Origin of the sequence: Flavobacterium pectinovorum, from assembly GCF_006438875.1 — a bacterium.
Classification (GTDB): domain Bacteria; phylum Bacteroidota; class Bacteroidia; order Flavobacteriales; family Flavobacteriaceae; genus Flavobacterium; species Flavobacterium pectinovorum_A.
This window is the reverse complement of sequence record NZ_RCZH01000022.1, coordinates 57,672-101,313: the sequence shown is the minus strand read 5'-3', so window position 1 is coordinate 101,313 and position 43,642 is coordinate 57,672. Positions and strand designations below refer to the sequence as shown.

Genomic DNA, 43,642 nt, shown 5'->3' with positions numbered 1-43,642 from the left:
ATTTATGGAGATAGTGCTTATACTGATTACGGTTTAGAAGATTTTGCCCTAATGAAAAAATGTGTTTTATTAAAAATTCAAAGAAAGTCAAATGCTAAACGAACAGATACAATAGAGCAAAAAAATGAAAAGTTAAAAATGAGAAAAAGAGTAGAAACAACAATAAGCGACATAAAAAAAATGTTTCCAAGAACTATACATGCAGTAACATTAGAAGGTTTTTTGATAAAACTGACATTGTTTGTATTTGGACTCCAGTTAAATAAAGCAATCAACTAGCAACTTGAATTAATTATAAAAAAAATGGCAAGCGACCTACATCGCACCGCTCAACCACGTACCCTTGCTATGTTCCCATCCTGGGGGAGTCTGCAGGAGCTGGTCGTGTAGGACTTGCCGGTGCAAATATACAATCTTTTTATATTTTTGCAAGACCTTTGTTGCTATAAAAATATCGTCGTATATTGGCTTATTCAAAATTTAAACTATGAAAAAATATAACTTCCTAACTGTCATTTTATTAGGAATCACATTAATTGGATGTGGAGATACAAAAAAAGGTGAAAATTCTTTATTTAACATCGATGATTCAGCTTTTCCGGCTCATTTTTTACCACAAGAAGCGATTTCTATCGGAATTTTAAACCCAAATTCGAAAGAAATCGACAGCGTTGCCTACTTTATAAATGACAAAAAAGTGGGAAGTACTAAAGGTGCCGAAAAATTCAAATTTGAATTAAAAAATCAAAAACTAGGATACCAATACTTAAAAGCTACTGTTTATTTTGGATCAGATTCGTCTGATGCAACTAAACGTGTTGAGCTGGTTTCAAACATTGAACCTAAATTATTAAAATATAAAGTAATTAACACTTATCCTCACGATAAAAAATCTTTTACCGAAGGATTAGAATTTCATAATGACACTCTTTATGAAAGTACGGGACAAGAAGGTGCTTCATATTTAAGAAAATACGATTATAAGACAGGAAAAATTTTCAAACAAATTGATCTTGACAAAAAATATTTTGGGGAAGGAATCACTTTTATCAATGGTAAACTTTTTCAATTAACGTGGCAAAACAAAACCGGTTTCATTTATGATGCAAAAACATTAAAACTTGAAAAAACCTTTGCTTACGATAAAGATATCGAAGGCTGGGGAATGACAAATGACGGAAAATATATTTACCAAACTGACAAAACAGAGAAAATCTGGAAAATGGATCCGGCGACTCAAAAAATGGTAGATTATATCAATGTTTATTCTGGGACTTCAAAAATTAAAGCTATTAATGAACTGGAGTGGATTAACGGAAAAATTTATACCAATGTTTGGTTTAAAGATGCAATTGCTGTTGTAAATCCTACTTCAGGAGCTGTTGAAGGAATCTTAAACATGTCTAATTTACGTAAATCTATGCCTGATGTTACCACAGAAGATGTTTTAAACGGGATTGCTTACAACCCAAAAACTAAAACCATTTTTGTAACCGGTAAAAACTGGAGCAAAATATTCGAAATAACGGTTTCAGAATAAATAAATTCCAATGTTTTATCCCGAAGCATAGGGCAATGTCATTAAGTTAAGGGAAAATCTATAAAATTACTTACCAGTTTAATCAAGAAAGTAATTAGAAAAATCCGTTTTTATCAGCGTTTTCGCTTTAGCGAATCAGTAAAATCAGCGTCTAATTTTGACGCGGATAAAACAGATTTACTTCGTAAAAACGCGGAAAAAAACGGATTTTATTTTTTAAATGCTTAACTTAATGACATTGAGCATCGGGACCAAATCCCATTTTAGAAACACGAATTTCACAAATTTCACGAATTATTCCGTGATAATTTGTGAAATTTGTGTTTTAAAATACCTTTATACCATTAAATCTATATCATGATAACTCTTATAACAAACATAAAAGAACTGCTTCAAATTCGTAAAACTTCAATTTCTAAGGTTTCAGGAACCGAAATGGCAGAACTTCCAACTATCAAAAATGCCTTTTTACTTATAAAAGAGGATCTTATTGCAGATTTTGGTTCGATGGAAAATCTTCCTGAAATCAAGGCAGACAAAATTATCGATGCAACAGGTCAAATTATCCTCCCATCTTGGTGCGACAGTCACACACATATTGTCTATGCAGGGAATCGTGAGCAGGAATTTGTGGATCGAATCAATGGGTTTTCATACGAAGAAATCGCTAATCGCGGTGGCGGAATTTTAAATTCGGCTAAAAAACTCAACGAAACTTCAGAAGAAGAAATTTATGAGCAATCAAAAATTCGCTTAGAAGAAGTTATGCATTTAGGAACCGGAGCTGTTGAAATAAAATCAGGTTACGGGCTAACAATTGAAGGCGAATTAAAAATGCTTCGCGTGATTAAAAAACTGGCAGAAAACTATCCAATCACTATAAAAGCAACTTTTTTGGGCGCACATGCTTTTCCGTTGCATTACAAAGAGAACAAAGCGGGTTATATCGATGAAATCATAACCAAGATGTTACCGGAAATTGCCAAAGACAAACTGGCTGATTTTGTTGATGTATTTTGTGAAACCGGTTATTTTTCTGTTGAAGAAACAGAGAAAATTATGGAAGCTGGAATAAAATTCGGCTTAAAGCCAAAAATCCATGTGAATCAATTTAATTCTATTGGAGGAATACAAGCAGGAATTAAATTTAACGCTCTTTCTGTCGATCATCTCGAAATTATGAACCCTGAAGATATTGAAGCCTTAAAAGACTCCGAAACAATGCCTGTAGCATTACCGTCTTGCTCTTACTTCTTAAGTATTCCATATACGCCTGCCCGTGAAATGATAAAGGCGGGTTTACCATTAGCTTTGGCTACCGATTTTAATCCCGGCTCTACTCCATCCGGAAATATGAATTTTGTAGTTGCAACAGCCTGCATCAAAATGAAAATGACGCCGGAAGAAGCCATAAATGCAGCAACCATTAATGGCGCTTATGCAATGGGAATTTCAGAAACTCACGGAAGTATTACAAGAGGTAAAAAAGCTAACTTAATTCTCACCAAAGCAATTTCATCTTATTATCAGATTCCATATGCATTTGGCAGTAATTTAATTGACAGCGTTTTTGTTGATGGCCAGATCATTTAATACAGTAATCTATTTCAACATAGCCAACGGTTCAAACCGCTGGCTATGTTTATAATATTGCATTTATTGACCCTCAAACATCTTAATGATTAAAATAAACATAAAAATCCTACATAAATTAGTTATTACTAAAATATGGAGGTATGTTTACCAATCAGATTTTTAGATATGGAAATTTTAATTCTTGCAATAAATACAGGTAAATTGGGTTTGAGACAAAATGTTTCTACTACCCATGCATGTTTATATATTAGCAAGAACATTTCAAGATTATCTTCTTTATTAAAATTAAAAATCTTCCCGAATTATTAAGCATCGCGAGTATGCTTATTAAAATCCTATTAAACTTTTTTACAATGCTTTTCCAATCTAAAATTGGATATCGGTACTCGCTATAAAGTTTTTTATTTATTACGAAATAAATTATAGGATCGGGATTAAACTTTATTTTTTAATAATTAAAACAAGAAGATCATGGCTAAGAAAGCTTCAACGACAGATTTAAAGGCAAAAAAACAAGAGAAAATTCAAAAAAAACTAGAAGAACAACAAACTAAAAAAAGAAAATAGAAACTAAATTAATGTGATTTTTAATTTAATGAAAAAGGTCTGTGAAAAACTTCACAGACCTTTAATATTTTAGTGGTATTCTACTTTTTAATAGTTCTCTTATCTCAAGTTAAAACTTGTTTTAGAAACTAATTCGTCATTATCATAAACATTGATAAAATAAGCACCTTTAACGAAATCTTTACCTGGTAAATCTTCACTAACATTAACTGTTTTATTTTCATATTTAACAGTTGTTTTGAAGCTGTAAGTTAAAGTGTTATCACCAAAACTTTCAGTTTTCTTTTCTCCTAAAACATTGTTTTTAGAGTCGATAACCTGTACATAATACGTTTTATCTCCAGATTTAGCGATTTGGTTTTCAGCAATTGTGAAACTAACTTTCAAAACATCGGCACGGCTAGCTTTATCCGTTTCGATTTGTTTTCCTGAGCTTCTCAATTTGTAAGCAGCAGTTTTTGTGTTTAAAATTGATAATTTAGCGCCTTTTTCAACTGTTTTAGCCAATTCTTCGTTTTGACCAACTAACACTTCATTGTATTTTTTAGATTCACCTAAAACCGTAATAGTACTATCTCTCTGAACTGTTAAAACACCATTTTGTTTTTTCAATTCGTCATTTTCAGCAACAAGAGTTTTCATTTTACCTTGCATAGCCTGAACTTGTGATCTGAATTTAGACACATCACCTTTTGATTTGTTCAAATCATCCATTAAGGCTACTACTTTATCTCTTTCCTGAATTAACTCATCAGACATAGAAGTGTTTTCAGCAATTGCAGCATCATAAGTTGCTTTTAATTCTTGCAAATCTTTCATAACAGATTGTTTTTCTGTCATGGTTGTTGTAAGTTCAGTTTTAACTACGTCAGTATCAGACGATAATTTAAAAATGTACACTAAGCTACCAATTAGTAGGACTGCTAAAACTGCGATTATCGCTTTTAGACTTGAGTTGTTGTTCTTTGGGTTTTCCATATTTAATAATTTTCTTTAAAAACAAATTTAAGAATTAATATATCTTAATAACGTAAGTTACCACAATTATATTATTTTTGGAAAATATTTTTTTTTAATGGAGAAATTAATTCCTTTTACTGTAAATGATTTAGCAAAAGTCACAAATCACAGAAGTGGCGAAATAAAGTTTGGAGAAAAGATGATTGTCATTCCGAAAGGAGTTGATAAAATTAGCTTTTTGAAAGATAGTGAAGCTAAATATGTGCTTTTGGGAATACCCGAAGACATTGGTGTGCGTGCGAACTTCGGCAGACCCGGAGCGGCTTCTGCGTGGGAAAGTGCCATTAAAAGCATTGCAAACATTCAACACAATCGTTTTTCAAAAGGCAGTCAGATTATTGTTTTAGGACAAATTAATGTTCTGGAAGAAATGCGCGATGTCGAAAATCTTGATTTCAATGATATTGATGACCGATCAAAACTAAGTCAGTTAGTAGAAAAAATCGACAAAGAAGTTTCTCATATTATTTTTACAATCGTAAAAGCAGGAAAAATCCCCATTATTATTGGCGGTGGTCATAATAATGCTTACGGAAATATAAAGGGTTCGGCTTTAGCCAAAGGAAAACCAATCAACGCGATTAACTTCGATGCCCATTCTGATTTTAGGATTTTAGAAGGACGTCACAGCGGAAATGGCTTTTCTTATGCGTATGAAGAAGGTTTCCTAAAGAAATATTTCATCTTTGGCCTCCATGAAAATTATACTTCAAAAAGTGTTCTTGATATCATCAAAAAACTAGAAGATCGAGTTCGCTACAATACTTATGACAGTGTTAATATTCGCAAAGAAAAAGATTTTAGCAGAGAAATGGCTTTGGCATTAGAATTTATCAGAACAGATTCTTTTGGAATTGAAATTGATTTAGATGCTATTCCAAATATTGCGAGCAGCGCCATGACAATCAGCGGATTTTCGGTTGAAGAATTAAGACAGTTTATATCCTTTTTTGGACAACATCGAAATGCTACTTATATACATATTTGCGAAGGCGCACCAGATTTGGCCGATTCTCCAAACAATAATTTAATTGGTAAATTGATTGGTTATTTAGTGACCGATTTTATTAAAGCCAACAACGAAAAAAATATAATCTAACAGAAGTCTGAACGACTGGAAATTAACCCATTTACCAAATAAAACAAGAATCAAATAAAGGATTAGCTGAATAAACCTATCTTTGCACAGAATTTTAGTACTTAAAACTAAGTTCTTAATACCTAAGATATGTTATTCGAAGATTTATCACTTTCAAAAAGTATACAAAAAGCCGTATTTGAAGAAGGCTACCTAAATCCTACTCCTATTCAGGAACAATCAATTCCGATTGTTTTAGCAGGAAGAGATTTAATTGGCTGCGCGCAAACAGGTACCGGAAAAACGGCCGCTTTTGCCATTCCCATCATACATCAATTACACCGAATTGTTGGCTCAACTAAAAAAGCCAAAGTAATTCGTGCCCTTATAGTTACACCAACACGTGAATTAGCAGTTCAAATTGGTCAAAGTTTTGACACTTATGCAAAATATACCAATTTAACACAATTGACTATATTTGGAGGTGTTTCGCAAAATCCACAAGTAGATGCCTTAAAAAATGGCGTTGACATTCTTGTAGCAACTCCGGGAAGATTACTTGATTTACAAAAACAAGGTTTTCTTGATCTGGATCATTTGCATACTTTGGTTTTGGATGAAGCAGATCAAATGCTGGACATGGGATTTATAAACGATGTAAAAAAGATCGTAAAACTAACGCCTAAAAACCGTCAGACCTTATTATTTTCAGCTACAATGCCAATTGCAATTCGCGAATTGGCCGAAATGTTTTTGCAAGATCCTGCAAAAGTTGAAGTTTCTCCAGTATCCTCAACTGCCGAAAATGTAGAACAACGAGTTTATTTTGTTGAGAAAACAGAGAAAAGAAATTTATTATACCATTTAATAAAAAACGAAGATTTATCGAATGTTTTAGTTTTTTCAAGAACTAAACATGGTGCAGATAATGTTGTAAAAGCACTTCGCAAAAAAGATATTCCGGCAGAAGCAATTCACGGAGACAAATCTCAAAATGCAAGACAACGCGTTCTGGATGCTTTCAAAAACAAAGAAGTTGGTGTTCTTGTCGCTACAGATATTGCAGCGAGAGGTATTGATATTGACCAATTGCCATATGTAATCAACTTTGATTTACCTAACATTCCGGAAACTTATGTTCATAGAATTGGACGTACAGGACGCGCTGGAAATGGAGGTGTTGCAATTTCTTTTTGCAGCAAAGACGAAGAGCCTTACTGGAAAGACATTCAAAAATTAATAAAAGTTGATGTAAAAACGATTACCGATCATCCCTATCAATGGCATTCCGGAGGTCCGGAAGCAGCGGCTGAGAAACCTAAAAACTCAAACCGAAGCGGTGGTGCTCATAAATCGAGAAAATCAAATGCATCTAAACAAAATAAAAAACGCTGGTACTAAATCCAGCGACATACTATTATAAATCAAATTTGAACACGAATTTCACCAATTTGCACAAATTTCACTAGGCTAACCTAGCTTGTGAAATTAATTTCACAAAGAATTAGTGTCAATTAGTGAAATTCGTGTGTTTTTTTACGCATACATACTGTCAATCAGCGTTTTTTGCTTCATTTATCAGGTAATTTATAATTTTAAATAATTTAACCGGTTCAAATGGTTTTATAATAATATCATTTATTCCTGACGAAATTGCTTCATCTGTTATCTCATCTTTATCAAAAGCAGTAAGAGCCACAACCGGTGTTTTTATATCTTGCAAACGAATTCTTTTAGTCGTTTCAAATCCATTCATTAATGGCATATTTATATCCATTAAAATAAGATCAAACTCTTCATTCTCTAAGATTTTAAGTGCCGCAAAACCATCATCTACAACTTTACAGATATAATTGTTTTTTTCAATAATTTTCTTTGTTACCAACTGATTAATAAGATTATCTTCGACAATTAATATCTTATAAACTTCGTTTGAAGTCAGATCAACCTCAATTTCCTCAATAATATTTTTTGTTTTCTCAGGATCATATTCAAACGGAATCATAAACGAGAATGCAGTTCCCTCGCCTATGTTACTTTCTAAACTTATTGTGCTTCCAAAAAGGCCTAATAATCGTTTTACAATACTTAATCCTAATCCGGTTCCTTGGTAATCTTCGTCTTTTCTGCCTACCTGAACAAACTTTTCGAAAATTTTACCCTGATCCACAGCCGCAATTCCAACACCATTATCTTTAATGAGGAAATCCAAAAAAAACATTTTTCCTTCTATTCTATCCAGATTTACAATAATTTCTACTTCTCCATCTTTAGTAAATTTCAAGGCATTACTAACCAAATTCATTACAATCTGAGCTAATCTCAACTTATCGCCAATTAAATATTCAGGAATATCAGAATCAATTGATACGTTTATTTTATTATTGTTTTTCTGGGACAAAAAGGAAAGTGAGTTTTTTATCATCGTAATTTCGTCTGAGATATTAAATGTCAAACTCTCGAGAACTACTTTATTTTCTTCTATTTTATTGATTTGAAGAATATCATTTACTAAAGAAAGTAAATATCTGGCCGAAAATTTCAAAGCACTTAAATGTTGGCTTTGTGACAATTCTTTATGTTCTTCAAGAAGCATATTCGTTATTCCCACCACACCATACAGCGGAGTACGCAATTCATGACTGATAGTCGAAATAAATTGAGTTTTAAGCATAGAGGCTTCTTCGGCAATTTCTTTAGCTTTTAAAAGCTCTAAATTATGTTTTTTCTTAAATCTGATGTTTTTTATCAAAGTAACGATCAACAAAAGAAGAATGAAGGAGATAACAATAAACAAAATAACAATAATCCTCGATTTTTTTAAATTTTGATATTGTGTTATTTTTTCATTTTCAATTTTATCAATTTGCCTCTTGTATTCGTCCAATTCAAGATTAAAACCGGCGATGGAAGCCTTTTTAATTTTCTCATCATTATAGATCTGCTCTGTTATCTTATTATAATTCGCCAAATTAGCATAAGCTTCCTTATATTCTCCAATTTTGGTCAAAAATTTTGAGTATTCTAAATACGCATAGGACAAATCTAACTTTTCAATGTGATTTTTGCCAAATTCTATCGCTTTAATAAAATAGTCACGCGCTTTAAGATCATCATTTTTATAACTGCAATACATACCATTTAACATATTAATAATTACAATGGTATCATCATCTCCAATTTTCTTTTGATGCTTATTCACAAAATTTAAATACGGATATCCTTTATCAAAATTGCCGATATCAAAATAGGACCAGGCAAGATTAACATTCGTGAAATATATCTGGCCGTAATCTTTGATTTTAGTGCTTAGTGCAATTGATTTTTTATAATAATTAATTCCTTGTGTATATTGTTTTTTTTGAAAACAATATACATTGCCCAGATTATTATACAGCATATTCCTGAAGCTGTCATTTTTAGCTTTATTAGCATAAAAAAGGCTTCTTTTATAAAAAAAAATTGCTTTATCATACTCTTCCAAATCGTTATAATTTGCTCCGATGATATTGTAAGAACGCGCAATGAAATAATCATTCTTAGCAATTGTGGAATAATTAAGGGCAACTCTGGAAATAATTAAGGATTTTTCGAAATTTGATTCTCTAAAATTGGAAAGTGCTTCTAATATAAGTTTATCGATCTTTTCTGTTGATAAATTATTCTGTGCCCATAAATTAAATGAAAGAAAATTCAAGAATATCAAACAGGAGAAAAAGATTCGAAATCGAAACATAATTTGGAAATATTTATTCAAATATACATTATTAAGATAAAAAACAACAGCTTGATTTTTACAAAGTTATTTTTTGTTTCATGATTTGTTGAGAATGTTTAACAAAAAATATCCACTCATCATTTACGCCTAAAACCAAAACGATCTTAAGAGTTCACACATGCAGGATATATCACGCTTTTCACAAAAAAGTCTTTATAACTTAAACTTGTTAAAAAAGCAAAAAATACTCAAAAACAAATAAAATTCTAACACTAAAATGAAATTAAATTTTATCTTTAACAAAATTTACCGACACAAGCCCCAAGTGTTTAAGAAGATTGGTGCATTAAAAACAAAAATTATGTTAGAAAACTTTTTAAAATTTACAGAAGTAGAAAAATTGACTAAAGCACAACAAAAAACGATTCAAGGTGGTGATGTTCCGCCAGATAGCGAAGAAGGAAGAAAAGGAAAAGTAGCAGCATAATTACTGCATAAGTTGGTGGTTTGAAATATTTCTCAACTGCAGACTATTATTAAAAACAAAACCGTAACGAATTAAAATTTGTTACGGTTTTTTTCTATTTGTAAGGAAGCAGTAAATTAATTCTCTTCCTCTAATTCTAAATTTGTATCCTTATTATCTTCCCATTGTCCAACAACAGAGGTTGCCAAAGCGTTTCCTAATACGTTTGTTGCACTTCTAAACATATCACAAAAGTGATCAATCGGCAAGATTAAAGCAATTCCTTCTACAGGAATTTTAAACATTCCGCATGTGGCTGCAACGATAACCAAACTTGCTCTTGGCACACCGGCAATACCTTTACTGGTTAACATTAAAACCAAAAGCATCGCCATTTGCGTTCCCAAATCTAAATGAACGCCATAAAACTGAGCGATAAAGATACTGGCAAAAGTCATGTACATCATACTTCCGTCCAGGTTAAACGAATATCCTAACGGTAACATGAATGCTACAATTTTGTTTTTAACACCAAAACTTTCTAATTCTTCTGTTAATTTAGGAAAAACGGCTTCACTACTTGTAGTTCCAAAAGCAATTGCCAACGGTCCAACGATACGTTTTAATAACTCAGTCATTCTTCCTTTCAGGAAAATATAACCTACAACAATCAAAACAACCCATAATGTACTGATTCCTATCAAAAATGATCCAAAAAATTTAAAATAGGTAATTATTAATTCCTCAGCATCTCTAATGGCAAATACTCCTGCAATAGCACCAAAAACCCCAATTGGAGCAAAGTTCATTACATAGTTTACCATTTTTAAAACGATATGCGAAGCTTTATCAAAAGCATTTATAATTGGTTTTACGGTACTTCCCAACGAGGCTGCTGCTAATCCAAAAAATATAGAAAATATTACAATTTGCAAAATTTCATTGGTTGCCATTGCTTCAAAAATACTTTTAGGAACAATATGCTCTACAAAATTTTCTACAGATAATATCTTTGTTTTGGCCGTAACTTCACTAGCTGCTGCCATATCAACGTGATCTAATTTCAAACCTACTCCGGGTTCCAAAACATTCACAAAGAATAAACCAATCAATAAGGACACAAAAGAAGCTGTAAAAAACCAGCCAAGTGCTTTTCCACCAACTCTTCCAACGGTCTTAATATCACCCAATTTTGCAATTCCTACTACTAAAGTGGTAAAAACTAAAGGAGCAATAATCATTTGCACCAATCGGATAAAAATGGTGGCGAGCATTTTTATTTTATTACTAAACGATACTGCTGCTCCCTCCGAAATTGAATTATGAATAATAATTCCCAAAGCTGCTCCAAGTACCATTGCAATTATAATTTGCCCGGTTAATCCTGAAAAAAATGATTTCTTTTTGGTTTCTGTAACTTGCATTAATTTATTGATTTAGAATTAAAATATTAAGACCCTCACTGTCTTAACTTTTATTAATATGTTTTGTTGATTAAATAAAAATCAGCCAAAACAATCGCTGCCATTGCTTCAACAATTGGCACTGCGCGAGGTACTACACACGGATCATGACGGCCTTTTCCTGTCATTGGTGTAATATTTCCTTTATTATCTAATGAATCCTGAGTTTGCATAATAGTTGCAACAGGTTTGAAGGCTACTCTAAAATAAATATCCATTCCGTTGCTGATTCCACCCTGAATTCCTCCCGAAAGATTTGTTTTTGTAGTTCCGTCAGGATTGTATAAATCGTTGTGTTCACTTCCTTTCATTTCAGATCCTGAAAATCCGCTTCCATATTCAAAACCTTTTACGGCATTTATAGAAAGCATCGCTTTTCCAAGTTCTGCGTGTAATTTATCAAAAACAGGCTCACCTAAACCAACCGGAACGTTCTGAATAACACACGAAACAACTCCACCAACAGTATCTCCTTGTTTACGGATATCACGGATATATTCTTCCATAATCACTGCCGATTTTTCATCAGGGCAACGAACAGGATTACTTTCTATTTTCGAAAAATCTAAATCCTGGTATGGCGTATCCAAATGAATTGGACCAACGGAAGAAACGTAAGCATTAATTTTAATTTCCGGCAACATTTGTTTTGCAATTGCACCAGCCACTACTCTACTTGCAGTTTCTCTTGCAGAACTTCTTCCGCCACCGCGATAATCACGAAAACCATATTTTTGGTCGTACACATAATCAGCGTGACTTGGTCTGTAATTATCTTTTATATGAGAGTAATCATCCGATTTTTGATTGGTATTCGGAATAATAAAACCAATTGGAGTTCCTGTAGTTTTACCTTCAAAAATACCGGATAAAAACTGAACTGCATCTGGTTCTTTCCTTTGCGTTACGATTGCTGATTGTCCGGGTTTTCTTCGGGACATTTCAACTTCAATTGCTTCCAGATCAAGTTCTATTCCTGATGGACATCCATCAATAATTCCGCCTAAAGCTTCACCATGAGATTCTCCAAATGTAGTCACTTTATATAGGGTGCCGTAGCTATTTCCTGCCATTGTAATTTGTTTTGAGCAAATGTAAGTTTTATGAATTAAATTAAAAAATTTAAAATTAGTATTATGAACTAAAGGTTAACGAGTTTAAAAATCACAATTTGTTAAAATTGTAGCCAAATTGATAACCTTTTGATAAAATAAATCAAGCGGGAGTTTCTTTTATTTGTTAAACTTCAAAAAACTAAAAATTGAAAAAACGAAATGTTGAATTGGTTATCCTTTCAGATGTTCATTTAGGAACTTACGGAAGTCACGCCAAAGAATTAAACAACTATCTTTCAAGCATTAAACCCAAAACATTAGTCTTAAATGGCGATATTATTGATGCTTGGCAATTTAGAAAATCCTATTTTCCAAAAGCACATTTAAGAGTCATTCAACGTGTAATTGGAATGGCATCCAAAGGTACAAAAGTGTATTATATCACTGGAAACCACGATGAAATTCTTCGAAAATTCAGCGATATGAACATGGGAAATTTTGCTTTGGTTGACAAATTAGTTTTAGAATTAGACGACAAAAAAGCCTGGATTTTTCACGGAGACGTTTTTGATGCTTCTGTTCAGCACTCTAAATGGATCGCAAAATTGGGCGGTTTGGGTTACGATTATCTAATCCTGACCAATCGTTTTGCAAATTGGTGTCTGGCTAAACTTGGCAGAGAGCCTTATTCATTTTCAAAAAAAATTAAGGCAAGCGTAAAAAAAGCTGTAAAATTTATTTCGGATTTTGAAACTACCGCTACGGATTTAGCCATAGAAAAAAAATACGATTATGTTATTTGCGGACATATTCACGAACCAAAAATCGTTACGAAAGAAAACAAATACGGATCTACTTTATATCTAAATTCCGGTGATTGGGTAGAAAATTTAACGGCTTTGGAATACCACAAAAAACGTTGGAAATTGTATTCGTACGCCGAAAGTAATTTTACCGAAGAAGAAAATCTTTTTGAAATGGAAGACATTTTAAGCTCTCAATTAATTTCTTCTATTATCCTCAATAAATAAACCATTAAACCTAAATCACTCTATTTCTTGAAGATAACAATACGTATATGAAATTTCGGAAAAAACAGAAATGTGAATTATATAACAATTTCCAATAATCTTATACGTTAGAAAATGGCAGCACACATTACATTTGAAAAAAATATAAGAACCATTTTCATGAAAAAAATCATTTTATCAGCCATTATGCTATTAGGATTAGCGTTTACGGCTCAATCACAAGAAATTTCAAAAAACGCCTTAGGAATCCGTTTAGGAGACAATAACGGTTTTGGCGGAGAAGTATCCTATCAATTAGGTTTAAACCAAAAAAACAGATTGGAATTTGATTTAGGTTGGAGAAACAGCAGCGATGTAGATGCTATTAAAGGAGTTGCCCTTTATCAATGGGTTTGGAATATTGATGGCGGCTTTAACTGGTATGCTGGTGTTGGTGGTGGAGTTGCAGCTTGGGATCACGATTACTACAATAACAATTATAAATATAATGATAGCGGAACTTATGTATTTGCTGCCGGAGACATTGGTATAGAATACAGATTTAGCGAAGCACCAATTACACTTTCACTAGATGCAAGACCAGAAATTGGTTCAGGATATTATGATGATGACAATTTTGGATTTGACGTAGGTTTAGGCGTTAAATTCAGATTCTAAAAATAAGATTAAAAGTAAAAAATAATTGTAGAAGAAAACCTGTCGCTTTAAATACGACAGGTTTTTTTTTGCTAATTATCTTAAGAGTTTAACAAGAAAAAATTATAAAAATCCGTTTTTATCAGCGTTTTCGCTTTAGCGAATCAGTAAAATCAGCGTCTAATTTTGACACGGATAAAACAGATTTACTTCGTAAAAACGCGGATAAAAACGGATTTCATCTGCAATAATTTTATTCTTTAAAAGCTTAACTTACTGACATTACCCGATCCCGAAACTTCGGGACTTTGCCGAATAAATCTCACGCAAAGTCGCAGAGTCGCAAAGAAAATGTATGTAAACTTGGCGGCTTTGCGACTTTGCGCGATTTTTTTTTTTAGTAATAATTGTCTAAAAAAAACTTTACTAGCTTTGTGGTTAAAACTATTACTTGATAATAATATCTTTTTTAGAATGTATTTTCACCACCGTATACGGATAAGTAATTACCTGCATTACCATTGCATCCGGAGCGGGATTATTTTCTTTTACAGTAATGATAATATTTTTATCTGTTTCTTCAACTTTTTCAACACCAATGGAATATCCACCGGTATTTTTCTCGCCCATATTCAGAATAATATAATTTGAATTACTAATATCAGTCTGTTTCATTTTATCGGCTAAAAGCGGATCATTTTCTAACATTTTGATTTCATTAGGTTCTGTCAAAATTTCAAAAAACTTGATATTTCCTCCGCCATCAGATTGCTCCGTCAAAACTTCGTATAAAGCTTTTGGATCTGATGTTTTTTTTGCCCCGCAGGAAACCAAAGCAAAAACTGCTAAAACCGAAATTATTTTTTTCATTGATGCTTACTTTTAAGATTGATGCTTTTCACTTTTATAATCGTCAATTGCTCTTTGGTATAAAGCTTCATACTTAGGCAGGATATTTTTGATATCAAATTTCTTTGCAACTTCTAAAGCATTTTCCTTAAACTGATTCAAAACAACGTCATCTTCAAGAATTTTAATTGCATTTGCTGCCATTCCCTCAACATCTCCAACATTGCTTAAATAACCCGAAATTCCATCAAAATTCACCTCAGGCAAACCACCGGAATTACTCGAAATTACCGGAACTCCACAAGCCATTGCTTCTAAAGCCGCTAATCCAAAACTTTCTGTTTCTGAAGGAAGTAAGAACAAATCCGTCAAGCATAAAATCTTATCAATTTCATTACTGTTTCCAAAGAAAATTACTTTGTCATAAATCCCCAATTCCATACAAAGAACCTCTGCTTTTTCTTTTTCAGGACCATCACCAACCATCATTAATTTGGCAGGCATAACTTTCTGAATATTATAGAAAATCTTAATAATATCCGGAATACGTTTTACTTTTCTAAAATTACTGATGTGCGTAATAATGCGTTCGTTTTCCTTTGCCATCACATAACGGTGACAAGGCTGTTGCGGATCTTTTCTGACTTTATCCAATTCAATAAAGTTCGGAATTACTCTGATCTTGTTCTTGATTTTAAACAATTTCAACGTATCATCTTTCAGACTTTGTGAAACCGAAGTTACATAATCTGATTTATTGATACTAAAAGTTACTGCAGGTTTATAAAACGGATGGTTCCCTACCAGCGTAATATCTGTTCCGTGAAGCGTTGTAATCATCGGAAGATTAATTCCTTCATTTTTCAGCATTTGTTTTGCCATATAACCCGCATACGCGTGAGGAATAGCATAATGCACGTGAAGCACTTCGATTTTATATAATTTCACCATATCAACCAATTTGCTTGACAAAGCCAATTCATAAGGTTGATAATGGAAAAGTGGATATTCAGGAACGTTTACTTCGTGATAATGAACATTAGGATTCAAAAGTGCCAACCTAACCGGCTGACTATAAGTAATAAAGTGGATTTCGTGTCCGCGTCTGGCTAATTCAAGGCCTAATTCTGTAGCAACTACGCCACTACCACCAAATGTTGGATAACAAACTATAGCTATTTTCATGTATTAAATTTAATTCTACGAAAGTACTCAAAAATCACGTTTAATTGAAGTTTTCGATTGTTAGATTTTTGTGAATATTAGTTCTCAGATTATTAGTTTGTTAGAGTTTAAATCAATATCGTTTGACAATTTATGTCATCCCGAGCGAAGTCAACCCCTAAACTTTGACACGAAATAAAGATTTTAACTCCTAACATTTAACAATTTACAATTCACAACTAACAATTATATTCAGGAGCAGAAAATACATTTCTAAAAGAACCTTCTGTCCCGCTGTCCACTATATCTTTTCCCGGCTAAAGGAGCCGGAAAAAGGATATCGTTCCCATCGGGGCTAAATTAGAACTTTAGTTTTCATAAGAACTTTTTCCTAAACGTTCCGTGTCGTAATCTATCTTTGGCAAAGTTTTAAACCAAGAGTGTAAGGAACTTTTGTAAAAGCTAATGTTCAAACTTGGTTTGCGCATTTTTGTTCATTTTGACCGAAGTTACTTTATGTGATTTACTTCGTCAGTTCGCTATCGCTCGGGTCTCCATTCGGTCAAATGACAAGATGGTATTTAAACTTTGCGAAGATGGATTGAAATCCATCCCTACAATATGTTTTGTTCCTTCGGAACTGCTTTAAAATTCCTTCGGAATATATTTATTTTGTAGCAATGCCCCAAGGCTTCGGGATTAATTCACTGAAACTTTCCAGCAAATATTTAATTTCTAAAATATATCTCGGAGAGATTATGCTTATTATTGCAAAGAATGCATTAAATCCGTCGAAACGGCAAAAACTAGTTTTATACCATCGAAATCGGAATGATAAAAAACGAACAAACCAAGTTTGAACATAAGCTTTTCCAAAGTTCCTTACACCCCCTGATTTTAAACTTTGACAAAGATTTCCACAATCTTATAATTCGCAGGAATAACAAACTTTGGCAAAAACTTGAAACAAAACTAAACCTCTCCAAAACAAAAAAAGGCACAAAATCTAAATTTTGTGCCTTTTCATTTTATTATAAGTATTTCTTAAAAAAATCTGCTATGCCAGCTATCGGCAGCAGGAACTTCCCAAGATTCATTGTATTCTTCGATATTGTTTACAAGATTATTAAAAACAATCGTATTCTCAGATACAGATTTATCTTTAACCATTTTCTTGAAATCAATTAGAGGTTTATGTGCGATATGTTCGCCTAGTTTAAAAGTCACGTTCATTTTATCTAACAAATCAACGTTATACTTTTTCTCCAAACTCTGAATAAATTCTACAGAACTATCGATAGAACATCCTGTAGCTGCTTGTACATCTTGATTTACAGCCAAAATAATGAATCGGTTGTATTTTAGTTCGTACGAAGCTTCAAGGCTTGTTCCGTGTGCTGCCCAGCCTTCAACGAAAGCTTTCAGGTCAGTTTCTATTTCAGAAAATTCTTCCTCAGAAAATTTTCTGTTTGATTGATAAATCCAAATTTTGGACTCACCAGGTAAATCTTCAAAAGGTATATACATTTTTTAATTTTAGATTTTAGATTATTGGATTTTAGATTTGAAAAGTTTCAAGTTTCAACCTTTGTCCCTGTGTCCCGAAGCCTCGGGATTGCCACTTTGAACCTTAAATATTTACTGTTTCTCTATTTTGGTAAGAATTTTAAAATATCTGAATTCTTTGGCTTTTGAATCAAATAACTCAATTTCAGTATAACTTACTTTAAGGTTATCTTTTTTCTTAATTTCATTATTTGTCAGTAAAGAAGCGGTATCAAAAGAATCTAACAAAAGGAAATTATAATTTCTACCCGTTTTATCTTTTAATTGTAAAGTCACAAATTGTTCCCATTTAATATCAATTACTTCCCCAGACAGAGAAGGATCTTCCTTCTGAACTTCTTCCTTATCTTCATTTATCGCACTTCTTCCCAGTTCCATAATCATATCAGGGCAAATTTGCAGCATTTTTATAGCAACCTTTTCTCCTAACTTACCCATCCCATCTTTATCAGTAAAATCTACTTTTTCAGCAGGTTTAAATTCCGACTTATGATCTGTATAACTTTTAATTATGCATACTCCTACTTCAGTTTTAAAATCTGCAGAAGATAAATTAGGTTCTTTGGCTTTTTTAATTTCTAAGCATTGACACGTTTCTTTTGCAATAACTTCTAAAACATCTTGAGAATAAGATACAGCACCACAAAGCAAAACAATTAATAAAAATATTTTCTTCATCTTACAAATCCTGCGCATTCGCTATTAACTCAGCAATATCCATCACCTTAACTTGTCCTTCTTTTTCCTTATGTTTAATACCATCTGTCAACATCGTATTACAGAACGGACAACCGGCTGCGATAATATCCGGCTGAACTTCAAGAGCATCTTCTGTACGCAATACGTTTACTTCTTTGTTTCCCGGTTCAGCATCTTTAAACATTTGCGCTCCACCTGCTCCACAACATAAACCATTTGCTTTAGATCGTTTCATTTCGACTAATTCAACGTCTAATTTCTGAATCAAATCTCTTGGGGCTTCATATACTTTATTTGCTCTTCCTAAATAACAAGGATCGTGAAAAGTAATTTTCTTTCCTTTAAACTGACCGCCTTCAACAGTCAATCTTCCATCATCTATTAAGGACTTCAAAAACTCAGTATGATGAATTACCTCATAATGACCTCCTAATTCAGGGTATTCGTTTTTTAAAGTATTAAAACAATGCGGACAAGCCGTTACAATTTTTTTAGCTTCATATGCATTCAAAACCTCGATATTCATCATGGCCTGCATTTGAAACAAAAATTCATTTCCGGCACGTTTTGCAGGATCTCCGGTACAACTCTCTTCTGTACCTAACACTGCAAATGAAACATTGGTACGATTTAAGATTCGCACAAATGCTTTTGTAATTTTTTTTGCTCTATCATCAAAACTTCCCGCGCAACCTACCCAAAATAAAACTTCCGGTTGTATTCCCTGGGCTAGCATTTCAGCCATTGTTGGCACTACTAAACTTTCTGACATCTTTTTTTGTTGTTAAATCGGTTAATTGTTAATTTGGTTAATCGCTCTCTTGAAATAACCCTTTCGCTAACATTAAAACCTAATATTGTTCAATCGGTTAATTGTTAATTTGCTTAATCGGTATCGAAACACCTAAATAGCACCATTAATTAAAAACCGAACTTTATTTTTTTATCCAATCGATTAAACAGTTAAACAAATAATCAATTAAACTATTTTAATTTTCGTTTTTCCAGTTCAATCTATCTTGTTGGTTGTATTGCCACGGTGCTCCATTATTCTCAATATTTGTCATCATAGCATTCAATGACATTGGAGCAGCACTTTGTTCCATAACTAAATAACGACGCATATCCATAATAATAGATAACGGGCTGATATTTACCGGACATTCTTCTACACAAGCGTTACATGAAGTACATGCCCACAACTCTTCGGGAGTAATATAATCGTTTAATAATGTTTTATTATCGGGAACAAAAACACCTTTGTTTGCATCAATATTTTTTCCAACTTCCTGCAAACGGTCTCTTGTATCCATCATAATTTTACGAGGAGACAATTTTTTACCGGTTTGATTTGCCGGACAAGATGATGTACAACGACCACATTCTGTACAAGTGTAAGCGTTTAACAATTGTACCCAATTTAAATCCTGAACATCACTTGCTCCAAATTTACCTGGAACAGCATTTTCATCTACCGGAGCAGCCGCAAACGGATCAGCATTTGGATCCATCATTAACTTAACTTCTTTTGTAACAGACGCTAAATTATCAAACTGCCCTTCCGGATTTAAGTTTGCAAAATAGGTATTAGGGAACGCTAAAAGTATATGCAAGTGTTTTGAGAAGTATAAATAGTTCATAAAAACTAAAATACCTGCGATATGCAACCACCAAAACACTTCAAACAACAGTCCAACCAACTCGTTTGACATTCCGTTGAATATTGGCGCAATAAATTGGCTTACAGGAAAACTTCCTGCTTTGTAAAAATGCGAAAATCCTCCGGAAACATTTTGTAAATGCAAATCAGATGCATTCATCAACAGAAACAATGTCATTAAAACCATCTCAAAATACAAGATGTAATTGGCATCACTTTTAGGAAAACCATTTAAATCAGGATTAATGAAACGTTTTAATCTTATGATATTTCTTCTAATCCAAAAGGTAATAACAGCTACCAGAACTAAAAGTGCTAAGATTTCGAAAGACGCGATCAAAACATCATAAACCACACCTAAATAAGGTGCGAAAATTCTATGAGTCCCGAATAAACCATCGATTATGATTTCGACTAATTCAATATTAATAATTATAAAACCAACATACACAAAAATATGAAGTATTCCAGCTACAGGGCGTCTCACCATTTTTGATTGCCCAAGAGCAATAAATGCCATGTTTTTCCAACGTGCTTTAGAATTATCTTTTCGATTTACATCTACTCCCAAATTAATGTTTCGGATGATTTTTTTTACGCTCGATGCAAAAAAACCGAAGCCAACAATTAAAAGTATAGCGAACAAAACATTATCTAAATAACTCATTCTAATTAATTTTTAGTAGTTGTGTTAGCGTCTTCTGTTGGTGCCACATATGGTTTGTTTTTCTTTCCAAAAAGAGAAACATTTACATATCGTGTTGGGTAAAGACGAACGTCTTGTAACAACAACTCTAACTCTTTTGAAGTTTTAGACAAGTTATTATATAAAGCATCATCACTTAATAATTTACCGGCAGTACCTTTTCCTGAGTTTAAGTTACTCATCAAATTATCCACTTTTGCCAAAGTCTGGTTTAGGTTTCTAACTGTTTTTCCTAAATCAGCTTTATTCAAAGAATCCGATATCTTATTAAAGTTACTTGACATTTTATTAAAGTTGGTTACAACTCCATTAATTTGTCCTTTATTAGTATCTAAAATAGAATTAAGACTTCCTGACGCTCTGTGAAATTGCTCCATTGTCTGACTCAATTCTGCCAATGATTTCTTTAAATTTTCCTGTCCTTTTTTGTCTAAGACATTGTTTAATCCTGAAACCAATGTATTAATATTGGCAAGCATTAAATCTAATTTTTGCTGAATTGGCTCAATTTTACCTCCCAAAGACTCTGTTAATCCCAACTCAACTGCCGGTATTAACGTTTGTCCATCTTCAACTAGTTCTTTGTCTGCAAGATTAGGAATAATCTTGATTTGTTTCCCTCCAATTAAACTTGGAGAATACAAAGCTGCCTGGCTTGATTTTGAGATTGGAAAATCTGTTTTTAGCTGAAGCTCAACCAATAATTTACCAGTTACTTCATTAATTGTGATCTTACTTACTTTACCAATTGTAAGTCCGTTTATGGTAACGGGTGCTGATGCTGACAAATCCTCCACATTATTATATTCTACATATAATGTTTTGTAATTTGTAAAAAGGTCTTTGCCTTTTAAAAAACTATAGCCCCAAATAAATAATAAAATTGACGCGATGACTAAAATAGCCGTTTTAATTTCTCTTGTTAGTTTCAAAATTCTAAGTGTTTCTACAAAATTAATATAAATATTCGAACTAAAGACTATTATTTAATGGCGTCTTGGATATTGATTTTTTCTCCGTCTTTATTTGCAATTAAAAAAGAAGCGCCATATCCTTTGTCTTTAGCTTCTTGCAAATATTTTTTGGCAGCTTCATAATCTGATGTTTCCTGATAGAAATATTTGTAAATATTATTTTCGTAAAGCATCGTTACATTTTTTAGTCCTTTAAAGTTTTTAGGCTCTAATGGTGTCTTTTTGATGCTGGCAATTAGTTGTACTTTAAAGAATATTCCTTTTGGAGCATTTTTTACTGCCGCTTCAACAGCTTTAGGTTTTGTAGGAGTGGTATCTTTCGCTGGTCTGGCTTCTGCAATTTCAGGAGCACCGGAACCAAAATATTCTCTTTTATACCCCAAAATAGCTTCAGCAATTGCTTTTGCAATTTCGTCCTGACCTTCATCTGAATTTAAAACATTTCCTTCTGTGGGATTCGAAACAAATCCTGTTTCAACCAATACTCTTGGCATATAAGCTTTATGCAATACCATAAATGGCGCTTGCTTAACTCCGCCTTGTCTTATTTTTTTTCCAAGTTCCTCGAAATTATCTTCAATTTTACTTGCCAAAGAAATACTATTGTCTAAATATTCTTCCTGCATTAAAGTTATTCCAATCATAGATTCCGGAGAATTTGGATCAAAACCTTCGTATTTACGTTTATAATCTTTCTCTAAAGTAATTACCGAGTTCTCTTTTTTCGCTGCTTCCAGATTCGAGGCTGTTTTACTTAAACCCATTACATAAGTTTCCGTTCCGTCTGCGGCTGTATTTTTGTTTGCATTACAGTGTATCGAAACAAAAATATTAGAATTTGCACGGTTCGCAATGTTCGCTCTTTCTACCAAATCGATAAAAACATCTGTTTTACGAGTATAAATAACATCAACATTTGGGTTAAGTTCTAAAATTTTTCCAACTTTTAGTACAATAGCCAAAGCAATATTTTTTTCAATTCGTCCGCTATAAACCGCTCCAAAATCGTGATCTCCATGTCCTGCATCAAGAGTTACCTTAAATACATTTGACTGACTATAAGCACAAAATGACATTATCGTTAGAAAAAAAGTAAATATTACCTTAATTTTGTTAAATCTATTCATAAATCTAAAAGTTAATTTTAATAAAACGCAACTGCTATAATTTTTACAATTGATTATTTTTGACAAAAAATTATATGTAAGTTTGACATGTCAAAAAACAAGCCATAATTTTACAAAAATAGCATTTAAACCTTTGCATACAAACTTATTTAATATCGTTTTATTATCAATTTTCCTAACAATAGGAAGTGGTAAATTATATTCGCAAGAGATAAAAAACAAAAAGAAGCCGTTAGCAACTGTAAAACAAACAGATAAACCAGCAACTGCTGTTACTGACACTATAAAACTGGATACTGTTAGACCTAAAAAGACTTTTCTTGATGGGAAAGTTAAGTACAGAGCTAAAGATTACGCGAAAATTGATCAGAAGAAAAAATTGATTACTTTATATAATGAAGCGGAATTATATTATAAAGATGTCGAATTAAAATCTGGTATAATAGTCTTAAATTACGAAAAAGACGAAGTTTATGCCGGAAGAATAAAAGATTCTGCCGGAGTTTTGTCACAATATCCAAATTTTAAACAAGGTTCAAGCGAAGTTCAGCCCGATTCTATCCGTTTTAATTTTAAGACAAAAAAAGCTTTAATCTTTAATTCCAGAACAGAACAAGGTGAGTTCAAAATAAAGGCCGCCGTTACTAAAAAAGAAAATGATTCCGTTTACTTTTTAAAAAATGCCCGCTTTACAACAGCAGCAGACATTGACAATCCCGAATATTATTTCCAGACCAGTAAGGTAAAATTTATACCCGGCAAGAAAGTTATTACAGGTTTAACCAACATGGTTATTGCTGATGTACCTACGCCGCTTGCATTGCCTTTTGCTTATTTTCCTATGAGTCAGGAAAAGAGCGTTTCCGGTATTATTATTCCAAGTTACAACGACTCGAATACCAGAGGTTTTTCACTTCAAAACATGGGGTACTATTTTGCTTTAAGCGAAAATTACGATTTAACAGTTCTGGGCGATTATTATACAAATGGAAGTTACGCCATGCGATTTGAATCGGCATATGCCAAAAGATACAAATACCGTGGAAATGTTAATATTCGTTTTGAAAACCTAATTAACAGCGAACGTGGTTATCCGGATTATAGCAAACAGAATATTTACAACATTCAGTGGTCACATTCGCGAGATACTAAATCAAGTCCTACCTCCAGCTTTACTGCTTCGGTAAATATGGGTAGTAGTAAATATTTTAAGCAATCCATCAATCAGGCTAATATAGGTTCGAGTCTAAACAATACTTTAAGTTCCTCTATATCTTACAGCAAGACTTTTAGTACGATTCCGCAAGCTCGTTTTTCATTATCGGCAACGCATCAACAAAACACACAAACGGAAGAGATCATCATGACTTTACCTACTTTACAGGCAAGTATTGACCGTGTTTATCCTTTTGTTGGAAAAGATGGTGTAAAGAAAGGTTTTATAAAAAACATTAACCTGCAATACAACCTGAGCGGTAAAAACAATATCAAAACAACCGATTCTTTGTTTTTTAAACCTCAAATGTTTAGAGATGCCCAAATAGGAATGCAGCACACTATTCCGTTGAGTACTAACTTTAAAGTGTTCAAATACTTTAGTGCAACGGCAGCTACTAATTATCAGGAAACATGGGTTACCAAAACTATAGACAAAAATTATAATGTAGATCAGGGTAAAGTTGTAAATACAGTTGTTGACGGTTTTGACTCTTTTAGAACATATAATTTTACTTCAAGTTTAGGAACCACTATATATGGAACATTTAATTTTGGAAGCGACAAAAGAATTCAATCGATTCGTCACGTCATGCGTCCAACAATTAGTTATTCTTATACCCCAAGTTTTGAAAAATACTATGACAACTATTCTGTAGATGCTTCAGGAAGACTTACAGATCAATATACAAGATTTGAAGGAGGTATATTTGGTGCTCCGGGAAAGGACAATTCAAACATTGTGGCTTTTGCTTTAAGCAATACTTTTGAGGCCAAAGTAAGAGATCGTGACAGCACAAAAACAGAACCTAAAAAGGTAATGTTGCTAAACAACTTAAACTTTAGTACCAATTATAATTTTAATGCTAACGGAAAAGATGTTTTAGCCTGGCAACCCCTACTTATTAGCGGTGGAACACAGCTTTTACAAAATAAAATGAATGTCAATTTTGGGGCTACTTTAGATCCTTATGCGTTAGATAACAATAACAAAAGAATTGGTACTTATAATATCGACAACGGAGGAAGTTTATTCAGAATGACAAATGCCAATCTAACCTTAAACTACTCGTTCTCGAATAAAGGCACAAAAGACGACAAGAACGTTCAGAGTCAGCGGAATGGTGGTCGAAAAGATGATTTATTTGGTACCAATACTGATTTAACGGATCCCCGAAACAGCCAATTTGCAAATGAAAAAGATGATGACAAAGACGTAATTAGCGAATTCTTTAAGTCAAAAATCCCCTGGGACATGACATTGGCTTATTCTTTAACGTACACAAACCTTCAAAGAGAAAATAAAATTTCCGGAAACTCTGTCATGGTATCTGTCAACATGGATATTACGCCAAAATGGAAAGGTGGAGTTTCGACGGGTTACGATTTTGTACAAAAGGGAGTTACATTTACTCAATTCCGTTTTGAAAGAGATTTATTAAGCTGGAGAATGGCATTTAACTGGTCTCCATTGGGACCAAACGCTAACTGGAACTTCTTCATTGGAATTAAATCCGGAATGCTTAGTGATATCAAATGGAATAAACGAAGTACATTAAATCGATAATTTACCGAATAAAATAATTTGTTATGAAAAAAATCATCTTTACTGAAAAAGCTCCAGCGCCAATTGGACCTTATAATCAAGCCGTATTATCCGGAAATACACTTTATGCTTCCGGTCAAATTGCTATCAATCCAGCTTCAGGAGAACTTGTTACTGATAACATCAATGATGAAACTAAACAAGTAATGGAAAATATTGCAGCCATTTTGGAAGCTGCCAACATGACTTTTGAAAACGTGGTAAAGGCAACTATATTTATTATGGATATGAATAATTTTGCCGCAATAAATACCGTTTACGGATCCTTTTTTAATGAGAAAACTGCTCCGGCACGTGAAACCGTTCAGGTAGCCTGTTTACCTAAAAATGTCAATGTAGAGATTTCTATAATCGCTGTACAATAGCGTTTAAAAATAATTGTGCCGTTGCTTCATTTGTTGCCAACGGCACATTATGAACATCACATATCCTGACAAGCATCTTAATATCGACTTCATGAGCGTTGGTTACTAAAGGATCTGTAAACATAAAAACCACATTAATTTTACCTTCCGCTACTTTAGAAGCAATTTGAGCATCCCCGCCCATTGAACACGGCAGCATTTTTTTTACTTTAAACCCCGATTTTTCCGCATTTCTTCCTAATAATCCTGTTGCAATAAGTTTTACTTTATCATGCTGCAGTGTAATTCCGTTTTTAATTAAAAACTGAATCATATCTGCTTTTTTATTATCATGAGCAATTATTGCAATTGAAGTTTGTTTTTTCATGATTAAATAATAAATAAGTACTCAAATGTACTTTAAAAAAAGCAAGTAGATTAAATATAAGATAATGGATATCAAACATTTAGCAAAACAGCAAAAAAAGGCTACAAATAAATCATTTTTGCGATTTTAGAAGCAATAAAAAAACCGTTTCATTAAATGAAACGGTTATATATAATTTAAATGAATTGAAATTTTATAATTGCAATGCGACAGCATTTAATAACAATTGAGCAGAAGCTTCATTTGTTGCTAAAGGTACATTATGTACATCGCACACACGAATAAGCATATTAATATCGACTTCATGAGCATGACTTGCCAGAGGATCTTTAAAAAAGAAAACCATCTGTGTTTTACCTTCGGCTACACGCGCAGCAATCTGTGCGTCACCTCCCATTGGTCCTGAAAGCATTCTTTTTACCTTAAAACCGGCATTTACAGCCTTACTTCCAGTAGTTCCTGTAGCGATCAACTTAATATTTTCCTGAAGAAGAAGCGTTTTGTTTTTATTCAAAAACTGAACCATATCTGCCTTCTTACCGTCGTGAGCTATAATAGCAATTTCCATCATTTACTTTTATTTATTGATTAGCAACATGATAAGCAATTAATCCATCGATAGGTCTTCTTAAAACATTTCCTAATTGAAGTTCATATTTATCAAATGTTTCTTGTAATTCATCTTTTAAATAAAATGCAATAGAACCCACAAAATGTACGGGAACTTCTTTGCAATTATCAAATTGTTTGATGTAATTTTTTACAAAAGATTTCATTCCTTTGAAGATGATTTTTCTACAAAATTCAGTGTCTTTATGTTTGATTAAGAACTTTGCAAATGTCGCTAAATACGCATTTGGATTTGGTTCTTTGTATAATTTATTTTTGATAAAATCAGGATCTAAGTTGTATTCTTTTTCAAATTCAACTGCCAATTCCTTAGGCATTTTATTAAAATAATATTTTCTGATTAATTCTTTTCCAAAAACATTTCCACTACAATCATCCATTGCAATATATCCTAATGATTGTACTTTTTGATGCAATACTTTTCCATCAAAATAACTACAGTTAGATCCGGTTCCTAATATACTTACAATTGCTTCTTCTCCTTTTGGAGTAGTTGCATAAACAGCAGCATAAGTATCTTCCTGAACGTCTACAATTGCGTTAGAAAAGTATTCCTGAAAGATTTGAGACAAAGCTAGTTTCATTCTGTCAGTTCCACAACCTGCTCCGTAAAAGAACAAATGAGTGGCGTTTTTTTTATTTTGCAGAATATCAAAACGATCATTCAATCTGGTGATAATTTCAGGACCATCAAGAATTTCAGGGTTTAATCCTAAAGTTTGTGTTGTGAATAATACTTTTCCATTATCATCAATTGCAATCCAATCGGCTTTAGTAGATCCACTATCAACTATTAATTTCATTTTATTTAGTTTTTGGATTAGTTGTTCTTTAACTACTTATAAGTGTGTTTTTTACATTAATTAAAGAAGTAACAAAATGAGAAAATCCCGTTACTTTGAAATAACGGGATTTTGTAAAATTATATATTATTATTTTAAACCTGCGATATGCACAGATAAATCAATTAATTTACTAGAGTATCCGTACTCATTATCGTACCAAGATACGAATTTGAAGAAAGTTGAATTTAAACCAATTCCTGCAGTTGCATCAACAATTGAAGTTCTTTTGTCAGAAATGAAATCTTGAGAAACAACAGCATCTTCAGTATATCCTAAGATACCTTTCATGTCAGTTTCAGAAGCTTTTTTCAATACAGCAAGGATTTCTTCGTAAGTAGTTTCTTTTGCAACTTTTACAGTTAAATCTACTACAGAAACGTCAGCAGTAGGAACACGGAAAGACATTCCAGTTAATTTTCCATTCAAAGAAGGAATTACTTTTCCAACAGCTTTAGCAGCTCCTGTAGAAGAAGGAATGATATTAATTGAAGCAGCACGTCCACCTCTCCAGTCTTTTCTAGACGGTCCGTCAGCAGTCATTTGAGTTGAAGTTGTTGCGTGAACAGTTGTCATTAAAGCTTCAACAATTTCGAAGTTATCGTGAATAACTTTAGCAAGAGGAGCTAAACAGTTTGTAGTACAAGAAGCATTAGAAACTACTAAATCAGTAGCTTTTGCAGTTTCATGGTTTACACCCATTACAAACATTGGAGCATCTGCAGACGGAGCAGAAATAATTACTTTTTTAGCACCACCTTTAATGTGCTCATTTGCAGTTTCGATAGTTGTGAAGATACCAGTACATTCTGCAACTACATCCACATCAACTTCGTTCCATTTTAAGTCAGCTGGATTTCTTTCAGCAGTAATACGGATATTTCTTCCGTTTACGTAAAGTTTTCCTTCTTTAACTTCTACAGTTCCGTTGAAACGACCGTGAACTGAATCATATTTTAATAAGTAAGCCAAGTGATCTACATCTAATAAATCGTTGATTGCTACTACTTCTACATTATCTCTATTGAAAGATTCTCTAAAAACGATTCTTCCGATACGTCCAAATCCGTTTATTCCTAATTTTACTTTTGACATTTTACTTAATTTTTTGCTTTTGTTTTTATTACACTAATATTAAAGTCTAATTTCCTCACAATAAACTTCATTCCTTTTTTAAACTTTTGTATGTATATGTTATGTAGACATGATGTCTGACACTCTCAACAATTCTCTATCAATTTCAGATTTACCTTTAATTGCTTGCTCTAATGGAGTCAAAGCCACTTTATCTTCGCGTAAACCTACCATATAGTTCGATTTACCTTCAATTAAAGATTCTACTGCTTTTACACCTAAACGGCTTGCAAGAACACGGTCAAAACAAGATGGAGATCCACCACGCTGCATGTGTCCTAAAACAGAAACTCTTACGTCATATTCAGGCAAGTTAGCTTCAACGTAATCTTTTAATTCGAAAACGTTTTTACCAATTTTATCACCTTCTGCGATAACTACTATACTTGATGATTTTCCTGAAGCTTTACTTTTTTGAAGAGAATCTAATAATCTATCCAGACCTAAATCTTCTTCAGGAATAAGAATTTCTTCGGCACCAGCACCAATTCCGGCATTAAGAGCAATATGTCCGGCATCTCTACCCATAACCTCTACAAAAAACAGACGGTTATGAGAACTTGCAGTGTCTCTAATTTTATCGATACAATCTACTACAGTATTCAAAGCAGTATCATAACCTAATGTATGAGTTGTACCAAAAATATCATTATCAATCGTACCGGGGATTCCCATTACTGGAAAATTATACTCTGAATTAAAAATCAAACCTCCGGTAAAACTTCCGTCTCCTCCAATGACAACAAGAGCGTCTACTCCCGCTTTCACAAGGTTATCGTGAGCTTTTTTACGGCCTTCCGGGGTTCTAAACTCAACAGAACGAGCCGATTTTAAGATCGTTCCTCCTTTGTTTACAATATTATTTACGCTTCGAGGTCCCATTTCTTTGAAATCTCCTTCGATCATTCCTTGATACCCTCTATAAATTCCTATGCATTCTATATTATGATAAGCACATGTTCGAACAACTGATCGAATCGCGGCATTCATTCCAGGTGAGTCACCTCCCGATGTTAGAACACCAACTTTTTTTATTGTTTTTGGCATTATTTAAGTATTAAAGTGTAAAATTAGCAAACATTCACCACTTTACGGGTTATGTTTATAATAAATTAATAAAATATGTTAAATTCAAACGTTTTCGTTAATAAGTTTTTCGATAGTAAAAAATTCATTTAAAATAATAAAAGGCTATTATTTTAATTAAATGTTTAAAATTAACAATACATAAATGAAGTGTTATAAAAATCAGTCCTTTATAAAATTGGAAATATTTTTTTGAATCTCTAAATTTAGCATAAAAAAACCATTCGATGTAACGAATGGTTTTATATCAACATATTTTTAACAAAATCAATAAGATTAGAAGTCATTATCAGGAATCAGACCTTCATTATTGTTTTGTGGCGGCGGTTTCTTTTCCTCTTCTTTTTTGTCTGTTTTCTTCTTATCCTTATTGGCGTCTTTTTTATTAGTGAAATTTACAAAATCAGGATTTAGATTAGAATCCTGCAAATCATTATTAGAGCTTTTTATAGCGCGTTCGAGTTTATGATCTTTAAATATTTTATTTACCAATTCACTAAAAGTATCAAAATCTACTTCATAAGAGATACCCACACCTTGTGTATAACCAATTCCCTGCCCAACGTAATTGATATCATTTTCTTTGTTAAACAAACGAAGGTTCATAGATCCGTCTTCATTAACTCTATAAAGGATTTCGATATCACCCACAATCGCAGATTCATTAACACCTCCTACCGGAACTCCTAACTTACCATTGATTGTAATTCTCTCATTTACCTGTGATGATATATTAGCCACAAACTGACCATCTGCTTCCTGCCCCAATCTTTTATCTGCAGAAATATAATTTAAGTCAATATTTACTTTATCGTTATCCGATTTTATAATGCCTCCTAATAAACTAGATGCAGTTTCTGTTAATGTTCCTGACAAATCGCCCTGGCTAAATCCGTCTGTACTCATAAACGAACCTGTAGATAACAAATACAATGCTTGCGTCTGACGAATATCTTTATCATCTAACTTATATTGTATCTCAGATTTAAGAACATTACTCACAGATGGAAACTGAATATCAAAATTAGGCTCAGGACTCGTTAAATCTCCTCTTAAACCAATCACAACTTCTACAGGAACTTTTTTATTGAATGATGAAGTGTTGTCTAATAATACAGCCGGATTTGCCGATGTTTTATAAACAGCTTCCAAATTAAGCTGCGCCTTCAGTGGATTTCCTTCCCAAATAATAGATCCACCTTTTTTAACCGTGAATTTTTTATCGATTAAACCTCCGTATTTAAAGTTATAAGTTCCTTCGTATGCCTGGAAATCTCCCCACATATTAAACTTACCTAGTGTATTAATTTTAAACAATAACGATCCGTAACCTTTTCCTTTCATACCGTGTCCGGAATTTCTATCCAGAATTACTTCCACCTCTGCATCCGGTGTAATATCAAAATCAAACTCCAGTTCAAGTCCGTTATAGTTTCTGGTTTTCTCGACAATACCATTTGCCAGATTGTATTTCTCTTTTGGTGTAACAAAATGAATCCAACTGCTTTCTCCAACACTTTGCGCATTATTAATAGGAATCTTAACTTCGGTACCTTTTTCAGATTTAGCATCTACCTTAATAAATAAACCATCTGTCGGACCTTTTATGCTTGCCGTACCATTTATAAATGCGGTTCCAAAATAAGCCGCATCTTCACTATCTTTTGTATCAAGCGCCAATAAACGTTTTGAAGTAATGGTAAGATCTAATTTCCAATCTGCAAAATTATGGTGTTCGATACTTCCATTCAGCAATCCTTTGGTTCCGTATTTAGTATCCGTTAATTGATTGTTTCTAAACAAAAACTTTTCATCGGTTAAGTCAATTACGGTTCGATCGCTCAACTCATAATCAGTATTAAGATACGGAATTGTCATTCCTGCCTTTTCTACATATAAACGACCATTGATCTCCGGTTTCTTAAGATTACCTACAACCGCAGCATTTCCGGAAACGCTTCCTCTCACATTTGATAAAACATCGCCGCCAACTGATCCTAAAGTCGCCAGATTAAATCCTTCGAGTTTTAAATTCAGATCCAAAAGAGTTTCCTTGTTTTCTATTGCAAAAGTTCCATTGGCTCTAAATGATTCTGTAAAACCATTTTGAATCGAAGAATTTACCGTAAACTTTTTAAAGCTTTCATCGCCCGCAATATCAAAATTCAACGTTCCCAATTCTGTTTTATTCAAATTAAGATGATCAATGACAATTGAAGCCGTGGGTTGATAAACATTTTTATTCTGCTTATAATTGACCTTACCATTTAAGTTACCGTTGAATACAAACTTGGAATTAAATGGCGTGATTTTATTAATATCGACATCTTCAAAATTCAGCACAACATCTTTATAATCCGTACCTTTTATTATACCGTTCAAATCAATCTTTTGATTTTCATGTGACAGAACAATATTATCTATAGTGAAATTCTTGAAAAACTGATCAAAAACAATCTGATTATCTTTTTCTTCGTCTTCATTCAAATACCACAAATAATCTTTAAACTTCATCTCAGATTTCTTAATCCCAACGATATTATTTTTATTTTTATCAATGGTGTGAAATAAATTCAGATTATAATAATCCTCGCCTTTTTCTCCTCCTTTAAATTCTGAACGAACAAAGAGCGTATCTTTTGCAGTAACATTAATCAAACTAAAATCCCTTACCTTATAATAAGGTGTTTTGATACTATCAAGTTCCACATAAGCATTATAAAGCGTGTTTTTATTATCAATATTGATTCGAATATTATCAAAGGTATTTTTTGCCGCAGTAATTTTTTGAGATTTAAACTTAAACTTAAATTCCTGAAGATCTGAATCGATTTTACCGCGCATTACAGTCGACGAATCAATATTAACTTCCGGATACAACATTTCGACAACCTTGTCGTAAACATGGAAATTAAAATTTAAAAACTGACCTTTTTGAACTTTATAAGGTTTATAATTGGTGTACAAACTTCCTACCGAGTTCATAACCAGCTTATCTAATTGTGCAAACTGAAACTTACCTACAATTTTTCCGTTTACAACATCGGTCGAATTAATGGTAATTGTTCGCAATCGATCTGCATCAAAATTAGAACTGACAGTTACTTCATCAAAGGCATAAGTTGATTTTGGATTTTGATAAACAGCGTCTTTAATATAGACATTTCCCTGAAGATTTTCGATCGAATTTCCGGTTAATTCCACAACCGCATCTCCAGTAAAAGAAGAAATCGAATCATCGACAAATTTCAGTTTTCGCAAATCGGCATTTTCAACATTTATATGAAAATCATACTTGCTTTCTCTTTTACTTAAATCAACCAAACCGTCGAATGTCAAATTTAAGTTTGGATCATTTATAGAAACCTGTCCTTTATAATAGGGCAATTTGAAATTACCGTTTACAACAATATTATTATAGGTGTATTTATTATAATCTAATTTTGCAATATCTCCTTTTATAATCGTATTCAGATATTTCTCTGTAAAACCAACACCATCAACATCCAGATTTAGGGTTACTTTGCCAATATCCTTTCGTTTCAATAAAGCTCCAATATTAAAATTGTCCAAAATCACATTTCCGGAATACGACGCTTTATCAATAAAGTCCATATTATTCATATGAATCTTCGCCTCACCATTACCCAGATCGGTTATCATTTTGAACTCCGTCTCCAGATCTGTTGTGGAAACTTTTGCTTTTCCAACAATATTAAATTTTCCAATTCTTTGCAGTTCTTTCGGAAGCTTTTTTCCTAAAACATTTGGCAGTAAAACAACCAGATTATCATAACTGGAAACTAGTTTATCAAACTTTCCTTCCATAGAAAACTTTTGAGTTTTGCTTCCTAAAAGATTTCTGAAATTAATAGTTCCCGCAATCTTAGAACCATTAGTATCGGTAAGTTTAAGATGTCTTAAATTAAGATTATTAAGCGTTCCTCTTATCTTGGATCTTACTCTAAAATGTTGATTTTTGCCTAATCCGTCATAAAAATAACGAATATCATTTGAAGCAATTGAAGCAGAATCCAATGCAACATTAAACTTTACTTTGTCTGTAAAATCTAAGAAATCCTCAATTTTATAATTCAAAATGGCTTTACCATAAATCCATGATCTTTTGGTTTTTATAGCCAGACTTTCAACTTTGATTTGCTTTTTGGTATAACTGAATTTCCCTGTAAAATTGGAAACATACAATCCACGATGGTCTAAAAATGAGAACCTGTGTATTATGGTATTAACATCAGGACCGTACAATTTAAAATCGCTGATATATGCGTTTAATTTTTTAAAATCAAGAAATTTTGGTGTTGTTTTATTTTCATCCACAACAGAAAAAGCACCTCTGTCGATATAGGCGTTTTTTGCCGTTAATAAAAAATGTTTGCTTGATTTTGGAGATTCCGGACCTTTCTCGAAGGCTTTAATAAACACATTAAGATTGTTCTCGTGCTCATTCTTGTATGTTTTTAAGTTAAAAATCAAACCTGTCAAACGAATATCCCCAAAAATAAGATCTCCATCCAGCAATCTTTTTAACCCCAAAATATCAGTTGCAACAATGTCAGAGTAGATCATTGTCTTTTTATGATGGTCTAAAATTAAAACTTTCTTTAGCTTAACACCACCAAATATATTTATTGCCGTCCTTTCGACAGTAATATGCACATTAAAATCTTTGTTTAAGGAAGCGGTAATGTAATTGGCAATTTTGGTCTGAACCACAGGCAAAGACAAGATGATAGCGAGTGCCAACAAAAGTAAGATTAACCCAATTAGGGTTCTGGATACTATTTTCTTTACTTTTTTGATAGCTGCTTTTATTTTAGTTTTCTTTTAAATTTACTTTGGACAGACAAAGAACGACTGTTTTTGATAAAAATTCTTTAATTTTGGCTTCTCCTTACAAGTCAAAGAAAATTAATAATTTGATTTGTCAAATATAATTCAAAATTCGTGCCTTTATATGCAAAATTCAGAGGTTTTTATTCTTGCCATCGAAAGTTCCTGCGATGATACTGCCGCCGCGGTTTTACATAACGATAAAGTACTGTCAAATGTTGTTGCCAATCAGCTTATTCACAATCAATATGGCGGTGTTGTTCCTGAATTAGCTTCAAGAGCACATCAGCAAAATATTGTTCCTGTAATTGACGCGGCACTTCGTAAAGCAAATATACAAAAAGAACAGTTAACAGCCATTGCATTTACGCAAGGTCCAGGTTTAATGGGATCTTTGTTAGTGGGAAGTTCTTTTAGCAAATCGTTGTCATTAGCCCTAAAAATTCCGCTAATTGCGGTCAATCATATGCATGCCCATATTTTGGCTCATTTTATAGACGAAGAAGGTTTTGATAAACCTGAATTTCCGTTTTTGGCCTTAACAATTAGTGGCGGTCATACTCAAATCGTAAAAGTAAATGGTTTTTTTGATATGGAAATCATTGGCGAAACCACTGACGATGCCGTTGGTGAAGCTTTTGATAAAAGTGCCAAAATCCTCGGACTTCCTTATCCGGGCGGACCATTAATTGATAAACATGCAAAATTAGGAAACCCAAAAGCCTTTGCTTTTACAAAACCTAAAGTTCCGGGATTAGATTTTAGTTTCTCCGGATTAAAAACGGCAATTCTTTATTTTATTCAGAAGGAAAAATTAAAAAATCCAAATTTCATCGAGGAAAATCTGAATGATATTTGTGCTTCTATACAATATACGATTATCGAAATCCTGATGGATAAACTGAAATTAGCCGTAAAAGAGACCGGAATCACACAAATTGCGATTGGTGGCGGAGTTTCGGCAAATTCAGGAATTAGAACCCGATTGAAAGAAAGTGAAGCCAAATACGGCTGGAAAACATTCGTTCCAAAATTCGAATACACAACAGATAACGCCGCAATGATTGGAATTGTGGGATATCAAAAATATTTATCAAGTCGTTTCGAAACTTCTGCAGTCGTTTCTAAAGCGCGAATTCAATTTTAAATTATGCAATTATTTTACAATCCTGATATTGACGAAACGACCGAAACTTTTTCTTTTGATAAAGAAGAAAGCCGCCATATTATAAAGGTTTTACGAAAAAAAGATTCGGATATTCTACACGTTACAAATGGTTTGGGATTATTATTTGAAACTGAAATCACGCTGGCTTCAGATAACAAATGTATTGTCAATGTACTTTCGATAAAAAAAACTCCTGAGCCTAAATTTCGTTTGCATCTTGCGGTTGCTCCAACCAAAATGAACGATCGTTTTGAATGGTTTCTGGAAAAAGCTACTGAAATTGGAATTCAGGAAATTACGCCTATTATTTGTGATCGTTCTGAACGAAAAGTGATTAATATGGAGCGTTTTGAAAAGATTATACTTTCGGCAATGAAACAATCTAACGAAACATATTTGCCAAAATTAAATGAGGCAATTTCGTTTAAGGAATTCATCAAGCAAAAAAATGACGGTTTACAATTAATCGCACATTGCGAAGAAACGGATAAGAAATCATTGAAAGATGTTTTGAAACCAAATGAAAACGTAACGCTTTTAATTGGTCCCGAAGGCGATTTCTCTGAAAAAGAAATTGCATTGGCTTTAGAAAATAATTTTCAACCGGTCATGTTAGGGAATACACGTTTACGAACTGAAACGGCTGCTGTTGTAGCGTGTCATAGTGTGGTGTTTTTTAATGAGATTTCGAGTTAAAATATTATTTCAAGATTAGCTTTGTCATTTCTAGTGTGATTTCTCCTTCGTCGAAATGACAAAAGTTCGGATCAGCAATCATTAAACACAATCTTGTCATCTCGAGGAACGAGAGATCACACGCGGGATTCGATAAAGATTGGCGATTTATCTGTGCGTCCCGAAGCTTCGGGATAGTGTGATCTCTCCTTCGTCGAGATGACAAAAAAAATAAAATTATATGAAAAAAATATTCTTTCTGTTTTTACTGGTTTCCGTTTCTTCATTTTCGCAAGAAATTGCTTTGCTAAAATACAGCGGTGGCGGCGATTGGTATGCAAATCCAACCTCATTACCAAACTTAATTAAGTTTTGTAATGCGAATATAAATACTAGAATAAAACCAAAACCATCTACAGTTGAGCCAAGTAATCCTGACTTGCTTTCGTATCCTTTTGTACATATGACGGGACATGGAAATGTGGTTTTTAGCGATTCTGATGTTACTAATCTTCGAAATTACTTAAACGGTGGAGGATTTCTTCATATTGATGACAATTACGGAATGGATCAATATATTCGAAAAGAAATAAAGAAAATATTCCCAAATAATAATTTAATCGAACTTCCGGCAAATCATCCCATTTTTCAAAAACCGTTTCCTTTTCCAAACGGATTACCCAAAATTCACGAGCATGATGGAACGCGAGCGCAGGCTTTTGGGATTTTTGTAGACAATAAACTTGTTTTATTATATACGTATGAATGTGACTTAGGCGACGGCTGGGAAGATCCCGAAGTTCATAATGATCCGTTGGCAGTTAGAGAAAAAGCCTTAAAAATGGGCGCCAATATTATCAATTATATTTTTACCAATTAAACTTAAAAAAGTGCAGCTTACTCACGAAGAAAATCAATTTCAGAGAAAAACATTTCCGATAACATTAGTTTGTGATCACATTTATTTTCAACAAAATATTGGTTCTCTCTTTAGAATTGCTGAAGCTTTTGGGGTCGAAAACATCATCTTTTTAGGAAAAGATATTCCGCTCACACCCCGTAAAATAAACAAAACTTCAAGAAGCACACATCTTCACGTGCCTCATACTGTAATCGAACAAACAAATGAGCTTGTTGATTACTTACTTCAAAATAACTTTGAAATTATTGCTTTGGAAATTGCAAGCAATAGTAAACCTCTAAAAGAAGTTGTTATTCCTGAAAATCAAAAAATTGCACTTTTACTGGGAAGTGAAATTGATGGGATTTCAGATGAACTTTTGAAAATTTCGAACCAAATTTTGCACATAAATATGTTTGGAAAAAACTCAAGTATGAATGTTGTGCAAGCTGCAAGTATAGCATTGTACGAGATTACTGCTTTGTGAATTTGTTAAAATATTACAAAACAATTAACTAAAATCTGAACCGATTCTGGATAGAATTTAACAGAAATATTTAAAACCCTAGATTAAAGACAAATAACATCGTTAAAGTGCGCTCAAAAACAATAAGTAAGAAAAAACATCTTAAAAATAACTTTAACTTTTTTGTAGGAACTAGATTATACAAGGGATTGTAAAATTCTCACAATTATTTTATTGTAAAAGTTTTGCTACAACATGTTTTTGTTATAAAATTGTCACATAATTAACCAAATGTAATTTTTTATAACAAAAATCCAAATTATTATGAAAAAAGTTCTTATTACCGCATTCACAGCGTTAGTGCTGTTTTCTTGTCAAAATGACCAATCTGAAGCAGCTGGCTCAGAAACAAGTGCATCAACTGCTCGTCGTGGATGTGCCACACAAGAAGTACTCGAAGCTCAATTAAGAGCTGATCCTATGTTAGCGATCAGAATGAATGAAATTGAAGCTTACACTAACAAAGCAATGCTTACCGGAAAACTTGTAAATGGCAAAGTTCAAATTCCGGTTGTTGTAAATGTATTGTACAAAACTGCTGCGCAAAACATTTCTGACGCACAAATCCAATCTCAAATTGATGTCCTTAACAAAGATTTCAATGCATTAAACTCAGATTTTGGCAGCGTACCAGCTCTTTTTGCCGGTGTTAAAGCTAATGTTGGTATTTCTTTTGTATTAGACCAAATCATCAGAAAATCAACTACAAAAACTTCATGGGGAACTAATGACGCCATGAAAAAAACGGCTCAAGGTGGTCTTGCACCAACTTCGCCAACTACAAAACTTAACTTATGGGCTTGCGCAATTGGTGGCGGAATATTAGGTTATGCACAATTTCCTGGAGGAGCTTCTGCTACTGACGGAGTTGTAATTGATTCTAAATATTTTGGTTTATCAGGTTCTGCAGCTGCTCCTTACAATTTAGGAAGAACTGCTACTCACGAAGTAGGTCACTGGATGAATTTACGTCACATTTGGGGAGATGCAACTTGCGGAAGCGATTTAGTATCTGATACTCCAACGCACAATGCTGAAAACTATGGTGTACCAGCTTACCCTCACTACAGTACTTGTTCAGGAACTCCTGTAGAAATGACAATGAATTACATGGATTATGTTGACGACAACGCAATGTACATGTTCTCAAATGGTCAAAAAGCAAGAATGGCTGCAATATTCCTTTCCGGAGGTCCAAGAGCTGCTTTTGGAATCTAAAAAGAAATCAAGATAGCAAATTTAAAAGCGAGATGTATTCATCTCGCTTTTTTTTGTTTCAATGAAAGTTTTAAAAGCTTTTTCCTATATTTATAATCTAAAATCGAAACATGATAACATCAAAAATTATTTCAAACGGAATCTTAAGAGCTCTCGCAACAATCTTAGTTATTGCCGTCGTTTTGTACTTTTTGTACGAAATACAAACCGTAATTGTTTATTTGTGTGTTTCGTTGATATTATGTCTGATAGCCAATCCTTTAGTTCAATTTTTAAGAAATAAATTAAAATTCAACAATTCTCTCGCGGCAACAACTGCCCTGATTATTTTTATACTTGCAATTGTTGGTTTTATTTTATTATTTGTTCCGCTAATCATTTCCCAGGCCAATAATTTATCCTTATTAGATACCAATCATTTACAACAGCAATTCATTGAAAGTGAAAAGGGTATAGAAACTTATTTCAATATTCAGCATGTCGATTTTGATAAAGTTTTGAAGAATCCAAAAGTGACTTCCTTATTGGATTTTAGTTATTTTACCGCTTTTCTAAATTCTATTTTTGGCTTTATGGCCGATATGGGAATGGGATTGGTTTCTGTCTTTTTTATTACTTTTTTCTTTATCAAAGATCAGGACGCATTTAAAGTAAGCGCCAGAAAAATTCTTCCGGATACAAATGAAGACAAAATTTTGAACTCAATTACTAAGATAAATCACTTTTTGACACGCTATTTTATTGGATTATTACTTCAATTAACTGTTGTTTTTATTCTTTATTTTATTGTTTTAATCATTTTCGGAAATAAAAATGCTTTTGTAATCGCGTTTTTATGTGCCATTTTAAACATTATTCCATACATAGGTCCAATTATCGGAACTATCCTGGCAGGAATTTTAACGATGATCAGTTTAATTGGAAGTGATTTCAGAACTGAAATTCTTCCCACAACTATATATGTAATCATTGGCTTTTTACTGGTTCAGGCAATTGATAATAATATTAGTCAGCCTATAATTTCATCAAAAAGTGTAAATTCGCACCCGCTGGAAATATTCTTGATTACTTTAATCAGTGGAATTACTTTTGGGATCGTCGGAATGATTATTGCAATTCCCGTATTTACAATGGTGAAAGTAATTTTGAAAGAATTTTTTCCTAACAACAAAATTGTCTCCGTATTAACCGAAAGAATTTAAACATTGAATACTTCTATTTTAAGCCAAAATATTCAGGATTTTATAACTCAAAATAGTGGTGCCCCGATTACAAAATTAGCACTTCAGAAAAATCCGTTTCCTGAAACAGACTGGATTTTGATTTTAAATCAGATTGAAGCAAAGTCTAAAGCAAAAGATAAATTACCCACTTGGTTTGCCACGGAAAACATTATTTATCCAAGTAAAATATCTGTTGAACAAACCTCATCCGAAAAAACGGCAGCTTACAAAGCCTCTTTAATTTCGGGAGAATCCTTAATTGATCTTACGGGAGGTTTTGGTGTTGATGATTATTATTTTTCTAAAAAGTTTAAGAACATTGCACATTGCGAAATAAACGAAGATTTATCTGCAATCGTAAAACATAATTTTGAACAGCTTAAAGTCGGAAATTGTGTTTGTTATGCAGATGATTCTGCCAATGTTTTGAAAGAATCAAATCAAAAATGGGATTGGATTTACATTGATCCTTCCCGTAGGAATGATGCAAAAGGCAAAGTTTTCATGCTGAAAGATTGTTTACCAAATGTGCAGGAATCTTTAGATTTTTATTTTGAAAAAACAGATTCTATTTTAATCAAAACAGCTCCTTTGCTGGATATTTCTGCAGGATTATCTGAACTTAAATTCGTTAAAAACATTCATATTATTGCGCTTGAAAATGAAGTAAAAGAATTGCTTTTTGAAATTCACAATCATTATCAGGGCGAAATCACGATTAAAACTGCCAATATTTTAAAACAAAAAACAGAAACTTTCGAATTTGTTTTGGGTGATTCTGTTTTTCCATTTTATCATTTACCTCAAAAATATGTTTACGAACCCAATTCCGCCATTATGAAATCTGGTGGTTTTGATGAAGTAAGCGTTGTTTTTGACATCCATAAATTGCACAAACATTCTCATTTATATACTTCTGACGAATTAATTGACTTTCCGGGAAGAACTTTCGAAATCCAAAAAGTCATTCCGTACAGCAAAAATGAGATGAAAACGGAACTCGCAAATCAGCAGGCAAACCTTACTACGCGAAACTTTCCGGACACAGTAGAAAACATTCGAAAAAAATGGAAAATAAAAAATGGCGGAAATTTGTATTGTTTTTTTACAACAGATAAAAATGATAACAAAATAGTTTTAATTTGCAGAAAAATAACTTAAAAATGAAACAACTAATTACGCTAACCTTTTTTCTATTAACCCTTACTGCATTTGCCCAAAAACCATGCGAATACAGCGCTAACGTAACCGATTCTATCGGTACTTACAAAATCACAAACGAATACTTAATCAGTGAGAAAAACTTTGGAGGAACATTTAATTATGTTTTCTTTTCATTGGCTCAAACTGATGGTTTACCAACCCTCAACCTGCAATTGATTCAAAAAAGTAAAGACTTTATAAAAGCGAACTGTTTTGACAAAAACTCAAAAGTGTTTTTACAATTAGAAAACGGTAAAATTGTTACTTTAATTCACGTTAATCAAGAGAATTGCGGAACTCTTATTCATGATGACAAAGGTTATGATAACCGTGTAAACACCGGATATTTTATGTTCATGAAAGATAATTATGAAGAATTAAAGAAATCGCCGGTTTCTATTATGAGAATAAAATACCTGACAGATGTTGAAGATTATATCGTAAGAGCTGATTTAACATCTGAATTAACCGGTAAAGTGTATCATCCGAATACTTATTTTATAGACAACATAAGATGTGTTGAATAATTACTTCTAATTCCGTTTTTTAATTACAATCCCATTTTTGATTGGAAACTTTATCATTCAAACCTGTTTTTAAATTATAATGCCACCATTCTGAATCAAATGAATTAAAACCGCTTTGTATCATTACGCTTTTAAGATACTTTCTGTTTGCGCGCACTGATATTGGAAGTTTTTTATAATTATGACTCGCCTGAATACCAAAAAAATCAAAAGGAGTTCCCATTTCAAGTTCTTCTCCCTGAGCATTTACTACAGTAATATCTACGGCTCCTCCTCTATTGTGGATGGAGCCTTTTTTTGGATCTGCAACATACTCCGGATTCGAAACAATCTCCCACATTTTTTTCTGAATAGATAAAGGTCGGTAACAATCAAACAGTTTTATTTTGCAGCCTTGCTTCATAAATTCTTTGTTAGCCGCAATTAATGCCTGTACCGTTTTATAACGCAATAAACATTCGGCACAATCATAAACTTTGGCTTTCAGGAAATTATCCTCGGTAGCATATTTCATGTCATACACAAAATCCTGGCTGTAATCTTTTAAGTTTACAAAAGTAGTGTCGGCAATTTCCTGCTTAACTTCCTCCGTATGAACTTCGTTTTGCGCATTAGAGAAAGTCATCCAAAAAAAAGGGACTACAAAAAATAGGGATTTGATGAATTGGTTCATGAGTCGTACAATTTGAGAAATGAAATTACAAAAAAAAACAATCTCCTATTTAATTTTTTAAGTGCTCCGTTGATTCTAATTACTAAAATTTCAATTAACACATAGAAACATAGATTTTGGATCTGTAAAAAGTGTGTAAAAAGAAACATGTTTCTCACACATAGCTGAACTCTGGGCCTTTTAAAAAAGTAAAATGCCTTTTTTGAGCGTGCAGCACCTATGTTTCTATGCATTAAAACTAATTATACCCAAAGGCTTTTTAAGCACAAAATTCTCTTTTGCAATTTTTAAATTTATCGTTAATAAAAAACAAAACCCACTTCAATTGGAGTGGGTTCGTTGTATGTGTTTTTAAATGTTTATTTACATTTATATTTTTCGAAAAGTGTTTTCAATTGATTCAAAACATCTCCGTTTTTGAAGTTTTCTTTTGCGATTGCATCAATCAATTTAGGACAATCTGCAAAAGCTTCTTTGGACATTTTTCTAATTAACGAATCTGTTCCTATAGCGAAAC

The 43,642-nt window shown here is 32.9% G+C and carries 37 protein-coding genes, 1 other RNA gene and 1 pseudogene (1 of these 39 running past the window's edge); 18 read left to right on the top strand and 21 right to left on the bottom strand.

Going from position 1 to position 43,642, the window contains the following annotated elements:
- Positions 1-279: pseudogene (locus EAH81_RS24355) on the top strand (IS982 family transposase); the annotation flags it as partial.
- A gap of 22 nt (positions 280-301) precedes the next feature.
- Here the strand turns inward: EAH81_RS24355 and ffs are convergent.
- An RNA gene (ffs, locus tag EAH81_RS24350) (signal recognition particle sRNA small type) lies at positions 302-399 on the bottom strand.
- 88 nt (positions 400-487) lie between these two features.
- Here ffs and EAH81_RS24345 point away from each other — a divergent pair.
- Together EAH81_RS24345 and hutI are read left to right on the top strand one after the other, a co-directional pair.
- Positions 488-1,540: a glutaminyl-peptide cyclotransferase gene (locus EAH81_RS24345; protein ID WP_140511605.1), complete on the top strand. Its 1,053-nt coding sequence runs from the start codon at positions 488-490 to the stop codon at positions 1,538-1,540.
- 357 nt (positions 1,541-1,897) lie between these two features.
- The gene (gene hutI, locus EAH81_RS24340; protein WP_140511604.1) at positions 1,898-3,133 is read left to right on the top strand and encodes an imidazolonepropionase; all 1,236 of its coding nucleotides are present in this window, start codon (positions 1,898-1,900) and stop codon (positions 3,131-3,133) included.
- Positions 3,134-3,802: 669 nt separating this feature from the next.
- Here hutI and EAH81_RS24335 read toward each other — a convergent pair.
- Positions 3,803-4,681: a hypothetical protein gene (locus tag EAH81_RS24335; protein ID WP_140511603.1), complete on the bottom strand. Its 879-nt coding sequence runs from the start codon at positions 4,679-4,681 to the stop codon at positions 3,803-3,805.
- Between the two features lie 97 nt (positions 4,682-4,778).
- Here EAH81_RS24335 and EAH81_RS24330 point away from each other — a divergent pair, with 97 nt between their 5' ends.
- Both EAH81_RS24330 and EAH81_RS24325 read left to right on the top strand, forming a co-directional pair.
- Positions 4,779-5,822, top strand: coding sequence for a formimidoylglutamase (locus EAH81_RS24330; protein WP_140511602.1), 1,044 nt, complete (start codon positions 4,779-4,781; stop codon positions 5,820-5,822).
- Positions 5,823-5,951: 129 nt separating this feature from the next.
- Complete coding sequence (locus EAH81_RS24325; RefSeq protein WP_140511601.1) at positions 5,952-7,202, top strand: DEAD/DEAH box helicase; 1,251 nt, start codon at positions 5,952-5,954, stop codon at positions 7,200-7,202.
- A gap of 151 nt (positions 7,203-7,353) precedes the next feature.
- Here the strand turns inward: EAH81_RS24325 and EAH81_RS24320 are convergent, their stop codons facing one another.
- Positions 7,354-9,498, bottom strand: coding sequence for a response regulator (locus tag EAH81_RS24320; protein ID WP_241676650.1), 2,145 nt, complete (start codon positions 9,496-9,498; stop codon positions 7,354-7,356).
- A 382-nt stretch (positions 9,499-9,880) separates the two neighbouring features.
- Here EAH81_RS24320 and EAH81_RS28045 point away from each other — a divergent pair, with 382 nt between their 5' ends.
- On the top strand, positions 9,881-10,006 hold the full coding sequence (locus EAH81_RS28045) for a hypothetical protein (RefSeq protein WP_262711780.1): 126 nt from the start codon (positions 9,881-9,883) through the stop codon (positions 10,004-10,006).
- A 116-nt stretch (positions 10,007-10,122) separates the two neighbouring features.
- On the opposite strand, the gene EAH81_RS24315 is transcribed toward EAH81_RS28045, so the two are convergent.
- Positions 10,123-11,409, bottom strand: coding sequence for a dicarboxylate/amino acid:cation symporter (locus tag EAH81_RS24315; protein WP_140511599.1), 1,287 nt, complete (start codon positions 11,407-11,409; stop codon positions 10,123-10,125).
- Between the two features lie 53 nt (positions 11,410-11,462).
- On the bottom strand, positions 11,463-12,521 hold the full coding sequence (gene aroC / locus EAH81_RS24310; RefSeq protein ID WP_068842689.1) for a chorismate synthase: 1,059 nt from the start codon (positions 12,519-12,521) through the stop codon (positions 11,463-11,465).
- A 188-nt stretch (positions 12,522-12,709) separates the two neighbouring features.
- On the opposite strand from aroC, the gene EAH81_RS24305 reads away from it, so the two are divergent.
- Together EAH81_RS24305 and EAH81_RS24300 are read left to right on the top strand one after the other, a co-directional pair.
- On the top strand, positions 12,710-13,534 hold the full coding sequence (locus EAH81_RS24305) for a UDP-2,3-diacylglucosamine diphosphatase (protein ID WP_140511598.1): 825 nt from the start codon (positions 12,710-12,712) through the stop codon (positions 13,532-13,534).
- A gap of 159 nt (positions 13,535-13,693) precedes the next feature.
- Positions 13,694-14,191 (top strand): hypothetical protein, encoded by a 498-nt coding sequence (locus EAH81_RS24300; protein ID WP_140511597.1) that lies wholly within the window; start codon positions 13,694-13,696, stop codon positions 14,189-14,191.
- Positions 14,192-14,617: 426 nt separating this feature from the next.
- On the opposite strand, the gene EAH81_RS24295 is transcribed toward EAH81_RS24300, so the two are convergent.
- The 8 genes from EAH81_RS24295 to EAH81_RS24260 form a co-directional block, all read right to left on the bottom strand.
- Positions 14,618-15,040, bottom strand: a complete 423-nt coding sequence (locus EAH81_RS24295; protein WP_140511596.1) for a protease complex subunit PrcB family protein — start codon at positions 15,038-15,040, stop codon at positions 14,618-14,620.
- A 12-nt stretch (positions 15,041-15,052) separates the two neighbouring features.
- Complete coding sequence (gene bshA / locus EAH81_RS24290; RefSeq protein WP_140511595.1) at positions 15,053-16,204, bottom strand: N-acetyl-alpha-D-glucosaminyl L-malate synthase BshA; 1,152 nt, start codon at positions 16,202-16,204, stop codon at positions 15,053-15,055.
- A 1,023-nt stretch (positions 16,205-17,227) separates the two neighbouring features.
- On the bottom strand, positions 17,228-17,710 hold the full coding sequence (locus EAH81_RS24285) for an ABC transporter ATPase (protein ID WP_083692817.1): 483 nt from the start codon (positions 17,708-17,710) through the stop codon (positions 17,228-17,230).
- Between the two features lie 111 nt (positions 17,711-17,821).
- Entirely contained in the window at positions 17,822-18,427 is a 606-nt protein-coding gene (locus tag EAH81_RS24280) for a hypothetical protein (protein WP_140511594.1), read from the bottom strand.
- A 1-nt stretch (position 18,428) separates the two neighbouring features.
- Complete coding sequence (locus EAH81_RS24275) at positions 18,429-19,220, bottom strand: (Fe-S)-binding protein (RefSeq protein ID WP_140511593.1); 792 nt, start codon at positions 19,218-19,220, stop codon at positions 18,429-18,431.
- A gap of 217 nt (positions 19,221-19,437) precedes the next feature.
- Positions 19,438-20,775, bottom strand: a complete 1,338-nt coding sequence (locus EAH81_RS24270) for a (Fe-S)-binding protein (RefSeq protein ID WP_140511592.1) — start codon at positions 20,773-20,775, stop codon at positions 19,438-19,440.
- Positions 20,776-20,780: 5 nt separating this feature from the next.
- A complete protein-coding gene (locus tag EAH81_RS24265; RefSeq protein ID WP_140511591.1) occupies positions 20,781-21,746 on the bottom strand; it encodes an MlaD family protein in 966 nt (321 codons plus the stop codon).
- A 50-nt stretch (positions 21,747-21,796) separates the two neighbouring features.
- Positions 21,797-22,915, bottom strand: a complete 1,119-nt coding sequence (locus tag EAH81_RS24260) for an N-acetylmuramoyl-L-alanine amidase (RefSeq protein ID WP_140511590.1) — start codon at positions 22,913-22,915, stop codon at positions 21,797-21,799.
- An 82-nt stretch (positions 22,916-22,997) separates the two neighbouring features.
- On the opposite strand from EAH81_RS24260, the gene EAH81_RS24255 reads away from it, so the two are divergent.
- Positions 22,998-25,697, top strand: coding sequence for a putative LPS assembly protein LptD (locus EAH81_RS24255; RefSeq protein WP_170214156.1), 2,700 nt, complete (start codon positions 22,998-23,000; stop codon positions 25,695-25,697).
- Positions 25,698-25,720: 23 nt separating this feature from the next.
- Positions 25,721-26,101: a RidA family protein gene (locus EAH81_RS24250; protein ID WP_140511588.1), complete on the top strand. Its 381-nt coding sequence runs from the start codon at positions 25,721-25,723 to the stop codon at positions 26,099-26,101.
- Here EAH81_RS24250 and EAH81_RS24245 read toward each other — a convergent pair.
- The 6 genes from EAH81_RS24245 to EAH81_RS24220 form a co-directional block, all read right to left on the bottom strand.
- Positions 26,082-26,468, bottom strand: coding sequence for a methylglyoxal synthase (locus tag EAH81_RS24245; protein ID WP_140511587.1), 387 nt, complete (start codon positions 26,466-26,468; stop codon positions 26,082-26,084). The genes EAH81_RS24250 and EAH81_RS24245 overlap by 20 nt on opposite strands.
- A 193-nt stretch (positions 26,469-26,661) precedes the next feature.
- A complete protein-coding gene (locus EAH81_RS24240) occupies positions 26,662-27,036 on the bottom strand; it encodes a methylglyoxal synthase (protein ID WP_072959961.1) in 375 nt (124 codons plus the stop codon).
- A gap of 13 nt (positions 27,037-27,049) precedes the next feature.
- Positions 27,050-27,901 (bottom strand): N-acetylglucosamine kinase, encoded by an 852-nt coding sequence (locus EAH81_RS24235; RefSeq protein WP_140511586.1) that lies wholly within the window; start codon positions 27,899-27,901, stop codon positions 27,050-27,052.
- A 129-nt stretch (positions 27,902-28,030) separates the two neighbouring features.
- Positions 28,031-29,035, bottom strand: coding sequence for a type I glyceraldehyde-3-phosphate dehydrogenase (gap, locus tag EAH81_RS24230; protein WP_140511585.1), 1,005 nt, complete (start codon positions 29,033-29,035; stop codon positions 28,031-28,033).
- A 99-nt stretch (positions 29,036-29,134) separates the two neighbouring features.
- Complete coding sequence (gene pfkA, locus EAH81_RS24225) at positions 29,135-30,121, bottom strand: 6-phosphofructokinase (protein WP_140511584.1); 987 nt, start codon at positions 30,119-30,121, stop codon at positions 29,135-29,137.
- 315 nt (positions 30,122-30,436) lie between these two features.
- Positions 30,437-34,927, bottom strand: coding sequence for a translocation/assembly module TamB domain-containing protein (locus EAH81_RS24220; protein ID WP_241676649.1), 4,491 nt, complete (start codon positions 34,925-34,927; stop codon positions 30,437-30,439).
- Positions 34,928-35,135: 208 nt separating this feature from the next.
- On the opposite strand from EAH81_RS24220, the gene tsaD reads away from it, so the two are divergent.
- The 8 genes from tsaD to EAH81_RS24180 all read left to right on the top strand — a co-directional run bounded on the left by tsaD (position 35,136) and on the right by EAH81_RS24180 (position 42,452).
- Positions 35,136-36,158, top strand: a complete 1,023-nt coding sequence (tsaD, locus tag EAH81_RS24215) for a tRNA (adenosine(37)-N6)-threonylcarbamoyltransferase complex transferase subunit TsaD (RefSeq protein ID WP_140511583.1) — start codon at positions 35,136-35,138, stop codon at positions 36,156-36,158.
- 3 nt (positions 36,159-36,161) lie between these two features.
- Positions 36,162-36,875, top strand: a complete 714-nt coding sequence (locus EAH81_RS24210) for a 16S rRNA (uracil(1498)-N(3))-methyltransferase (RefSeq protein WP_140511582.1) — start codon at positions 36,162-36,164, stop codon at positions 36,873-36,875.
- 220 nt (positions 36,876-37,095) lie between these two features.
- Positions 37,096-37,734, top strand: a complete 639-nt coding sequence (locus EAH81_RS24205; RefSeq protein WP_140511581.1) for a DUF4159 domain-containing protein — start codon at positions 37,096-37,098, stop codon at positions 37,732-37,734.
- 10 nt (positions 37,735-37,744) lie between these two features.
- On the top strand, positions 37,745-38,242 hold the full coding sequence (locus EAH81_RS24200) for a TrmH family RNA methyltransferase (RefSeq protein WP_140511580.1): 498 nt from the start codon (positions 37,745-37,747) through the stop codon (positions 38,240-38,242).
- A 303-nt stretch (positions 38,243-38,545) separates the two neighbouring features.
- On the top strand, positions 38,546-39,499 hold the full coding sequence (locus EAH81_RS24195) for a zinc metalloprotease (protein WP_140511579.1): 954 nt from the start codon (positions 38,546-38,548) through the stop codon (positions 39,497-39,499).
- 110 nt (positions 39,500-39,609) lie between these two features.
- The gene (locus EAH81_RS24190) at positions 39,610-40,701 is read left to right on the top strand and encodes an AI-2E family transporter (protein WP_140511578.1); all 1,092 of its coding nucleotides are present in this window, start codon (positions 39,610-39,612) and stop codon (positions 40,699-40,701) included.
- A 3-nt stretch (positions 40,702-40,704) separates the two neighbouring features.
- The gene (locus tag EAH81_RS24185; protein ID WP_140511577.1) at positions 40,705-41,883 is read left to right on the top strand and encodes a THUMP-like domain-containing protein; all 1,179 of its coding nucleotides are present in this window, start codon (positions 40,705-40,707) and stop codon (positions 41,881-41,883) included.
- Positions 41,884-41,885: 2 nt separating this feature from the next.
- On the top strand, positions 41,886-42,452 hold the full coding sequence (locus EAH81_RS24180; protein WP_140511576.1) for a hypothetical protein: 567 nt from the start codon (positions 41,886-41,888) through the stop codon (positions 42,450-42,452).
- Between the two features lie 19 nt (positions 42,453-42,471).
- On the opposite strand, the gene EAH81_RS24175 is transcribed toward EAH81_RS24180, so the two are convergent.
- Together EAH81_RS24175 and EAH81_RS24170 are read right to left on the bottom strand one after the other, a co-directional pair.
- Positions 42,472-43,077: a M15 family metallopeptidase gene (locus EAH81_RS24175; RefSeq protein ID WP_241676652.1), complete on the bottom strand. Its 606-nt coding sequence runs from the start codon at positions 43,075-43,077 to the stop codon at positions 42,472-42,474.
- A 407-nt stretch (positions 43,078-43,484) separates the two neighbouring features.
- Positions 43,485-43,642 carry the end of a hypothetical protein gene (locus tag EAH81_RS24170; protein WP_140511574.1) on the bottom strand. 487 nt of this gene lie beyond the right edge of the window, so the window shows 158 of its 645 coding nt (coding positions 488-645); the start codon falls outside the window, past its right edge — the gene reads right to left on this strand; its stop codon occupies positions 43,485-43,487.

Coding starts and splice junctions, on each gene's coding strand:
- EAH81_RS24345 (WP_140511605.1), top strand. CDS start 488: ATGAAAAAATATAACTTCCTAACTGTCATTTTATTAGGAATCACATTA.
- hutI (WP_140511604.1), top strand. CDS start 1,898: ATGATAACTCTTATAACAAACATAAAAGAACTGCTTCAAATTCGTAAA.
- EAH81_RS24335 (WP_140511603.1), bottom strand. CDS start 4,681: ATGGAAAACCCAAAGAACAACAACTCAAGTCTAAAAGCGATAATCGCA.
- EAH81_RS24330 (WP_140511602.1), top strand. CDS start 4,779: ATGGAGAAATTAATTCCTTTTACTGTAAATGATTTAGCAAAAGTCACA.
- EAH81_RS24325 (WP_140511601.1), top strand. CDS start 5,952: ATGTTATTCGAAGATTTATCACTTTCAAAAAGTATACAAAAAGCCGTA.
- EAH81_RS28045 (WP_262711780.1), top strand. CDS start 9,881: ATGTTAGAAAACTTTTTAAAATTTACAGAAGTAGAAAAATTGACTAAA.
- EAH81_RS24315 (WP_140511599.1), bottom strand. CDS start 11,409: ATGCAAGTTACAGAAACCAAAAAGAAATCATTTTTTTCAGGATTAACC.
- aroC (WP_068842689.1), bottom strand. CDS start 12,521: ATGGCAGGAAATAGCTACGGCACCCTATATAAAGTGACTACATTTGGA.
- EAH81_RS24300 (WP_140511597.1), top strand. CDS start 13,694: ATGAAAAAAATCATTTTATCAGCCATTATGCTATTAGGATTAGCGTTT.
- EAH81_RS24295 (WP_140511596.1), bottom strand. CDS start 15,040: ATGAAAAAAATAATTTCGGTTTTAGCAGTTTTTGCTTTGGTTTCCTGC.
- bshA (WP_140511595.1), bottom strand. CDS start 16,204: ATGAAAATAGCTATAGTTTGTTATCCAACATTTGGTGGTAGTGGCGTA.
- EAH81_RS24285 (WP_083692817.1), bottom strand. CDS start 17,710: ATGTATATACCTTTTGAAGATTTACCTGGTGAGTCCAAAATTTGGATT.
- EAH81_RS24280 (WP_140511594.1), bottom strand. CDS start 18,427: ATGAAGAAAATATTTTTATTAATTGTTTTGCTTTGTGGTGCTGTATCT.
- EAH81_RS24275 (WP_140511593.1), bottom strand. CDS start 19,220: ATGTCAGAAAGTTTAGTAGTGCCAACAATGGCTGAAATGCTAGCCCAG.
- EAH81_RS24270 (WP_140511592.1), bottom strand. CDS start 20,775: ATGAGTTATTTAGATAATGTTTTGTTCGCTATACTTTTAATTGTTGGC.
- EAH81_RS24260 (WP_140511590.1), bottom strand. CDS start 22,915: ATGAATAGATTTAACAAAATTAAGGTAATATTTACTTTTTTTCTAACG.
- EAH81_RS24250 (WP_140511588.1), top strand. CDS start 25,721: ATGAAAAAAATCATCTTTACTGAAAAAGCTCCAGCGCCAATTGGACCT.
- EAH81_RS24245 (WP_140511587.1), bottom strand. CDS start 26,468: ATGAAAAAACAAACTTCAATTGCAATAATTGCTCATGATAATAAAAAA.
- EAH81_RS24240 (WP_072959961.1), bottom strand. CDS start 27,036: ATGGAAATTGCTATTATAGCTCACGACGGTAAGAAGGCAGATATGGTT.
- EAH81_RS24235 (WP_140511586.1), bottom strand. CDS start 27,901: ATGAAATTAATAGTTGATAGTGGATCTACTAAAGCCGATTGGATTGCA.
- gap (WP_140511585.1), bottom strand. CDS start 29,035: ATGTCAAAAGTAAAATTAGGAATAAACGGATTTGGACGTATCGGAAGA.
- pfkA (WP_140511584.1), bottom strand. CDS start 30,121: ATGCCAAAAACAATAAAAAAAGTTGGTGTTCTAACATCGGGAGGTGAC.
- tsaD (WP_140511583.1), top strand. CDS start 35,136: ATGCAAAATTCAGAGGTTTTTATTCTTGCCATCGAAAGTTCCTGCGAT.
- EAH81_RS24210 (WP_140511582.1), top strand. CDS start 36,162: ATGCAATTATTTTACAATCCTGATATTGACGAAACGACCGAAACTTTT.
- EAH81_RS24205 (WP_140511581.1), top strand. CDS start 37,096: ATGAAAAAAATATTCTTTCTGTTTTTACTGGTTTCCGTTTCTTCATTT.
- EAH81_RS24195 (WP_140511579.1), top strand. CDS start 38,546: ATGAAAAAAGTTCTTATTACCGCATTCACAGCGTTAGTGCTGTTTTCT.
- EAH81_RS24190 (WP_140511578.1), top strand. CDS start 39,610: ATGATAACATCAAAAATTATTTCAAACGGAATCTTAAGAGCTCTCGCA.
- EAH81_RS24180 (WP_140511576.1), top strand. CDS start 41,886: ATGAAACAACTAATTACGCTAACCTTTTTTCTATTAACCCTTACTGCA.
- EAH81_RS24175 (WP_241676652.1), bottom strand. CDS start 43,077: ATGACTTTCTCTAATGCGCAAAACGAAGTTCATACGGAGGAAGTTAAG.